The organism is Halolactibacillus halophilus, from assembly GCF_900115605.1.
Taxonomy (GTDB): domain Bacteria; phylum Bacillota; class Bacilli; order Bacillales; family Amphibacillaceae; genus Halolactibacillus; species Halolactibacillus halophilus.
Window position 1 is genome coordinate 57,672 of record NZ_FOXC01000003.1, and the last position, 55,942, is coordinate 113,613.

A 55,942-nucleotide genomic window follows, 5' to 3' on the forward strand; every position below is an offset into this window, starting at 1 on the left:
ATGTGACGTATTCAATTCTTTCAACCATTTTTTTAATGGCATCATTTATTTCATTGAAATTCTGACCTGTTTGGGCCATCTGCACCGTACCGGTATTCACTTCATTGTAGCCAGCTTCTAACGCACCGACGACTTCTTTTGTATCGCCTTGAATACCTTGAATAATCGTCGTAATTTCTCTTACAGAAGCTGATACATTTTCTGCTAATTTTCTTACTTCATCGGCAACAACCGCAAACCCTGCACCATGCTCACCCGCACGAGCCGCTTCAATCGCCGCATTAAGCGCCAAGAGATTGGTTTGTTCGGCGATATCTTGAATCACATCAACCAGTTTTGATACTTGATTTGAACGTTGTTCTAAACTTGAAACTTTCTTCACGGCATCATTAACAATCGTATCAATTTTCAACATTTGGTTGAGGGCCTGTTCCATCATCTTATAGCCTTCATCTGTCTTCTCAATCACAGTAATCGATTCTTCTGAAACATTTTCTGTCTTCTCATTTGCATCTGCGATACGTTTTAAGAAAAGTTCCATTTTCTCAGATAACGTGGATACCGTGTGGGCTTGCGTTTCAGACCCAGATGATAATTCTTGCATTGTTGACGCAATTTGTTCAGAGCCTTCACGCACTTCGAGGGATGATTGTGTCAGTTCTTCACTTGAACTAGAGACACGTTCAGCCGCATTAGACACACTTCGAATCACTGCTTGCAGGTCTTCTTGCATCATATTCATTGATTCAGTTAATTCACCAATTTCATCTTTACGTTTATTTTTCAGTAACTCACCCGTTAAATCACCTTGAGCAACTGCCGCTAAACGACTGGCTACTCGTTTCAATGGATTAGCAACATAGCGCCCCATTAATGTTCCTAGAATAATAGCGATAATCATTGCCCCTGCCGCGATAAATAATATAATCGAACGCGTCCACTCAAAGGTCGTCTCTCCTTTTTCATAGTCGCCTTCAGCAATCGTTAAGCTTATATCACGTAACTGATAAAGTGTCTCGCGAAAAACGCGAAAATCTTCTTCTGCTTCTTGGACACCGCGCTCGGCTACAAAAAAGGCATCATTCGACATCTTTGTTGCATTGTCACGCGCTTTAGCACTATATGTATTCCAGTCTTCTCGCAGTTGTGCACTTAATTCTTCCTCTTCTGGTTCCCGATTAAATGCATCAAATTGATCTAACAATCGATCCATAGAATCAATGGTTTCGAGTGCCTCTTCACCTCTTGCAGTTTCTTCTTCGGCAATCCCTGATAATAATTGCACCTGCAAGTTTTCACCTGTTTGAATCATTTCTGTCATGACACCTAGTGGTTGAACGCGGTTATGGTACAATAACCTAGCATTTTCCTGAATCGCACTCATACCCCAAACACCGGCTGCACCAACAATTAATACAAGTAGTACAACGACGATGTAAGAACTAATTAACTTTCCTTTCATTTTCATCCTGTTACCCCCTAAAAATATATCATCTTCCTATTCATTATATCGGCTAATGTGACCATTTGCGAACAATTATCACAAAAAAAATTAACTTTATTTTGCCAAGTGCACAAAAAAGCGACTCTAAAGTTAGAGTCGCCTTACTTGCGTTTTTGATAAATCAACAAATGTATTTGCGCCAAGTAATTTTAAATTCACTGTTACATCCGTTATTAATTGATCTAGTACGTCTTTTACACCCGCTTCACCACCGGTAAGTCCATAAATGTATGGCCGCCCAATTAAGACACTATCTGCACCTAACAGATAAGCTTTAATCACATCGGTACCGCGCTTAATACCACCGTCAATCAAAAGTGGGAAATCATTACCCACTTTTTCTCTAATCTCAGCTAATACTTCCAATGGTTCAATCGCACTATCAAGTTGCCTGGCGCCGTGATTACTGATAATCACGCCTGCTGCCCCAATACTTTTACAATATTCGGCATCGCTCGGATCGAGGATACCTTTAATAATGACCGGAAGCGACGTCTCGTTAATTAATCGTGCTACTTTGTCAAAAGTTAATGACTGATTGAACAAGATGGCTTGGATTTTTTGTTTAAGCGTTGCGTGATCGTCCTCACTTGTCACATACTTCTCTTTAAAGACTGGATCAGTTAAGAAGTTACGCATACCAGCCCCTTCATCCATCGGAAAATAATCATGAGCTAAGTCAATTTCGCGTCTTCCTAACACCGGTGTATCAACGGTAATGACAAGTCCCTTTGCACCCACTGCTTCCACTCGTCTCACAAAGCTATAAGCCACCTCATCATCACTCGGCCAGTAGAGCTGAAAGTAGTGATCACTCTCAGTTATCACGTCATTTACTTCTTCGATACTAAAACTTGAAACCGTACTTTGGACAAACGGTAAGCCCGAGGCATTAGCTGCTCGCGCACTAGCAAGCTCTCCTGATTCGTGCACAATCGTATGAAAACCAATCGGCGCTAGCATAATAGGTGCATAAATCCTTGATTGAAACAGCTCAACCGATGGATCAACTGTTGTAACATCTCTTAATAACCGCGGAATTAATCGGTAGCGGCTAAACTGTTCAGCATTATATTTAAGACTAACCTCACTACCTGACCCACCCGATAAGTATCCAAAAGCATTCCGTGAAAGGTGTTGTTCGGCGAATATTTCCCATGTCTCTTCGGTTTTTTTCGTCATCGTCTCACCTTAGTCTTTCTTTGCTTTTTGACTCAACACGTTACCGAGTGATTGAATACCTTGAATCAAGATAATCAGAATCACAATCGTCACGTACATCACTTCTGGTTGATAGCGGACGTGACCAAACCGGTAAGCAACATCACCCAGACCACCTGCGCCGACTAAACCAGCCATTGCGGTCGCCCCGATTAATCCGATCACCGCGATCGTAACGCCTAAGATAATTGAGGATTTTGCCTCTCGAATCATCACGTGCCAAATAATATGGAGCGGTTTAATCCCCATCGCTTGATACGCTTCAATCACCCCTTGGTCGACTTCAAGTAAAGAGGATTCCATTAACCGCGCTAAGTAGGGTGCGGTAAAGATCACCAGTGGCACAATGACCCCCTTAACACCCATCGACGTTCCGACAATGACACGGGTAAACGGTAATAACGCAAACAGCAAAATAATAAACGGTACTGAACGAATCGTGTTAATCACAATATTCAGTACCCGGTACAACCAAATATGACCGTTGCCATTCGTTCGACTAATGACAAGGAGCACCCCTAGTGGCAAGCCAATCAGAATTGAGAAAAATAAACTGATGGTCACCATTTGAAAAGTGGCAAAAGTTGCTTCAACAATGGTTATACCCCAACGCTCAATAAATGCCATCATTACTATTTACCTCCCTTACAATCACACCTTGTCCTGTTAAATAATCAATTGCTTTCGTCGTTTCCTTCACTGATCCTTTAACATGTGCCCGTAGTTTTCCAAACGTATGGTCTTTTAGCTCAACAATATTTCCCGATAAAATATTGGTCTCAATCTGATAACGATTTGAAATCACTGATAAGCTAGGACTCTCCGCAGCACTACCAACAAACGTTAAATCAAGAATTGGCCCTTCTATTTGAAGGTCTTTAATAATATGTGTCGGCGTTTGACTTGGAAAAATACTATCAACAAACCGCTTGGTCGTATGGTGTTTAGGTTCTGTGTAAAGATCAACTACCGGACCTTGTTCGATAATTTCCCCTTGTTCCATGACCGCGACGCGGTCACAGATCCGCTGAATCACATGCATCTCATGGGTAATGAGTAAAATCGTAATCCCAAGTTCTCGGTTAATCTTTAGTAATAGCTCAAGAATTTGATCCGTTGTATCTGGGTCAAGTGCACTTGTTGCCTCGTCACTCAACAACACCTCCGGTTCATGTGAGAGAGCTCGAGCAATCGCGACCCGTTGTTTTTGACCACCTGAGAGTTGATTCGGATAAACATCTGCTTTATCACTGAGCCCAACAATATCTAAATATTTTTTCACTCGTGTTTTGATTTCCTTATCAGCAACACCCGTGAGTTTCAGTGGAATCGCAATGTTTTGATAAACAGTAAGGGTCTTTAACAAGTTGAACCCTTGAAAAATCATTCCAATTCGTTGGCGTTTTTTTCTAAGCGCTTCTTTTGATAACGTCACTAAAGAATCACCGTCAATAATCACATCGCCTGATGTAGGCGCCTCTAGTAGGTTAGCCATGCGGACAAGGGTACTTTTCCCCGCCCCGCTATAGCCAATCACACCGTAAATTTCGCCTTTTTTAACTGTTAGGCTCACATCATCTAGTGCCGTGACTTTCTTTTTGCCTGTTTCAAATGTTTTTGTAATATGTTTTAATTCAATCATATTTGTTATCCCCTTACCATGAGGTAACGACAGATCCTTCGAATGTTTCCTCAATAAATTGTTTGACTTCATCTGATTGATAGATATTAACAAACTTTTCAACAACAGGGTCATCGATATTTTCTTCTCTTGCGACAATTAAGTTTACCCAAGGTGAGTCACCTGGTTCAATATAAATCGAGTCTTCGGTTGGAACAAAACCATGTTCAATCGCAAAGTTCGTATTAATCGCAGCCGCAGCAACTTCTTCTAATTGACGTGGAATTTGCGATGCTTCTAGTTCAATAAATTCTAGATCCAATGGATTGTCTTCAATATCAATCACCATTGCCTCAGCTCCAACACCGTCTTTTAAGGTGATGAGTCCAGCATCTTCAAATAACATTAGCGCCCGTGCGCCGTTGGTTGGGTCGTTTGGCACTGCAACTGAATCGCCTTCTTTTAACTCACTCACGTCACTAATACCGGTTGAGTAAATCCCCATTGGAAAGTTGACCGTTGAAGCAACAGCTTCAATCGCATAACCACGATCACTTTTGGCATTATCTAAAAATGGTTGGTGCTGATAACTATTCAAATCAAGCTCACCCTCATCAAGGGCTGTATTTGGAATCACATACTCAGTGAATACTTCAATATTGACTGTTAAACCTTCATCTTCTGCAAGTTCTTTTACTTTTTCTAAAATTTGCTCGTGTGGACCAGCGGTCACACCAACAGTTACTTCATCTTCACTCAAGGCCCCAGTGTCACTGCCACACCCTGCGAGTACGACTAATACGACTAAACCAATTAAACCTAATAACTTTCTCATTGTTTCTTCCCCCTTAATTGTTACCGGACCCCTCTGGAAATTAAAACGCCTCAATTTATCAAGTGATAAATCGAGGCGTTTAATGTTTGTCTCAACTTATCTGTCATCCCTATAAATAGGGTTGCTGGATTTGGCACGAGGACACACGTCTGTTGCCGAGGCTTCAAAGGGCCAGTCCCTCCACCTCTCTTGATAAGATCCGGTCAATATTTTTTTGTTGAGACTTACTTTACACAGTATCGAATAAAAAGTCAACACAATTTTTCAAACTTTTAAAACTTTTCAGTTTTCATTCATCTTTTAAGCGGTACAAATCCGGACGACGATCTTCATAAATCGGAATCTCTCGTCTAATTCGCTTCACCTCAGCCAAATCAATCGCCGCTGTCAATATACCTGTTTGATTGTCTGCTTCACTAATGATTTGCCCCCAAGGGTCAATCACCATCGAATGACCCGCAAATGTATTGTTAGGATCACACCCAACTCGGTTACACGCCACCACATAAACTTGATTTTCAATCGCACGAGCAACCAGTAATGCGCGCCAGTGATCGAGTCGTTGTTCGGGCCATTCGGCCACCACATATAATACATCCACATCTTCTAGCATCTGGGTTTTAATCCATTCTGGGAAGCGAATGTCGTAGCAAATCACGGCCGCAGATTTAACGCCTTGGAGCGTGAAAACGCCGTTGTCCTTTCCTTCTACTAGGAACTTTTCTTCATCCATCAATCGAAACAAATGAACTTTATCATACCAAAAAGTGACCTCACCCTCTCGGGTGATGACTGGGAGTGAATTATAAAACTTTCCTTCACGCCCTGTTGGAACAGAACCGGCAATCACATCAACGTTATATTGTTTCGCCAGTGTTTTAATTGGCGTCAACACATCATAACTAGCAATCTCATCAAGGCTATCTAAACTATACCCCATTGGCCAAAATTCTGGTAACACAACAGTATCAACCTCAGAATCAAGCTGTTTAAAGTGATTGGCCACCGCTTGTAAATTAGCTTTCACATTACCAAACTGAATATCGATCTGAAGACAAGCAATGCGCCGCTTAGTCATTCGCCATCATCCTTTCTTAAACGTAAGACATGTTGTTCTAATTCACTCATCGCATGATGGACGAGGTCGGGTGTGACCTTGCCTAACAAGTGAATCGATTCCGCCTCGCATGTCGCATGTCGCGCGACTTGTTGCCATTTCTCTTCAAGATTTGATTGAATGCCTAAATCAGAAAAACTTGTCGGCAAACCGAGTGCCTGGTAAAACGGCAACAATTGATTGATCTCAGCCCATTCATCAAACAACGATAATTGTACTAAAATACCGTAACTGACCTTATCCCCGTGGAGGTATTGATGCGTTTCTGCTAACACAGTAAGGCCATTATGAATCGAGTGCGCCCCCGAAATTCTCCCGTAATATTCACCGAAGCCACCGACCATGCCACTTGCTAACAGAATTGTATCGACAACTTCAATAAATTGATCGGTAATCTGTTTTGTCTTCTGGTCACTCAGTGCCGCTTCTCCGTGAGTAATCAATACATCATGGCATAACTTCGCCGCCTGTTGACTCACTTTCACCGCAATTGATTGATGCGTTAACGAAGCTACGAGTGGTTTTGCCTCATACCACTTAGCGAGAGTGTCACCAATACCTGCCCGTAAGTAGTCTGTTGGTGTTTGAATCAAAATACCTGGTTCAGCTGCCACCATAAAAGCCGCCTGGTCAAACACCACATAATCGGTAAAGACACCGTCTTCAGTGTAAAACACACTAAGCGGGGTGACCGCGGCGCAGTTTGATGCCAAAGTAGGTACAATAAAATACGGCAACCCCATTGCCGCGGCCGTTGCTTTGGTCACATCAATCACCTTACCACCACCGACGGCAAGGAGATAATCAACCACTTCCGCTTCTGCCTTTTCTTTTAATCTGTCTACTTCCTCACGAGAACATTCCCCGTTATAACGCTCAATCACCACATTTAAGTTTAGTGGGGTAATAAACGGCTCGGCTACGTTAAACGAGGCCGTACCTGTTACGAGTAACCCTTTCTTCAAGCCTTGTGTTTCAATCACTTGTTTCATATCCGTTAAAGCCTCGTCATGATGACGATATATATTTGGTGTGCCCTGTACTTTAATTGCTTCCATCGCTATTTCCTCCCGCTTCACTGTTTTATCTATTGTCTATCAGACTATTATTTATGTCAATCTTTCGAATTTTCTATTTTTATCATGAACATATTTTACAAAACGTGTTACACTAACTATAATCTTTATTCAACCAACATGAGCAAAAAACGTCAGCGACCGGCAATTACCGTGACAGTTTAGATCGCGCCAGTCATGGTAGCCTAAAAGACTTATCAAGTGGCCTTAGCACAAAAGGCTTAGCGCTTGTCATTGTTGGTTTAATTGTGGTCATTTTAGCGATTGTCTTACTCTAATATTTCAATTGATACATAAAGATGTCTCGGCACCTATGGGTGCTTTTTTTGTTTTTTAAACGCCTGGTCGACAAAAGCATTTAATCACTGATACTAGACGAAACCCCCTTGATTCGTTACACTATATCAAAAGTATATCTGTCAGAATTTTAACACATTGACTATTTGAAAGGTGTGAGCACGTGATTTATCCAGCTTCAGATTTACTAAAACGATTACCAACCCAATTTTTTAGCGAGCTTGTAAGTACGGTCCAGCGCTATAAACAAGAAGGCTTTGATGTGATTAACTTAGGTCAAGGTAACCCTGATTTGCCGACGCCTTTTCATATTGTCGAGGCATTAAAGAATGCCGCCTCAGATCCAAGGCATCACAAGTATTCACCGTTTCAAGGCTATCAAGAATTAAAACAAGCGGTGAGTGATTATTATTTACGCGAATACAATGTCACGATTGACCCAGACACAGAAGTGGCGATTTTACCCGGTACAAAGACGGGACTCGTTGAACTAAGTCAATGTCTTTTAAATCCAAATGATACGGTCTTAGTTCCTGACCCAGGGTATCCTGACTACATCTCCGGCGTGAAGATGGCGGAAGCGAATATGATACCGATGCCGCTCGTTGAAGCCAATGATTTTTTACCAGATTATCTCGCGTTACCTAAAGAGGCGCATGCAGCCAAGCTAATGTTTTTAAATTACCCGAATAACCCAACTGGCGCCAAGGCAACCCCACATTTTTTTGAGGAGACGGTTCAGTTTGCGACACAACACAACATCGCGGTTTGTCATGATTTTGCCTATCATACGATTCAGTTTGATGGTGAACAGGCGCCAAGTTTCCTCCAGACACCTGGGGCTAAAGAGGTCGGGATTGAAATGCTTACTCTCTCAAAAGCCTACAACATGGCCGGCTGGCGCATTGGCTTTGCGGTTGGTAATAAAGATATTATTGAAAAATTAGAATTAATCCAAGACCACTTATATGTCAGCATCTTTGGTGCCGTTCAAATGGCCGCTGTAGCTGCTTTAACAAGCAGTCAGTCCGCGACCAAAGCACTGACCGCAACGTATGAGAAGAGACGTAATGTCTTGATTGATGCCTTATCAGCTATTGGCTGGGAAGTGACCAAGCCATCTGGCACTTTTTTCTGTTGGCTTAAAGTGCCAGATGGGTATACATCAGAAAGCTTTAGTCGTTACTTACTCGATAGTGCCAAAGTTATGGTGGCACCTGGCAATGGTTTTGGTGACTACGGGGAAGGTTATGTGCGTGTCGCTTTACTTGATTCAGATACGCGTTTAATTGAAGCCGCAAAACGGATTGAAGCGACAAAAATTTTTAATTCAACAACCACTGTAAATGCATGAGCTGTTATAACGTACTAAACCGCCCACCTTAAAATTCAAGTGGGCGGTTTGTTTTATCATAAACTTATTTGTTCAATCAGTTGACCCACATGGAGTAATTCAACATCTTGGTTTGCTTTCATAATGAACGTGATGCCAACAGGCTCACCTGATGCGCGTTTTAAACCTGGAATTGTAAGCGCTGGATAGCCACTCGCCGCGTACAGTGTTGTCGCATAATTGCTTAGCGTCACGAGTACATCGATAGTTTCAAAGGCTTCGTCGAGTGCTTTTGTCGCCATTTTTTGATGGGTAGCGATCATCTGATCAATTACCTCTTTTGTTAGTTTTGTCTCCATCGCTTGTTTAATTAAATCTTGCCCGTACGGGGCATAGTTTGTTAAATCAGTTTGATTAAACTGATAGATATCTTGTAACGTAAGTGGGACTGTTTCGTCTTTAAAGAACTCACTTACCCCTTCATTAAACTGATAGACTAACACATCGGTTATATCAATCTGATAAGCAGACGCATCAATCAAGACGTCTCGTACGGTAACATCTTGCTGACTAAGTGCAGCTTTTACCTGTGCTAAAAGTGTGTCATCTTCGTTTCGGTAAGCTTCTTTAATCTCGGTTCCATTAAGAAAGCCGAAGCAATAATCCGTTAACGCTTTCGTATGTTGTTTGAGTGTTTCAGTGATCGTCGTCATCGCCTGAAATAGATAAAAACAGTCTTTTACGTTTCTAGCCATCGGACCGGCGGTATCATGCGCTTTGGCAATTGGTATAATCCCAGCTTGTGAGACAGTCCCTAATGTCGGTTTTAAGCCAACGACACCATTTTGACTAGCTGGATAAATAACTGAACCTGCCGTTTCAGTGCCAATAGCCACAGGACTAAGCCCAAGACTTGCCGCCACAGCACTGCCGCTACTTGAGCCACCAACATCATAATCACCAAACGGATTCATCGTCTGACCGCCTCGAGCGGAAAAACCATTGGCACTATCTGTGGTCATAAAGTTTGCCCATTCCGATAAATTCGTCTTCCCTAAAATTAATGCCCCCTTCTTCTTTAACGACTGAATAACTTCAGCATCTTGTTTTGGATAAAAATCTTTTAATCTGACAGCCCCCGCTGTCGTTGGTAAATCAGTCGTCGACACATTATCTTTCACTAGGACTGGGATTCCGTAAAGTGGGTCATGGTCATCACTGTACGCACACTGTTTTGCTTTTTCAACAACCGCATGATTTAAGCTAATAACCGCATGGTAATCCTTATGAAGGACTACCCGGTTATAAAAAACGGCCGCAATATCAGCGTAGCTTACGTGTTGTTCTTTTACTAACATCTGGAGTGTATCAATATCACTCGTGATAATTTTTTTAATGACATCATCCGTTATATTCGCGTCAAGTGGTAAAAGCTCTCCTAACGTCCTTACTACGCTATTTAGCTCCGGTTGTTGATGATATTGTTTGTTGATTTGACTCTGTAAATAATCAGTTGAATTAAAACTCATCTCACCACGTCCTGTTCGTTTAAAGTGTTATGATTAGTGTATCATGACAAGCCTTATTTTCGTACTCATACCAACTAAGCGAAAAAACATCACACATATTGGGCTCACAAAAGTTAAAAAAACCGCAACCCTTTTTGGTTACGGTTTTTCACTTAAACACTAATCATTCGCATGATCTTTAATATCAATCAAAGTAAAGAAGTTCGCATAGTAACGATCCCCATAATAATCGAGGTTTTGAATAATAAGTGTCAGCCTTGCCTGATCTGTTTCGGCAGTATACGTCGCGTCATCGACACTAATTTCTCGGTAATTCTCATTGGCTGATAAGTCGGTAAACATGTCGGTCCCGTCAAACGTGACAAGGATGTTTTCACTAGCATCGACAAGAGTAAAAAGAAACGTTTCTTCATCGACGGTCGTTCGTAATTCATAACGTTGATTATTATGTTCTAACATTGTTATTTTATCTGCCATGGCCGCGTCAACATTATTCATTAATATGTGATCGTAACCTGAAATATTAATTACTTGTTGGTCATTTAAATCCGTATACACTGAAAACCCAAACGATTCAGGCCCACGATCATACTCATAGACAGCTGGGAAACCAAAGATTGTTTCAAAAACACCCGGTGCCATAAGATTTTCTGGTAGATAATCAATTTTTTCAAGTTTATCGAGTTCCTCAAAATGATTAATATATTGAATGATCTCATTCTTGTCTTTTTCAGCTAGGTCAGGTTTAGCAACCACCTCACCTTCAGTCAACATGTTGTTAGCTTCTAAAATCGCCTCTAAACCTGCCTTTTGACTATAGAAGCTTACACTAAACGCATCAACAGGAGGCGTAATCGAAATTAAACCAAAGACGACAAAGATTGGTGCAATCCAACCTGTTTTCTCACGACTCAAAAAACCATAAACAATCGCCACAATGGTCCCAAAAACACCAAAAAGAATAGCAAAATAACGACCGTATGTTACACCAGTATCGGTTAATTTCACAATGGAAGCAATCGTTTGAAATAACACGATTGGCAGTAACACTTTCGGATAAACCCTGGCAAATAGTTCGGCTATTTTCGTCTCAACTTCAAGAGAAAGAATATAGACGAGTAAGACGACAACTGTAAATGAGACGAGTAACGGTTCTAGTAACACTTCAGACCATAAATCCCCCGTAATATTAATCGCAAGATAGATTAAAATAATCCCACTGTAAATTGTCGTTAACGGAATAATAATATAGCTGAGCAATCGGTCAAAAATCGGTGTCGTTGTTGTCAACGACATTAAATTATTTTTCTTTTTCACTTGATCTTTTTTCTGTAGTTTTTGGTCCCTTGCCCCGATATAAACAGGCATCATCGATAAGAACAGTGATGGGAAGAAGAGACTCGCAATCAAGTTAAGGAAATGTAAGTACACATTGCCATCCGTTGTAAAGAGTAACGCATTGATCAGTGCAATAATTAAGCTAATCCCAATGGCTAAAACGATTGAATAGAGTAAGGCAATAAAGAAGTTTTTAAAAATAACAAACACATTCTGACTAAAACGAAATTCACTTTGAATCGTAGGAATCCAAATCATTAATAGTAAACTCATCAGCACAATAACACTCGTTCTAATACCTAATTGGATGGACATAAACTCCGGCCAGCTTTGTAAGAAAAAATAGCCAAGCGTCAGAATAAGCGCCGACCACATCAAGAAAAGTCTTACTTTAATTTGAATGTAAAAGCGTTCATAGAGATGTTCAAAAATAAGACTAAATAAAATTCCAATGACAAACGTGTAACTGAAACGGTACATCTCTCCGTCATTTGATTCAATCATAATCATATTGACAATCGTTAAACTCAAGATAAAACTAAACGCGAGTGGGTAGCGCCCCACTGCTTGAATTGTGTCATTTAATTGTTGTTCTAATCGTTCCATTACTTTCATTTGACTCACCCTCTCAAAAATACAAACTACAAAATAACGGCTAACTATACTTAGACTTACAGTATCCTTTACCCGTAAATCCAGTCATCCATGCTTCCATCTTACTGTTGTTTTTTCATTCAATCTACAATTGGTATGACAAGTGCTCTAACGGGACTGGCGTCCCCACCAACGATTTTTAACGGCACGGCATACAAGTGGTAGTGTCCTGCTGAAACGTCGTTTAAATACAGATTTTCAATAATTGTGATCCTCGCTTTATGAATCGCTAAATGAATCGGTAACGTCTTTGAATTAACCGCGTCGACAGACGGCGCATCGGTCCCAATCAGCTTTATCCCAATAGTTGCTAAATAATCGACTGCTTCAACTGTTAAGAGCGGAAACTGTTCCGGAAAAACAGCTGGATCACGGTCTAGCATATGAAATAACAACCGTGACACACCTGAAAGGTTAAGCTTCTCTAAATTACTCACTGTAACTTTGTCTAAACCTCTCACGTCTACGATCTGACACGTCCCTATCCCTATTGATACATCGAGCTGATCAATGGTTCGCCCATGATTATCATAATGAAACGGGGCATCCATATGGGTACCATTATGAAGGCTAGAGGTAATCTCTCCGATATTCACAGAACCTGTATCTTTCATCGTTGCACTTAGTTTAAAGCGATAAGGTGTGTCACCTGGCCAAGTTGCCCCTTTATTTATTAATGGCATCGTAATATCGATATATGTCATTCAAACACTCCCCTTTATATAATATAAATCACTAGCTATGGAAAGTAGCTTATATAGCTATTGTATCAGAGGAGGCACCAATGACCTATTTTTTGTGTAAAAATAGCGAAAAAAGATACTTTCATTTTAAATTAGGGTAAACTGTAACTGTGTTCTTAATTTAGGAAACAAGCTGAACATGAGGAGGAAAAAACATGACGTTTATAAAAAATATCAAAAAACAACTGGTGGTGACACTGCTTGTTGTTATGGCGTTACAACTAACGGCACCTGTGTTAACGGCTGACGCAGTGACGGATGTGGTTGTTACTTTAGGAGAAGATTTAACCGAGGAACAAAAGGCGAGTCTGTTAGAAGAAATGGACATGGCTGAGGTCAATGAAGACGCGATTGTTTATGTGACCAATGAGGAAGAACATCAATATTTAGGTGACGTTGTTCCGAAGGAACAAATCGGAACCCGGGCGATTTCATCAGCCAAAATTTCACTGCGCGAAGATGAATCTGGCATTATGGTCACAACTGAAAACATAACCTATATTACCTCAAAAATGTACGCCAATGCCCTCGCGACAGCCGGCATTACCGGTGCTGAAATTTACGTAACCGCACCATTTAACGTTTCTGGTACGGGTGCTTTAACCGGGATTTTAAAAGCGTACGAACAATCAACCGGAGAAGATTTAGATGAAGACTTAAAGAAAGCAGCCAACGAAGAAATGGTTATTACCGCCGATTTAGCAGAAGGTGAAGACGTTTCAGAAGACGAAGCGATTGATTTTATCAATAAGATTAAAGAAGAAGTCGACAAACAAAAACCCGAAACAACTGAAGAACTTCGCGCCTTAATTCAGCGTCTCGCTGAGGAGATGAATCTTACTTTAACGGACGAGCAGCTCGACCAACTCGTTAACCTCTTTAATAAATTAAAAGACTTAAACATTGACTGGGACAAAGTGAATGATACGATTGATAAAACGAAAGACTGGATCAATGACTTTGCCGAATCAGAAGAAGGACAAGGGATTATTACCGCAGTAAAAGACTTTTTCAGTGCCCTATGGGACTGGTTTAAGTCCGCCTTTACGAATGAAGAAGAAGCATTAGCTACTAGCTTCAAATAGAAATAATCTTTCAATCATATGACTAAAACTAAAGAAAACAGACAGCATTCATCATCGTGATGGTTCTGTCTGTTTTTCTATCTACCTTAATGTACTTTTAAGGCCTGTTCTTGCGCCATTAAACAGAGTTCCTGGGCTTTAAAAATATGGTCTTGTGTCATCGCTGTTTCTGTCCCGTTAATGGCATCTAGAATCATTTGACCAAAGAACGGGAAGCCAACTTGACCCGTTAGTGACATGTGCTCTACTTTGTCAGCTGTTACTAAGAAAAGATGATCGCCTGTTTCTTCCGTTGCTACATTGGTATATTTTCTTAATTCAATCGTACCTTTTGTGCCAGTAATAAACGTCCGGCCATCGCCCCATGTTGGTAAGGCATCTGGTGTGAACCAATCGACTTTAAAGAAGAACGTCGCCCCGTTTTCACCAACAAGCGTCGCGTCTCCGTAGTCTTCAAGTTCTGGTTTATCTGGATTGTTGTAGTTGGCAACTTTACTATGCAGGACTTTCGCTTCTTTATTGCCCGTGTATGTTAAGAACTGTTCAATTTGATGGCTACCAATATCAGTTAATATACCACCATACTTTTCTTTTTCAAAGAACCAATCGGGACGCTTATCTGAATCTAAACGGTGCGGACCAAATCCGGTTACTTGAATGACCTCACCAATCTCACCTGCTTCAATCAGTTCCCCTGCTTTAACGGCTGCTTCAACGTGCAAACGCTCAGAGAAATAGATGAAGTAGCGTTTACCTGTTTCAGTCACAACCCGCTTTGTTTCTTCTAATTGTTCACGTGTTGTAAAGCCGGTTTTGTCGGTAAAGTAGTCTTTTCCACTTTGCATTACTTTGTTTCCAATCGTACTTCTGACATTAGGCACAGCCGCGGCTGCCACCATCTGAATCGATGGATCTGTTAAAATCGTTTCAAGTGAGTCCACTGCGTCAACGAATGGATATGTGTCTAAATACTTTTTTCTTTTTTCTTCATTTGGCTCATACAGATATTTAATGGTAGCACCCGCTTCAATTAAACCATTCGTCATTCCGTAAATATGACCATGGTCGAGTGCTGTTACCGCCACATTATATTCCCCTGGTCCAACCACTTTGTTGCTGGTGCCTTTCGGTGCATAATTCATCCCGTCTTGTTTACTCACCATTCATCCCCCCTTAAAACAATTCACCATAACCAATATCAACTAAGTAATCTCGCGAATCTTTTAAGCAATCAAACGGATCGCGTCCATACTGATCATCTTGTTCGACAAGTAGGTAACGTACCCCCGCATCAAGACTTGCTTCAATAATAGCTTTAAAGTCTAGTGAGCCTGTTCCGAGTTCCGCAAATTCAATAATATCGGTAAATTTCTGCATAAAACCTTTTCCATTTCCCGCATAAAGGTCTTCAAGTGCTGCCTTAGGTACGCGGTTTACCCGATAATCTTTTAAGTGAATCAGTTCCACTTTACCTTTATAATCATTAATCACCTCAACCGGATTTAATCCTCCGCGGTGAACCCAATGAACATCAAGTTCAAACCCTAGTAACGGTGCTTCACGTCGAATAATATCGAGTAAGTACTCACCGTCATACTTCGTGAATTCAATATGATGATTATGGTAATAAAGCTTAATACCTTCTGCTTGTAGTTTTTCAGCGACTGCATTTGCTTCGTGTGAAAACTCAATAACTTTCTCAAGTGAAGCCATCGCTTCAAATGGTAACATCCCAATACGAATTAAGTTGCAGTCTAGCGTGTTACAATCTTTCACAATCTTATCAAAATCTGTTGTCAGCGATTCTTGCCCAGGTTGCATTGGCTTGAGTCCGGCTGTCATTGAGGCAACCTCGATTCCAAACTCATCTGAAGCCCGTTTAATTTCAGTGACATTTTCTTCTGTCATCGGAATTTGTGAGACTTCAATCGAATGGTAACCGAGTTCATGGACTTTTTTAAATGTTTCATAAGCCCCTAACTCCTCTACTTTTTCTTTTAACATCATTGCTTGTACACCAATTTTAGCTGTCATGTAAATACTCTCCTTTATTGATTCGTTGGCCCGTCTTCGATGATTGTTTCATTAAATCAAGCATGATCATCGATGGAAGGGCATCTTGTACGGTAATATAGTCATTAGTCTCTGTTAAAAGTGCTTGATAAAAGGCTTCAATAGCTTCTTGATGGCTAGGTCCGTAATACGACTTCGATTTTATTGATATTTTATCTTCAGCAATACATATTTTTCCAAGGTCTGTTGTTTCATACAACTGGTAATCTTTGATCGTAAATTTGCCTCGTTCAAGAATGACTTGTAGTTCCACGCTTGAATTAGCAGCGTAGGCATTGGTTGACATCGCAAACCCGTGAACGCCGTCACTGAAATTTATTTGGGCTACAGCCGTGTCTTCTACTTCAATCGGATAACCAGTAATGTTCGACAGACTTGCCTTCACATCCACAATGTCGCCAGCTAAGTACTGCATTAAATCATACGTGTGAATCGCTTGGTTAATAATCGTCCCACCACCTGCCCGGGCCATCAATCCGCGCCATGGTTTACTCGTATAGTAAGAAAGTGGTCGAGCCCAAGTAACTAAACCTTTCACAGCGACAAGTTTACCGTAATCATCACTTATTAATTTTTCTTTTAGTACTTTGACTGTTTTATTGTAGCGGTTTTGAAAGCAGACACCGACTTGGGCGTTTAACCGTTTGACTTCTTCAGCTAACTCATACGCTTCATAATAATTTAAGCCAACAGGCTTTTCTAAGAAGACCGCAATGCCTTGATTAATAACTTGTTTTGCGACGGGCACATGTAAATCATGCGGTAAGCAAATATGGACCACGTCAGGTGATTGTTCTTTTAACAAATCGTCAATTTGGGTATAAAACGGGATATCACGGTATAGTTCATGTTTAGTTGGATTGATATCACATACAGCCACAAGCTCAGCGACCGTACTTTCTTCAATCGCCTCGCGGTGAATAAACGATACATCCCCTAGTCCGATAATGGCGACTTTTAGCATCTCTTTCATCTCCTTAGCTTTGAAGGTCAAATTTACCTTCTTCTTTAATTCGTTTATTTAATTCACTTAGATATAAGTCATCGTCAAAATCTTTAATTGAAACTTCTTCACCTATCCACGTTGATAAATGAATCGCATTCGCTAAACGTACACCATTAATACCTTCAGCACCTGGGGCAAGTAACTCTTCTCCGTGCAGAATGTGACGAGCAAAGTTTTCTAATACACCTGAATGTTGTTCGCCCCAAGCACTTTCTTCAGTGAAGGTTTCAGTTGAATAGAAATCTTCTGTGTTCATCTGACCCATAAACAGACGTTTCACATCTTCCATATCCATATTTTCATTTAACTCATTTTCTGATTCTTTTAGACGTTTCACCGTTACTGTTTTACTATCTTCTACGACAATCTTACCTTTATCGCCTAGGATTTCTAGCCGGTCTGTTCCAAGTAAATCATGGGTACAAGTGACAAATACACCTGTTGCGCCGTTTTCATATTCCATAACCGCTGTTACCTCATCTTCTACCGCAATATCACGTCTAAAGCCATGCTTGATTTTACTGTAGACTTTTGTTGGGACACCGGCAATCCATTGAATTAAATCCAGTTGGTGAGGCGCTTGATTGACTAAGACACCGCCACCTTCGCCGCCCCATGTGGCACGCCATGCGCTTTGATCGTAATACGGTTGGGGACGCCACCAGGTTGTAATAATCCAGTTTGTTCGGCGGATTGGGCCAATATCACCGTCTTCAACAATTTGCTTAATTTTTTGATAGAGCGGGTTATTTCGTTGATTAAACATAATCGCGTAGGTCACGTCCTGTTTACTAGCCGCGAATTCATTTAGAGCTTTTACTTGTTTTGTGTACACGCCAGCTGGTTTTTCATTTAAGACGTGTACACCATTTTCAAGCGCAAACGTCGCCATCTCTGGGTGTAAGTAGTGTGGGACTGTTGTGATGATCGCATCGACTTCCCCGCTTATGATCATATCTTTATAATCACTGTAAATCTTTTTACTTGGGAATTCTTGTTTTAACTTTGCTTGTTTTGCTTCATCAATATCACAAACAGCCACTAAATCCATGCTTTCGACCATACCTTGTTCAATAAAGCTCGCATACGTTGAGCCTTGCGCGCCATAACCAATAATACCAAAACGTAATTTTGTCATAATATATACTCTCCCTTATGATTGTTTAGTTGTTTACGATACCTTGATGGCGTTACTTTAAAGTGAGATTTAAAGTAACGACTAAAATGGGCATCACTTTCAAAACCGTGTAACTTTGAAATATATTTGATCGTGTATTCCGGATGACTTTCTAGCGCATGCGTCGCCTGAGACAAGCGATAACCCATGATGTACTGCATAATCGTTTGACCAGAAATGTCTTTAAATACATGTGACAAATACGACTTACTTAAATTCACTTCGTTGGCGATGCGTTCAATTGATAGTGATTCCCGGTAATGTTCTGTGATGAATTTCGATACCCGTTCGGCGATGACTGTTTTTTCATCTCCTCTCATATTAGGTTTATCTAAAATACACTCGGTGCCTCGCTTCACCGATAGTAATAAATCAACGAGCACAAGTTGTTGTTCAGCACGTTTATCCTCGTCGTCCACAGCCGATAAAAAGATAAGCCGTTTTAATCGTTCTTCTACTTTACTGATTGTTTGGGGACGGATGACACGTAATCTTCCCTGTTTATTTTCTTGAAAAATTAACAACAAATCTTCTAAATCTAAAAAACGCAGTAAAGGCATGAGCCAGTCACGGTCAAAATGGATAATACTTCGTTCATATGTATCTGCATCAGAAAACAGTGCGGCGCGGTGAACAGTTTTTCCGTCAATAAAAAGTAGGTCACCTGGTTTTAACATATACATATGATCCCCTATTAAAAACCGGCAACTTCCTTGATGAAACAAATATATTTCATCATGATGATGTGTATGAAACTCAAGCGGATACTGCTGTCCTTTATGACGGTAAGCCACTTGAATCGACTCTTCCATATTGCCACCTCTCCTCTTGTATACTTGTATTATAATCAAATATCTGACATAAAACAATGACTGAAAGTGTTTACATTTACTATTATATTGACTCAGACTGCTTTTTGCGATTCAGACGACCACTCTTACTGATGCATAGTTGCTGATTAATTCGGGTATATAATGTAAGTGAGTGTTTTTAGTTAGCTTGGCGCCTCATTATTTAGTGGTTAATGATTATCATCATCAACAATTAAACGATAATGAATCGTCAGATATTTAATAAAAAAGTTTATAATTTTTTTAAGCTTTCAGACAAAAATAAGCTTAAACGACTGATATTAAGACATTGAATTCGCTTATGATGGTTTTGTCATATTGCTTGACTTTAAAAACAAATACTTTATAATAACTTATATCGAATTAGAATTATTATCGTTAAGAAAATGTTATTTACTTTTTATGGTTAACGTTAATAATTACTTATATATTCAAAAATAAAAGGAGGATGACAATTTATGTCACTAATAGGTAAAGAAGTACTACCATTCACAGCACAAGCATTTAAGCAAGGCGAAGATTTCTTCGAGGTAACAGAAGCAGACCTTAAAGGCAAGTGGAGTGTCGTTGTTTTCTATCCAGCTGACTTTTCATTTGTATGCCCGACTGAGTTAGAAGATATGCAGAAAGAATACTCAGCACTTAAAGACCTTGGTGTAGAAATATTCTCAGTATCAACGGATACACATTTTGTTCATAAAGCATGGCACGAGCATTCAGATGCGGTTAGTTCAATCGAATACACAATGATTGGTGACCCATCTCAAACCATCTCTCGTAACTTCGATGTCCTTGACGAAGAATCAGGTCTTGCGGATCGTGGTACCTTCTTAATTGACCCAGACGGCATCATCCAAACAGTCGAAATTAACGCTGGTGGTATTGGCCGTGACGCGTCTACGATTATCAATAAAGTAAAAGCTGCACAATATGTACGTAAACACCCTAACGAAGTTTGCCCAGCGAAATGGCAAGAAGGCGAAGAAACATTAAAACCAAGCCTAGATATCGTAGGTAAAATCTAAGGAGTGATTCCTCAATGCTAGATGAACAAATTAAAGAACAACTCAAGCAATACTTAGCCATGCTTGAGTCTGATCTTATGATTAACGTATCGCTAGGTGATGATAAACATTCAACCGAAACAAAAGATTTAGTTGATGAACTGAGTCAAATGTCAGACCGGATTACGGTCAAAGAAACAAACTTAGCTCGTACGCCAAGCTTTACTGTGGCGAAAAAAGGCGAAGATGCACGCGTCACTTTCGCAGGCGTCCCACTTGGACATGAGTTCACGTCACTGATCATGGCCCTCTTACAAGTAAGTGGTCGCGCACCTAAAATTGATGATAGCCAAGTCGAACAAATCAAAGGAATTTCTAAAGAATTAAACTTCACGACATATGTGTCACTCTCATGCCACAACTGTCCAGATGTTGTTCAAGCGCTAAACATTATGAGTGTGTTAAATCCCAACATTACCCATACAATGGTAGAAGGAACAGCACATAAAGCAGAAGTAGAAAAAGAAAACATCATGGCAGTGCCAGCCGTTTACTTAAACGGTGAATTCTTAGAATCTGGTCGAATGACGATGGATGACTTACTTGCGATAGTTTCAACCGGTCCAGACCCAGAAGAGCTAAACAGTAAAGACCCATTTGATGTATTAGTTGTTGGTGGTGGTCCATCTGGGGCAACATCAGCGATTTATGCGGCTCGTAAAGGTATTCGTACTGGCCTTGTCGCTGACCGCTTTGGTGGTCAGGTGATGGATACACTAGGTATTGAAAACTTCATTGGTATTCCTTACACAGAAGGCCCTAAATTAATGGGGAATGTGGAGGCACATGTGAATGAATATGATATCGATATTATGAAGAGCTTACAAGCGAAAAGCTTAAAGAAAAATGATCTCTTTGAAGTAGAACTTGAAAATGGTGCTATTCTGAAAAGTAAAACCGTTGTCCTTTCTACTGGTGCTCGTTGGCGAAACATTAATGTTCCAGGTGAACATGAGTATAAAAACAAAGGGGTCGCTTACTGCCCTCACTGTGATGGTCCGTTATTTGAAGGAAAAGATGTCGCCGTTATCGGTGGTGGTAACTCTGGTATTGAAGCAGCCATTGACCTTGCGGGGATCGTTAAACACGTGACCGTGGTTGAATTCTTACCAGAGCTAAAAGCTGACCAAGTCTTACAAGATCGTCTGTACTCACTATCAAATGTGACGGTCATTAAGAATGCGCAAACAACTGAAATTACCGGTGACGAGACAGTGAACGGTCTAAGCTACAAAGACCGTAACACAGGTGAAGAACACCACGTCGAACTAGCGGGTGTCTTTGTCCAAATCGGTCTTGTGCCTAACACCGATTGGTTAGGCGATACAGTAGAACGTAACCGCATGGGTGAAATTGTGATTGATAAGCATGGTCAAACAAGCTTACCAGGTGTCTTCGCCGCAGGTGACTGTACCGATACACCTTACAAACAAATCATTATTTCCATGGGTTCAGGTGCAACCGCATCACTTGGTGCCTTTGACTACTTGATTAGAAACTAACCTAAATTAAATACAAGCCATGTTGTGTCTACGGACATGACATGGTTTTTTTATATGTCATTTTTCATTTCTCCTTTTAATACTCGCTCATAACCAATTCAGCTCTTCCTCATATACTTCATCCGTATACATCTGGGAAATTTACCGGACTAAGAGAAAAATATCTAACGCCGGAACCCTTTCCCTTACTACTTAAAAAGCATTGTAAACGCTTACTGTCGATGTTTTAATAAAGGTGTCAAAGCGATATAATATTTTTCCTAACATCGTTTTGTCATTACCAAACAGTCAATCACTATTTTAAAAGCAACAGCTGCTTAAAACTCACAGACAATGAAGGAGGATCGACAGAAACTACTCTATTGCTTAAACAAATCATAAGCCATTAAAAAAATGATGTGGAGGTTACATTATGTTTCAATCTTTAAAAGACAAAGTCCAACGATTTGGTGGGGCGATGTTTTTCCCAGCGCTCCTGTTACCTTTTGCCGGTATTTTATTAGGTCTTACGGTTATTTTACAAAATCAGCAATTATTTCCCTTTGCGGTAGAAGGTTCAACTTACTTTAAGATCACTGATATTTTCTTACAAACATCTCTGGTAATCTTTAACAACTTACCACTGATCTTTGTGCTCGGTATTCCCATTACCCTCGCAAAAAAAGAAACCGGGCGCGCGACGTTAACAAGTTTCATTACGTATTTAACGTATAACTACTTTATGGGGGCAACACTTAGCTACTTTGGACCAACGTTTGGCGTTGATACATTTGAAGCAGGCGCTTTAGGTTTAACGGAAATCGCTGGTGTCCTTACACTTGATACAAATCTAGTCGGTGCAATTGTGGCGGCTTCACTTGCGGTATGGATTCACAATAAGTACTACGACAAAGAAGTACCAAACATTCTCCAGAGTTTTAAAGGGACACCGCTTGTCATTATCATCTTGTTCCCAATTACCATCTTGGCAGGACTCGTCACACTATTTGTTTGGCCAACGATTCAAGACGGTATTTACTCTATGCAGAGCTTTATGGTTGAAGCTGGTGGCTTTGGCGTTTGGACATTTACCTTCCTTGAACGGATTCTGATTCCAACCGGTTTACATCATTTCATTTATGGACCAGTCTTCTACGGGCCTGTTGCGATTGATGGTGGAACAGTCAACTACTGGATTCAGAACCTTTCAGACTTTGCCAGTTCAACTGACAGTTTAACCTCCCTCTTCCCACAAGGTGGCCTAATGCTTACGGGGATGGGTAAAACATTTGGTACAACTGGGGCAGCGATTGCGATGTACTTAACCGCTAAACCTGAAAATAAAAAGAAAGTACTTGGTCTCTTGATTCCTGCAGTCGTCACCGCGATTCTTACCGGGATCACTGAACCGATTGAATTTACGTTCTTATTTGTTGCACCACTGTTGTTCTTTATGCACGCGTTACTATCTGCCACTATGGCAACGACACTCTATTTACTCGGTCTATCCGGTAACTTCCAAACTGGTTTTATCGATTTCATCTTCCAGAACTGGTTACCACTTGGCGCCAATCACTGGTTGATTTACGTAACGCAATTTGCCATCGGTACTCTATTCTTAGTCCTTTATGTGGTCATCTTTAGAGCATTGATTAAGAAATTTGACTACAAAACACCAGGACGGGCAGCGAATGTCTCACTAAAATCGAAAAAAGACTATAAACAGAGTAAACAAGCAAATGACACTGGAAAATCCGTAGACCAAGAACTTGCTGAAGGCTATCTCGCAGCACTAGGGTCAAAAGACAATATTGACAGTCTTACAAACTGCGCCACCCGACTTCGCGTGAAAGTAAAAGACTTAGATCAAGTGGCAGCTGATGAAGTATTTATGGACATTGGGGCAGCTGGTGTTGTTCGTTCCGGTCATAACTTACAAGTCATAGTCGGTCTGAGAGTGCCACAAGTTAGGGGTAATATCGAAGATTTATTGAAGTAAAAGAAAACTTAAGCTAGATAAAAAAGATAAAGATCACATAAACTATTTTCAACCAATAAAGGAGACGATTTAAAATGAAAAAACACTCAATTGTTATCGCAGGTGGCGGCTCAACCTTTACACCCGGAATTGTCCTAATGCTTTTAGACAACTTAGACCGATTGCCAATTCGTCAAATCAAATTCTATGACAATGATGAAGCGCGTCAAGACATTGTCGCTGATGCATGTAAAGTCATTATTAAAGAAAAAGCACCAGAAATTAACGTCGTTAAAACAATCGATCCAGAAACAGCTTTTACCGATGTCGACTTTGTCATGGCTCACATTCGTGTAGGTAAATACAAAATGCGGGAAATGGATGAGAAGCTCCCGCTTAAATACGGTGTTGTCGGTCAAGAAACATGTGGACCGGGTGGGATGAGTTATGGTATGCGTTCAATCGGCGGAGTATTAGAACTGGTTGATTATATGGAACAATACTCACCCGATGCCTGGATGTTAAATTACTCAAATCCAGCTGCCATTGTTGCAGAAGCAACGCGTAAATTGCGTCCAAACGCTAAAATTTTAAACATTTGTGATATGCCAATCTCAATTGAAAATTTAATGGCTCAAATTCTCGGGCTATCATCACGTAAAGAGATGAAAGTACGCTACTACGGTCTAAATCACTTCGGTTGGTGGACATCAATCACTGACCAAGCAGGTAATGATTTAATGCCACAACTAAAAGCTCACGTAAAAGATCACGGTTATGCGATTGATTTCTCTGATGCGGGTCAACACGTGGATAAAAGCTGGCAGGACACGTTCAAAAAAGTAAAAGACGTCTATGCCTTAGCACCCGATACGATGCCAAATACGTACTTGAAGTATTACCTCTATCCACAAGATGAAGTAGAGAAAACAGATCCAGACTACACCCGCGCAAATCAAGTGATGGATGGACGCGAGAAGCATGTCTTTACTGAATGTAAACGGATTGCCGAAAACCAATCAACTGAAGGCTCAACCCTTGAAATTGACGAGCACGCATCATACATCGTCGACCTTGCCCGAGCAATCGCCTATAACACCGGTGAAAGAATGTTACTCATTGTTGAAAATAACGGAGCGATTTCAAACTTTGAACCAACTGCGATGGTCGAAGTACCATGTATTGTCGGTAAAAATGGTCCAGAACCACTGACACAAGGAGAGATCCCTCGCTTCCAAAAGGGCTTGATGGAACAACAAGTTGCGGTAGAAAAACTTGTCGTCGAAGCTTACGCAGAAAAGTCTTACCAAAAGTTATGGCAAGCACTCACACTGTCACGCACAGTGCCTAACGCACGCGTCGCAAAAGAATTGCTTGATGACTTAATTGAAGCAAACATAGATTTTTGGCCAACATTAAAATAATGAAATATACTAAACCATTCACTTTTGGGCGGACGATCAACCATCGTCCGCCTGCTTTTTCTTATAGCTCTGAACTATTTTAACGCTTTCATTCTTTCAATCATTTATAATTTGTCCATAGTCACACCTACTTTTCTTCGCTATAATGAAGCTAACAAGAAAGGGGATGCTAAATGTTTCAAGCACTTATTCATAAACATGCCGATGACTTAACCGATAACGATTATTACATCTTAGATTATATTGAACGACATCCGGATGATGCGCAAAAAATGACGATTATTGCTTTAAGTGATGCCTGTATGACGTCAAAGTCAACGATCTTACGCCTTACTCAAAAACTAGGCTTTTCTGGTTTTAGTGAGTTTAAATATTTCTTAAAAGAACATGCGCCAAAAGAAGAAAATCTATCCGATTTATTTGAACTATCTCGTTATGATATCGACTACACGTGCCAACTATTCGAAGAAATCGAAAAGCAACCAATCTATGAAGGGATCAATCAAGCACAGAAACTCTATGGTTTTGCGACGGGATTCGGTCAAGAAAATGCCTTGCGCGAATTAAAGCGTTACTTATTTACCTCCGGTAAACATTTGTATCACTTACCAGCTTTGACCGAATTTCAAATGGCACTAAAGGAAATGACGCCTGATGACTTCGTGATTTTAATTTCGTTAAGTGGTGATGTGAATCCGATCCTTAATGACTTAAAGCGCCTCAAAGCTAAAGGAATCTCAACGCTCTCGATTACAAGTTTTAAAAACAATCATTTAGCTGAACATTCAACCTATCACTTGTATTATCAATCAACCGACCTCGGTACGTTTAACGGTCATATGCAAAAATCATTTATCGGACTACAAGTCTTAATTGATTTATTATTCCGTGGCTTTTTAGATTATAAGAAAAACAGCTAACGCGGGTGATTAGCTGTTTTTTATATTGCTTTCACATTCATTACATATGTCTTCTAAAACGACATATACTACTTTTGCATTACATGTTAATAGACGTATCTGACTCTTTTTTTGTTGTTAGCCGGTAAGCTGTTAAATATGCCGTTACCGGCACAATCAGCAATACACCCATGCCCGATAACAAAATGGTCACAATTTCTTGGACAAACACTTTTGCGTTTAGCACTTCACTTAAATGGTACCCCATATCAAAAAAGCGCACGAGCAATGCCAGATAGCTACCGAAAAAAGCAAAGAACAGCGTATTCGCACTCGTTGCTAGTAAATCAATCCCTACCTGCATCCCACTATTAAACAACTCTTTTCGCGATTGATTTGGGCTATACTTGAACAATTCATACATCGGTGAAGCAACGGAGATCGCCTCATCAGTCACAGCCCCGATGGTACTTAAAATAATCACCGATGTAATCACTTCAGTGAAGTTCACTCCAAAATAGAATGAATAAATCGACAGTTCTTCGACTTCTTCAGTACTAAAGCCACCAACATTGGTCAATAGGACAAACAAGTGAATAAGACCGACTAAGACAACCATCGTCATCATTGTTGCTACAAAGGCTGTTTGTGTCTTTTTATTCTTACCATTAATTAAGTATAGCGTCACATAGCTAATGATGACACTGGCAATCAAAGTAATGATGATTGGACTTGCGCCGGGGTCGGTCATAATAAGGACTGCAACAATGATGACACTGACGTGAATCAACATCACACTAAAACTCAACAACCCTTTCTTACCGCCAATCACACTCATTAATACAAAGAGAATCATGGCCAGTACACTGATTGTTGTCATCTTACCTCACCTACTTTCGTAAACAACACCGCAAACAAAATTGAAATCGGAATCGTTAACACAATCCCAATTCCACTGCTTAAGGCACGAACAAGTTCAAGTGAGAAATTCATTGATAAACTAAAGCCGAGTGATGCATCATTTAACAAGTAAATAAGCAGCGTAGGAATCGTCCCACTCATATAAGCAAAAAACACAATCGTTGTCATCGTGCCCATAATATCTTGTCCAACTTGTCGACCAGAAGCAATTAAGTCTTTTATCTCAATTGTTGGGTGCTCTTGTTTAATCTGAAACAAGGTTGAACCAATCGTGACTGCTACATCCATGACCGCACCAATCGCACCAATAAGAAGCCCCGCGGTAAAGACCGCATCTGGATGCCGCGTCAGTAACCCCATCTCTTCAAACCTTAACCCTTGTTGATTCGTTAACCGTAAGACGAGTAAAGTTATCACCATCATTACCGCTAAACCGGTCAGTGTCGACAGAATCGCACTGAGTGTTTTTTTCGTTAAGCCACTGACAGAAACTAACGACGCTACGGTCATGAGAATGGTCGCCACACTCATCAGCGCGAGTAATGACGTGTTAGGTTGACTCACAAAATAATAAATTGCACCAGCCATAATAGCGACATGAAAGATTAAACTGAAAACAGCAAATAACCCTTGACGCTTACCAATTACGAGCATCATCAGAAAAAATAAACTAAATAAGATAAGTACCTCTTGGTCACGTTTCACTTCAATCACTTCAGCCGTTAAATCACTGCCTTCACGCAATGTGACAAAGACTTTGTCACCTGCTTCAAGCTCAGCATGATACGGTGAACTGTCACTGTATTCATACTGCATCATTAGTGTTTCACCGCGGTAGTTTGTATTTTTAAGCTCGGCTTCAAAGGTTACCTCATACATCGTATCAATCGCTTCACCCGCCTCATTTGTTTGAAGAACGGTTTCTGTCACTTGATGAATATCAATGAACTCGACAATAGCCCGGTCATATAACGTACTGATCCCCATCAGCAAATAACTGATAATGACCCCTAATAACAGACTAGCTGCGACGATACTTTTTATTGTCCGTCTTTTTACTATCCACATAACTTTGCCTCATTTCAAAAAGACTGGTAAACATCCATACGCATTCACCAGTCTAGTGTATACCTATTCTGATTTTTTCGGAAGAGTCAAACGAAAAGTTGTACCAGATTCAGACGTTTGGACTAACACGAGGTCACCTTCTAACGCTTGGGCCATCATTTTACTCAGGCTTAAGCCAAGACCTAAACCACGCGTAGCATACTTTTTATTTTCACCACGATAGAAGCGCTCAAAAATATAAGGAATATCTTGTTTTTCAATCCCTTGACCATAATCACTCACATCAATGATATAAGTGGTGGCTGAATCTGTCACAGTGACCGAAATCATTTGATTGTCACCACTTGCCTGATTAGCATTTTGTAAGAGATTCGTCATAATTTGTTCAAAGCGAACCGGATCCGTCTTCACTTTAATAGGAAGCGCCACATTTAACTTAAGTTTTCCCTTACTTGTCACTTCAGGGATAAGATTAAACCGCTCAATCACAACCGCTAACAAGCGATCTAGCTCTAATTCCTGCAGTGATACTTTGACCGCATCAAGTGAAAATTGATTAAAATGCAGTAAATCTTTAACCATTTGATTTAGTTTCGCTGTTTCATTAAGCGAAAGTTTAATAAATGTTTTGGCTTCGGCATCCTTAACTACACCACTATCAATCGCTTGAAGTAAACCACTGATAGATGTCACCGGTGTTTTTAACTCATGAGTCACACCAGCCAATAACTCCGTTCGAAGTGATTCTAATTGATCTAGCTTATGAGCCATTTGGTTAAAGCCACGCATCAATTCATCAATTTCTCGCTCACGAGCACCTTCAGGTAAGTGAATCTGATAATCACCCGCTTCAATTTGCTTAGCAGCCTGACTTACCGCAGTAATCGGCTTGGTTAATCGTTTTGTCATGACTAAAATTGTAATAAAGCCGACAAATCCAAATGATACCAACATGAAGAAGAGCTGAACATATTCTTGTTCAACAGCGATGAGATCGCTTCTTTCACTCATTAATACCACATAACCATAACGGACATCATCACGTTCAATTGGTTGTGTCACTAAATAATACGTAGTGCCAGCAATCACCTTTTTGAATACCGCTTCCTCACTCTCTAACTCTTCTTCTGACAATGACGGATCCACTGTAACAAATGGCGGATCTATTTGAACAACACTCCCTGTTAAATCTGTGATCACCGTTACTGGGCGTGGTTTTAACTGTTCAAAGCTAGCTGGAGAGTTAAAGGGTTCTTCAGTGTCATCGCGACTCTCCACTATACGACTAGCTGTACTCTCAGCCATTACCACCATCAAATCAAGACGATTGTCTTTTGTCGTCTCTCTAATCCAGGCAACGGATACGAACATAATCACAAGTAAGCCAACAATAAGTGCTAATAAATACCGGGTAATAAACACTTGATTAAGCGATGGTTTTACTTGATTATTTTTTAACATAGAGCTGATACCCCAATCCGCGTAGTGTTTTTATTTCCCCTTCTGATTTCGGCCAAGATCGGAGCGCTTGTCGAATGCGCTTAATAGCCAAATCAACCGCACGATCACTCCCCTCATAATCATAACCCCAAACGGCATCAATCAATTGCTCACGAGTAAAGGTTTGGTTTGGATATTCTGCTAAAAATAATAACACCGCTAAATCTCTTGGGGTTAAAACAATCGGTTGATTACTCAACATAACTTGATGGGCTGTAAAGTTAATAGACAACTGACCAAATGTCACCTGGTTTGTATGTTTCGCACCGCTTCGTCTTAGTACAGCTTGTATTCTTGCGAGTACTTCTTCTGCTTCAAAAGGCTTCTCAATATAATCATCCGCCCCTCCATTTAAACCGGTAAGTTTATCGTCAATATCTCCAAGTGCCGTCAACATAATGACAGGTACCATTGAGACTGATCGAATATCTTTTAGCACATCCCAACCATTTTTGTATGGCAACATCACATCAAGAATAATAATATCTGGTGAGATTTTATCAAACTGAGTCATGCCCTCTATTCCATCATAAGCTTGACTGACTAAAAAGTTCGCCTTTTTTAAATATGCTTTTAACACTTCACTGATTGCAAAATCATCTTCTATTATTAATACATGTTTATTCAAAATACATCCCTCATTTCTACTCACGTATTGTTCTCTATCATCATTTTACCAAAATAATATGTCGAATAGATGTCAAGTAAGCAAAGACTTGACTAATGTTCAGACAAAATTGTTTAGCTTTGACACACAGCTGACACATTCAATCGATAAAATTACGATATTGATAGACAGAGGAGGAAATAAACATGTCAACAGGACGTCATGAATTAAAACATATCATCTCTATGTCCGACTATTATATTTTAAGAAAAAAACTTCACCATTTACTGATGCGCGATTGTCATGCGAATGACAATGGTCGCTATCATATTCGTTCGCTTTATTTTGACAATCATGATCATAATATTTTAGATGAGAAAAAGGAAGGCTACTTAAATCGTGACAAATATCGCATTCGCTTATACAACTATGATTTCAATCAACTATTTCTTGAGCGAAAAAGTAAGCGTCATAATCAAACCTTTAAAACAAAAGCCCGGTTAACCGTAAATGACTATCAGCAGTTGCTGCGTGGTGAGACGGAGTGGATGGCGCACCATAAAGATTCACTCATTATAGATTTTTATCGAGCACTTACACTTCGACACCTGAAACCACAGACCGTCATTGATTATCAACGAGAGGCATTTACGTATCCTTACGGTAATGTCAGAATCACCTTTGATTCTCATGTGCAATCGAGTCTATACAACATTGATATACTAAATCGCTATTTACCAATGGTGAATTGTTTAGAGCCAAATGAAGTCATTTTAGAAGTCAAATACGATGATTATTTACCGGCTGTTATTAAACCGTTACTACAGTTTCCGGATACGAAGCAAGATGCATGTTCTAAATTTCAACTAAGTCAAATGTATGGCTAATAATTTTATCAAGTCAAACCAAAATATCAACTATTACTTATAAATAAGGGAGTTACTAATATGGAAACAAACATCACAAATTTTACTGATATTTTCAAATCAAGCTTTCTCGATCAAACAACGAACTTCTCAATGTTAGATGCTGTTTTTGCGATTCTAACTTCATTTATTTTAGGTTTGTTTATTTTCTTTATATATAAGCAAACCTTTAACGGGGTCATTTATTCTCATTCTTTTAATATTAGTCTCGTTATTATGACAATGACGACAGCCCTTGTCATCATGGGTATTAGTCAAAATGTATTACTATCTCTTGGTATGGTCGGTGCCTTATCAATCGTACGTTTTCGTACACCAATCAAAGACCCGATGGACTTAGTCTTTTTATTCTGGTCTATCATTACCGGCATTCTCACGGGTGCTGGTCTCATTCTTTTAGGGACCATTGGGACGCTTGCGATTGGTCTCGTTCAATTATTGTTTTATAAGCGATTGACACCTGATACGTCTTATTTACTCATTGTTAAATATGACGGAGATCTTGCCCAAACAATTGAACAAACCGTTAAACAGGCAGCTAAAAAAACGAAACTTAAATCCTCGTCTCAAATTTCTGGGAGAGAAACAGAAATCACCTATGAATTACGTTTAAAAACCGCCGATGAAACACTCACAAAAACACTTGCCGAATTAAGTGGCGTGCACTCTGCGGTTATGTTGAGCTATGATGGTAACTTTACAGCCTAATAGAAAAAAGGTACTTATAAACAACTAAAGTCAGTCATCATCGTAAACAAGAGCTTACTCACACAATCTGATTTGAGTGGACATTCACTCGGTAGCCCGGTTAAAAAATCTGCATTAAACACTACAAGTAAAAACAACCTATAAAAAAACAGCGCCTTAGACTTTAATCATAGTCTTTAGCGTTGTTTTTTTATATAATATGCGTTTGATTAATAGGTACTGATAGCGAGATATTAATATAACATATGGCGTAGCGACTGATCATCATTAAAGGTGTGAAGGTTATATAAGATGAGTAGTTCGCGAAATTCATTTGTTGTCATATACGCCTTGAGTGACCGTTTATAATAGCGTGGGTCAATCAAATGTATTTCGTCATAATGCGAAAGCAGGAACGGGACTAAGCTATTGGCGTAAGAATCTTTTACGACCATGAGCTTTCTATTTGTTTTCTCTTCATGTTTAACCTCTATCTTAATCAGCGCATCATTACCATCTAGAAAGAACCGATATTGATCCGTTTTATCTAAATACTCTGGATAGGTATAGTGATCTGTTACCCTACCGTCACTGTAAGTGATGGTTAAGTCAAGGCCATCGGTCACGTTAAACCATTCAATCGTATCCTTTGGTACGGTTAAATCATGAAACTTGCGGTAGCGCGTACCCGGAAAATCAGTTGAAACAACTTCAGATTTATAATCCGATAGCGGCTTCGCTTTTTCGTTAAACCATCGTTGATAGGCCAAGTAAGCCCCGCGCATTGTCCAGTGATGATCGGTATGATAATAGATATTGTCTTCTTTATGTTGACGCAATACCTCACTCACGTTAACGCTGTCCGCATCAAGGCGCTCGTCTATTGTTTGTAATACGTTAAACTGGTCATCTGTCGGTAAGTAAGCCGGTAAGCCTGCTTCATAGATAGCAACTTGATTTGGGACAACCATCACCGTCACATCAAAAAGAGCTTGATTATCCTGGTAAAACTGATTAATCGCTTCCAGATTTTTCAACAGCTTGTCTTCTTGATAAATAAACGGTTCAATTAAATACTCGCCTGCTTTTACGACCCCGTTATTTTCTCTTTTAATTAGCGCCTGTTCTGTTTTTGATTTTAACGTAAGAAAAAAATCTTTACCGGCGATTTGGTCAGCTAAATATGTTTCGATGTCATCCATAAAGGACCCGTCAAGGATTGCTTCCAGTTCTATATCGGGCATCGTTTGTAAGTACCGATTTTCTGTTTCAGAAAAGGATTGGTCTTTCATTATGAAGGTCAACATCGCCAGTATCCCAAAAAAACCAATGATCAACATCCCGATTAATCGTCTCATCCTACCTCTCCTCTCACATTAAAATCGGAAATAAATAAATGGGTTAAATGACTGATCCACAAGGTAACCCATAGATAACACAACGAGAACCATCACAAATAAACTTTCTGCTACGATCACTGCGCGCGAGGGATTTTTCATAATTATACGCTTATACACATTGGTTGACCCGATAATAGCAACTACTAACAATAACGCATATTCACGTAAATAATAAAACAACGCCGTCGGTGGCGCGTCAAAGCTAACAAGACCCTTGATATAGCGCATCAGCTCATTAACATCTGTAAAACTAAAAACCAACCAACTTACAAGGACAACGCCAAGCGTGTACATCCGCTTTAATGTGACCGGCAGCTTGTTTGATACAAGCGGACTGATGTACGTCTCCGCAATCAGAAAGAGACCAAAATATAAGCCCCAAAGAATAAAGTTAACACTCGCCCCGTGCCAAAGCCCCGTTAAAAACCAAACGATGACCACATTTCGTAACCACTTCAATTCTCCGACCCGATTACCCCCAAGTGGGATATAAAGATAATCCCTAAACCACTGGCTAAGCGTGATATGCCAGCGGCGCCAAAAGTCTTTAATCGAGGTTGCTTGATATGGATAGTTGAAGTTTTCCGGAAAACGAAAGCCAAACAAACGCCCTAAGCCAATTGCCATATCAGAATAGCCACTAAAATCAAAATAAATATGTAACCCATAACTCAATCCAATGAAGACACTCACCGAAACGGATATAGGCTCAATGGTTGTCAGTTGTTCATACAAGGCCGCCATTTGATTGGAGATAAGGACTTTTTTAGCTAAACCATAACTAAAGCGAAACATGCCATCTGTTCGGTCTTCTTTTGTAACAACGCGCTGTTTTAATTGATCGTCAATCGCCTCATAACGCACAATGGGTCCAGCGACAAGTTGTGGAAACAGGGACACATACATAAGAAAGTCGATCAGGCTATGATTGACTGTCACTTTCTTTTGGTAGACATCAATCGTATACGAGAGCGTTTGAAATGTATAAAAACTGATCCCTATTGGGAGAGGTAATTCTAAGTAAGACATGTCTAACTGAAAACTACTGTTAATTAACTCGATAATAAAATCAACATATTTAAAGAAAAACAACACACCTAGATTAATGACGAGTGATGATAGTAAGACGAGCTTTCTTAAACCAGCTCTTTCGTCAAATCGCCCCATTAAACGGCCATGAATGTAATCCATCCCTCCTGAGAAGATAACGAGGAAGACATAAACCGGTTCTCCCCATGCATAAAAAAGGAGGCTAATAATAAGTAGCACTCCATTTTTTAGTCGCTTCGGACTAACGATATAACTCGCTAACGCGAGGGGTAAAAAGATCAGTAAAAATGTTAGTGAGCTAAAGACCATGGTTAGTCCTCCTTTACATCACCCTATATGAGTGAAACAAGCGCTTATTCAGCCTCAGCTGCTTCATCAAAGATTGTTTCAATATTTTCTGGGTTATCGTACGTAATATAAATGAGATAGTTACCTTCTGTTTTAATAATGTTATTCTCAACTTTTTCATATTGATCCGGTAAATACTGACTCCAAACATTCACTTGATTCTCTAAGTAAGCCTCTAGACCTTCTTTTACCGCCAGTACATCATCTGTTGATGCAGACTCTAACACAATAATCGTAGTAGAATTGACATTCATCATTGATTGATAACCGAAACCAGAAGCAATGAGATTACGTTCAATTCCCATCGTATCGATGTACATTTGACCCATCGGGTCTTCTTCATTCGTTAAATTAACACGTTGAAACATCCCTGTCTCCCCGTCCATATCGTCACTGATTTGACTTTCAATCTGATCCATCACCTCAGATGTATCTATTGTGATGGCTTCTACCTCATCTTGAGAATCTCCCGCTGCGTCACTTCCACACGCGGCCATCATTATCGTTACAACAATTAAACTAACAACAAACCATACTTTTTTCATCTTTATCCTTTCCTTTCTTATATTTATCTATGTTATTAGTCGCCATCAATAGAAAAAGGTTACAGCCTTTTAAAAAAGCTGCAACCTAATCTTTAAGCTAAATCTTCACCATTTGAGGCAATCACTTTTTTATACCAATCAAATGATTTTTTCTTTGTTCGTTTTAACGTCCCGTTTCCTTCATTATCACGATCAACATAAATAAAACCATACCGCTTCTTCATCTCACCGGTACCCGCACTAACAAGGTCAATACAACCCCAAGACGTGTAACCGAGTAAATCAACGCCATCAATCTCAACTGCATCTTTCATTGCCTTAATGTGTTCACGTAAATAATCAATCCGGTAATCATCACTAACGTAACCCGCTTCATCTGGTGTGTCAACCGCTCCTAAACCATTCTCCACAACAAAGAGTGGTTTTTGATAACGATCATACATCGCATTCATCGTCGTTCTAAACCCAAGCGGGTCAATTTGCCAGCCCCACTCACTTGCTTCTAAATATGGATTTTTCACTGACGCAAAGATATTGCCTTCCGTTTGTTCATTTAATTCTGGGTCCGTTGTCACGACACGTGACGAGTAATAACTGAATGAAATAAAGTCAACCGTATGGTTTTTAAGGATGTCTAAGTCTTCTTCTGTCATCTCAATCTCAATACCTTCACGTTCCAATTCTTTTAACGCATAGGCTGGGTACTCCCCGCGTGACTGGACATCGATAAAGAAATAGTTTTCCCGGTCTTTTTGTTGGGCTAAAAAGACATCTTCTGGCTTACATGTATATGGATAGTTTAAGCCGGCTGCCAGCATACACCCAACCATATTATCTGGGTCCACTTCATGAGCAACTTTTGTCGCAAGGGCACTTGCGACAAGTTCGTGGTGTGACGCTTGATATTTGACTTGTTGTTCATTTTCGCCGTCTTCAAACACAAGTCCCGCGCCCATAAACGGCGCATGAAGGATCATATTAATTTCGTTAAACGTGAGCCAGTACTTCACAAGACCTTTAAAGCGTGTGAATAACACACGTACTAACCGCTCATAAAATTCAATCATCTTCCGGTTACGCCAGCCACCATATTCTTTAATTAAATGAATCGGACAGTCAAAGTGAGTAATTGTCACAAGTGGTTCAATCCCATATGACTGGCACGTTTTAAATAGATCTTCATAAAAGGCAAGCCCTTGTTCATTCGGTTCTAACTCATCACCTTTTGGAAAAATCCGTGTCCAGGCAATCGATAAACGATATGTTTTAAAGCCCATTTCCGCAAACAGTTTAATGTCTTCTTTGTAGTGTTGATACATATCTATCGCTTCTTTAGCCGGATAAAAGTAGCCCTCTTCAAAATCAAGCATTTTACGTTTACCTGCAATAATCGGAAAGCGGTCCTCACCAGTTGGAACAACATCGACATTTGCTAGTCCACGGCCATCCACATTATATGCCCCTTCACATTGGTTTGCGGCCGTTGCGCCTCCCCATAAGAAGTCTTTTCTAAAACCCATATACATTTCCTCCTCAAGTTTTATCTGACTTAATAGCATTTCCTGTTACTTTTCCTTATCGTACCATATCCCTCGATTTAATTTGATACATGTGTGACTTTTGTTTGTCTTAACACGAAATGTTGCATGTGACATTTCTGACACAGGGTGTATCATTATGCTATAATGAGTGGGTGAATAGTGACGTCACATGTGACGAGAAAAGAGGGATGAGCGCATGTTTACAAGTGAAATGATCGCTTCACTTAATGACCTTGAAACAGATATTTATAACTACGTCATTACCCATGAACATGAAGTGATTTATATGCGAATCAGAGAACTCGCTGAACACACACACGTCTCAACCGCAACAATTTTACGATTTTGTAAGAAGGTTGGCTGTGAAGGTTTTTCTGAATTTAAAACGAAATTAAAACTTGAATTAAAATCGCGCCAATCTATAGTCAAGTCAGGCGAACACGCAGTGATAGAATTTTTTGAGCGCACGCTCTCAAGTGACCAAGAAGCGGTCTTAGAAGAAGCGGTTCAGATGTTAGCTTCAGCAGATAACGTTCTGTTTGTCGGGATTGGGAGTTCCGGTATTTTAGCTGAATACGGTGCGCGTTATTTTTCAAGCTTAGGAAAGTTTTCAATGTATATAAAAGACTTTTCTTACCCGATTCATAATCGTCTGCAGAAAAACAGTGTTTCTATTGTTTTATCTGTCTCAGGAGAAAATAGCTTTACCATCAAACAAATGAACCGGCTCAAACGCGAAGGCTCAAAAGTAATCAGCATCACCAACAATAAGCACTGTACGACCGCAAAGATGAGCGAAGTAAATCTGGCCTATTATATGACCGAGGAGTATTATGAGGACGCTAATATTACAACGCAAATCCCGGTGATTTATTTATTAGAAACACTCGCTCGTAAACTCAATCAACACGAACAACAAGCAACTTTGGAGGATAATCATGAATAAAAAAGATATTGCTGATATTAGAAAACAATTTAAACGTGACAATGATTTATTACACGTGCAAAATATATTTAACGTCTATGTAATGAAAGAAACGAAAGAAATTTATCACCAAATAAATCGTCCGTTCAACATTCTCGCTGAAGATGAACAAGATTTATTTTTTACTAACTTCAAAAAAACATTAACAGGACAGCTCGATGAGAAATTATTCGAACTTAAATTCCAACCAGATACCGAAGACCCCGTTCAGCTGAAATTAAACGAAGCTTTAATGACTGAAGACCAAGACCGCTTCACAGAACTGATGTTAGAAATTATTGAACGGATGCTTGAAACAAGGGAATATGACCATGATATTGTTATTAGCTTTATTAAAGGCGATTATTTAAAACCACAAAAGAAACCAGACGATGACTTTACCCATCAAAATGACCTTGTCTATGATCATCAATTTATTTTATGTACGATAAATAAAACCCAAGACCCACCGAAAGATTTATTATTTGATTATGTTGAAAAAACATTTAAATACCAAGTGATTGTTGACCCAGTCATTAATATTAAAGCGCCGATTGGCGGCTTTTTATTCCCTTGTTTTACTGATAAACAAGCAGATGTGAATCACATTCTTTACACGGCACCAAAACCTAATGAACCAGATGAAACGTTTATTACCGATGTGCTAGAAGCAGAAGAAACCGTCACTCAACAAGAAGATAAAATCATCTTTGAAGAAATCGTGAGAGACACCGTTGGCTACAAAATGGATACGCAAACGCTCTCGTCACTCTATGAAGATATTAATCGCCTGGTCGAAGAAAATGAAGAAGAAGATGAGGTACCGACCCTTGATTATAAAGATATCGCCGAATTATTAACAACCAGCGGTTCGACACCAGTTGAACCAGAACGTGTGAAAACAGCCTTTCAGTCGGTGATTGATGATGAACATTATGCACTCAAAGCGAAAAACATTGTTCCAAAATATAAATCAAAATCGATTAAGATCAATACAAAAGTCGCCGATGTTAAAGTCAGTCCTGAGGACTTACGTTACGTCAAACAAATGCAAATGTTTGGTCGTCGCTATTTAATGATTGAAGTTGATGAGGACACGGTTGTCGATGGTTTTACCATGATTCCAGAAGTATTTGGTGAAAAGAAAGACGATGCAACCAAAGACAACGATTAACTTATTCGCTATTGTTTTGTTTAAATTTGAAACCAGTAAAAGCCTTTCGATCTTTAAGGTTTTTACTGATTTTTTATCTTTTTGCAAAGACATTCATGTATCTATACATTTATCTTGAGGCACATTGTTATCCCCAAATTATCCACGATAGAACGAACAAACGTTACTCAGTGAGGTTATCCACATGTAGATACTTACTCTATTCTTTTAAACGGTGCTAATTGCATCGTAAGACGCTGAATAATGTCGCGTTGACTGTTTGATGATTGACGCATGCCTTCCATATTTTCTAACAAGGCGGCCGCACTTTCACTTGATGATACGACTCGGGTAACCGCATCTTCTGTTGCCTCGGTCATTTGTTTTAGACTACCAGCCATATGACGGCTCGTTGATTTAAATGTGTTGGTATGTTGTTTAAAATCGATAAAGACATCTTTTAACTCGGTCATCTGATCAGTGAAGCGTGTCACTTCTTTGTTGACATGTTGATAATCTATGAGTACGTCTGACTTAAGATAATCCATCATTGCTTCACTTTCTTTCACTAATCGATTGACCGCGGTGTTTACAACACCATTCATCGTCTGAATATGTGAGGCGGTGTTTTCAGTTGAAGCGGCTATGTTGCGAATCTCTGAGGCGACTACACTAAAACCTTTACCCGCTTCTCCCGCACGTGCGGCTTCAATCGACGCATTTAGTGCCAGCAAATTCGTTTGACCCGAAATATCTAAAATCGTTTTAGTTAAGTCATCAATTTGTTTCACCGCAGCCACGTCACCAATCGCATCCGTCACTGTTTGTGCCATTGAAGCAATTTGATTATGGGCTGTTTCATGGTTGTGTTTGACATGGCGATTTAAGGTCGTTGTTTCTTTTGTGATTGAATCAATAACCTCTACTTGACCGGTTGATACGTTATCCATAACGGTTGCTTTATCCTCAATTTGAATTGAGGCATGTTCCAGCTCTATAATTGTGCTATTTAACTCTTCCATTGTCGCCGGTAATTGATTTAGTGATTCACTCATTGATGCCGTGTGTGCTGTGCTTTCTGCTATTTTCACGTCTACAACTTTACTGGATTTTACAGTTTGATCCGTATCATATTGAATACCGACAAGCACAGACTAAAGTCTCGTAATGAAGTTATTGACCGCGTCTCGAATCACCCCAGACTCATTCATTCCTTTATGTTTCAGTCGCTTAGTTAAGTCTCCTTGATTCTGTTCCATCGCTTGAATCATCTCATTTAGCGTCCCGCTCATATAACTTAATGGTTTGACGATTGTCCGTCTTAAGTGCAGAAAACCGGCAATCATCGTCAAGAAAAATAAGACCCCCATTCCCCATACAATGATAACAAGCCGATTGACGCGACTGTCTATTAAGACTTTTTCATGGGCAATATTGTCATTTAAGACGTCATTAAAATGTGTTTCTGCTTGTAGATACGCCTCATTCTGACGTTGCCATGTAGATGAGGAGATTGTTTCTGATTGAAGCTCTTGATTCATCTCAGTTAAAACCACTTCAACCGGACCAAAGGCCTGGATTAATTCATCATGCATCGCCCGGTCTGAATAAGTATTTACTTCACTTGTAAGTGTTGCCGATAAGTCCGTCATTTGTTTGGCTAATACGTCTGGTACTTTGACGTTTGTTGTTTGTCTACTTCCAACTCAATTTGATGTCGTGTATCTTTAAATGCGGTCCGTGTCTGTTCAATGGGTAAAAACGAATCACTCATCAGTTCTGACGATAGTCTAACTTGATCACTTGTTACGGCACTCATCACAGTATTAATAAGAAAAATAGCCCCTAACATTAAGAAGATGACCGACATCCGCCGGCTTATCGATCGTTTCATTTTACTTCTTCCTTCCTTGTTGCGTTTTTAGTAAACGCCTTTATTTATGTATTAGTTTGACTATAACAAGAAAGGTCTTATCTTTAATGCACTTTCACATGAATGATGCATTTTTTTGCATAAACAACAAATAGTTATCCACTTGTGGATAACGTCATTAAGCATATATTTATAAGGATATGTGTATATCACTGTGGATAAGCCGCTAAAAGTGTAGGAACGTAAAAACCACCGCGTATGATAACGAAGTGGTTTGATTGGTAAACTTATGTTTTTATAAATGACGTCAGGCTTCTTTTGGACAAATAACTTTACTGTTAGTTCAACTGAATATCCCCATTTTGGACCCGCTCAATAAGCGCTTCTTCCATTACTTCTATCGCTAGCGGTTTTACTTCTGGATATTCTTCCATTCCCGCTGAGTAGACTTCAAACAAGTCTTGGCCTAATGCTTTAGCCCAACCTTCAGCCATTTGACTTCTACACGAATTATGCACACACAAAGGCTACTTTGTATTTCATCTCTTTCTCTTCCTTAAAATATAACAAGTTTTTTTCGATAGAAAATCAGTAAGATTTCCTGTTTTCACACTAGCAAGCACCGGCATAAACAGCCATCATCTGGACTCATCATCGCATTAATTGTCTTGTGCTTTCGCAAAATCAATCGCTACAATTAAACTGATGACAAGCGCTTCATATTGTTCATCGGCGACATCAATCGTATACGTATCTCCCCATGTGAACCATTTTTCTTCAACATAGGCAATCACGCCACTTGGACCGTGTACTTCAAAATACTTATCAATAATGTCGCCAACAATATGAATATTCTCCGCATGAATATCAAAGCGGGTCTTAAAGAAGGTAAAGGCTTTTTGGATCATAATCTCTTTAAAGCCATCGACAGATACATAAAAAGCCGGTAATAAACTGATCATTTTTTTCGTAATTGTTCCGACAACTTCATTGGTTTGATTATAGATCGTAAACTCTTTCGGAATCTGCATGAAACTACCTTGTACCGTATATTTTGGTTGTTCATTTTGATCAGTAATCGTAAACTTTTCCCCTAAGCTAAATACTTTTTGACGCATATAAAATGTTGTCATATTAAACCCTCATTTCTATATTATTGGTAAGTGCATCGCTTGCGCTGCTTCGTTTGCTTTTACCGTATAACCTTTCCCTTTTTGACAAAAGATTGAGTCTCCCGTTGTTTCTTCGTCATGCCACGGATCATACGCTTGTGCTGCAGTAATTGATGCGAGATCGTTCACTTCATCATATCCATAAAAGCTGAGACTAAGCTGACCGTCTCCTTTTGTATAACTCAAAAACTTTTTTGGATAGTCATAAAATGTCTTCACCGGCACACGACCAGTCAGAAAAATATCTGTTTCTCTTATCAGCGGGGCATCGGTCTCACCGCCGGCTTTTATGATGTCTTGCATTAATTTACCGAGTAAATCTGGCGTTACCGTGGCCTCCACATGATATAGCGGTTCTAGTAACACCATATCAGTCATTAGCAACGCTTGTCTAATGGCACGCCATGTCGCTTCCCTGAAGTCCCCACCACTCGTATGTTTTTCGTGGGCTTGGCCACTTGTTAACGTCACAGAAACATCCGTAACAGGCGCACCGATCACCGTTCCTTTATGAGGCTTTTCAAACAGATGTTGCTTAATTAAACGCTGATGACTCACACTGAGCTGGTTCACATCACACGTTGACTTAAACTGAATACCAGATCCTCTTGTTGCTGGTTCTAATAAGAGATGTACTTCAGCATAGTGCTTGAGTGGCTCAAAATGACCATAACCATAAACAGGTTGTTTAATCGTCTCTTGGTATAAAATATCCGGCTGTGAAAAGACAACCTCATAACCAAACCGTTCAGCAATAAGATCAGCTAAAATTTCTAGCTGTACCTCCCCGTGGACATCCAGTTGCACCCGCGCTTTATCTTGACTAAGTCTAGCAGCCAAACTCGGATCTTCTTCTGTTAATTTAAGCATGTCCTTATGAAGGTGATGAAGCTCAGCTGATGTGATGATATCAACCGTTAGCGTTGGTTTAAGTTTTGATGTTCCTTGATAATCCGGATCATTTAGACGATCAAATACTTGTATCCCTGATAAGCCAACCAAAGCTACTAACATCCCTGTTGTCGCCGACTGGATTGACGTTTGCTTCGGACCATTCATCTGTTTGATTGCGGTTATTTTTTCTGTAACTAACTCGCTGGTCGCTGTTTTATACGTCACTTCATCACGTACATTAAATTCACCCGCTAATACTTTTACAAATACGAGCCGTTCACCGTTTTCGTAACGCACTTTAAACACATCCGCTACTGGCTTATGATATTCAATGTGCTTGTCTCTTGGTAACATACGCTTAAGCCAGCAATCAAATACATCCAGCCCTTCGTTATGTAACGTCGCCCCTTTAAAAATAGGTACAAACCTGCCGTGTTTAAATCGCTCAGTAATGACTGTCAGCAAATCTGTTTCTTTCAACGCATCAGATGAATAATCTTCCATTAGCTGATCATCCAACAAAGCTAACGCTTCCGTATCAGCTGCCTTTAAATCACTTGTTTCAAATAGATAACTATCCGTACCGGTCAGTTGATCAATCATACTTGTCACTTTTTTAACATCAGCACCTAAGAGGTCGGTTTTATTTATGAAAAAGATGACTGGAATATTTCTATCTGTTAGTAAGTGATAGACCGTTCTTGTATGGGAGACGATACCTTCTTTAGCACTTACAAGCACAACCCCAACGTCAATTACGTTCAGTGCACGTTCCATCTCCATTTGAAAATCGACATGACCGGGTGTATCCATAATATACAAGCGGTCAGTGGCGGTTTCTATCATGCCGTAATCACTAAAAATCGTGATCCCACGTGCTTTTTCAATGCGGTGTTGATCAAGAAAACTATTTTTATGATCGACCCGCCCTTTTCGTTTTAAACTGCCACTATTATAGAGCCACTGTTCAACAAAAGTCGTTTTTCCAGTATCGACATGAGCAAAGACGCCAATCGTATGATTCACTTCGATCACCTCGCTTTCTTAGTAACTACATTTTACCATACTAAAAAGTCCCTGTTGCATGCAACAAGAACTTTTCACTGTTATAGCATGAATTAAGACGTCTGACGTGATTAGTCATTTACTAATTGACTAAATTCATGGTATTCATAACCAAATGTCTCCGCAACCGCAAGATTGGTAAATTTACCGTCATAAAGGTTAACACCGGTATAAAGCGTATGATCACGTTCTGCGGCTTTTTTTACACCAAGATTAGCCAGCTGGACCGCATGTGGTAATGTCACGTTTGTTAGAGCAATGGTTGATGTCCGCGGGACAGCACCTGGCATATTAGCCACCGCATAATGTAAAACGTCACGGCGAACATAAACAGGATCGTCATGGGTTGTTACTTTATCTGCTGTTTCAAAAATACCGCCTTGGTCGACCGCAATATCGACAATGACACTGCCTGGTTTCATTTGTTTCACCATATTTTCACTGACTAATTTCGGTGCTTTCCGACCCGGAATTAAGACGGCACCAATGACAATATCAGCATCACTAATCGCCTCTCGAATATTTACTTCATTGGAGATTTGGGTTACGACCTCATGGCCATAATCTGCTTCGACTTGGGTTAACACTTCCGCGCGGATATCAAGTAACGTCACATGCGCACCTAAGCCTTTCGCAATTTGAAGCGCATTTTGTCCAGCGACACCGCCACCAATTATGGTGACTTTACCATTTTTCACACCTGGGACACCACCAATTAATGTCCCGCTGCCACCCATCGTTTTTTGTAAATAATGAGCCGCAACTTGAACCGATAATCGTCCAGCAATAACACTCATTGGGTGTAACATTGGTAAGCCGCCACCGGCACCAACCATCGTTTCATAGGCAATGGCGGTCGTTTTTGCTTCTTTTAATGCTTCCGTTAACTCGGGTTCGTTCGCTAAATGAAGATAGGTGAATAAAATAAGATCGTCTCTAAAGTAGCTATACTCACTTTTAAGCGGTTCTTTTACTTTAATGACCATATCAGCGGCCCATACTTGTCCTGCTTCAGGGACAATAACCGCACCCTTTGATCGGTAATCTTCATCGAGAAAGCCCGCACCTTCCCCAGCTGTTGTTTCAATAAATACCTCATGATTTTGTTTCGTTAGTAGTTCAACACCAACAGGTGTAATAGCCACCCGAAATTCATTGTTTTTAATTTCTTTTGGAATACCAATACGCATAAGACATCCTCCTACATCATAAATATTTAAACGAGCATTAACGCTCTGTCTTATTTATCCTATACCCTAATGTGATTAAATTTATGCCTTTTATAGAATGATGACCTTATTGTCACAAAATGGACACGAATAGGGTTGAATTTGTCTTTTAATTGCAGCTTAGTAAAGGAAAAGAATGATAAGCACAGCTTTAAAAAAGAGGTGATGAGTATGTCCTTACTTATACTGGTTTTCGGATTTTTACCACTAGCTTCAATTGGGATTTTACTGTTTAGTGTGAGTTTTGTTGATATGATCGTTTTTCAAGCCAGATGGCATTTCTTTATATTTTTCATCGTGGTCCTCTTTTTCTTTTCCCTTAAACTTCACGCCCTTGCGATTCAGTTTTTTGAGCGCCATTTTAAGTCGCCATACCACTGGAAACAATCAGACACAACGACTGTTTTACTGATGATTGTCTCAGCGATCATCACGTATAGTCTCGGTCATACGTTTGGGTTTGGGGCCTTTTTAGCTTCTGCGGTTGTTGGATTGTTTGGGGCGATTTTATTTAAACGACAAAAAACAATTATTTATACCGGTTCGTTTATCGGGATGACGCACACCGTCTTTTTACCTGATCTTTGGTGCATTCTATTGGCAGCGCTTGTGACCGGGGTGATTTACGTATTGAGCCGACATAGTTTTGTTGGTTACGGAGGGAAGCTCGGAGCACTTAGTTTGATTGGCACATTAACTTCAGGATATGTCCTTGGACACGAGCCTGTTAGTTTACCAATCCCCGATGCAACAACAGGGGCGTTAATGGTTGGTTTTTCTCTCCTTGGAACATTTGTGACACTCGCCATTCGTAAGTATGTCAAACACGATCCTATTTTTGCTTCAAGTTTAGCAACACTCTTCATCGTTGGTATCCATCAGCTTATTCCATTAGCTTTACCGTCTATACTGATTGCTGCCTTTATGATGGGTACGTTCACGGCTATGGCAAACCGGTTAGTGTTACCTCGCGCTTTTCTTTTCTACCTTGCTTCTTTTGTCAGTGCGCTCACGATGATTTTCAGCCAACCCTTTTTAGAAAATGCCGGTGGTAAGCTTGGAACATTAACCCTTATCGGTGTCATCACAACGCGAGGACTTGTAGATGTGCACCAATTCATCGTGATCTATTTATCCGTAAAGCGAAAACGATTCATTATAGATAAATGAAAAGTTGCCCCCTATGTATGCTGATCCTTTTCCATCATTCTCATAAAGACGTTAGCCGCTTGTGAAGATGGTATGCTTTTCTTTAAACATAATCCGATATGGCGCGAGGGCAACGGCTCTTGTAGTGGCACTTCATAGACCGCTCCTTCGTTAATGGCTCGATCTGAAAATGGGCGCACAACAGCGGCCACACCTACATTTATTTTCGCAAACTCTACAAGTAAGTCATATGAGCCAATCTCAAATGTTGGTTTATAGTCAAAACCCCTTTGGTTTAAATCATTCTCGACAAACCGACGAGAGTTTGATTTTTTCTCTAATGAAATAATCGGGTAACTTAATAATGTATCAATCGAAACTGGCATGTTAAAATCTGTTTGATACTTTTTACCACACACAAATACATCACGCACTTCTAGACAAGGCTTTGTTTCAATGACCGGGTCGGTAACTGGCAAGTTACAAACCGCAAAATCAACTTCACCGCTTTTAACAAGTGGCAGTAGTTCTAACGTTGTTCCATTGACAATCTTAAAATGAACATTAGGGTAACGTTCATGAAAGGCTTTTAGATAGGGTAATAAATAATATTTACTCACCGTATCACCGACACCGATACTGAGCTCACCTGCTTCTAATTGTTGGTAGGAATCGAGTTGTTTTTCGCCTTGGTCAATCAGATGTAGGGCATCCCTTACATACTGATACAGCACTTTTCCTTCAGTTGTTAATTCCACTCCCCGTGATTCGCGATGAAACAAACGTTGATTTAAACTTTCCTCTAATTGTTTGAGCGCTTGACTGATCGCTGGTTGGCTCATAAACAGGTGTTCTTTAGCTTTGGATAGACTTTTTCTTTCAGCTACTTCCACGAAAACTCGGTATAAATCGAGCTTTGCTTTCATATTCATTCCTCCAATCCTTTCACGTAAGCTCGTGTCTTTCTTCACTATTAGAAATAGGTCAAGTATAAACATGATTGTTACTCTTGATATTCGTTTTGTTTATATCTCATATTCAATATATCAACTTTACTTATAGATAACAAGCACGTATAGTGTAATAGTAAACACGGACGTTATCTGTTGTTTACACGTTAAATAATCGACTTTTAAGGAGCGAATACAAATGGAACGTGTCATAGGAACGGTCACAAGAGGCTTAAGATGCCCCATTATTAATGAAGGTGACAACATTGAATCAATTGTCGTTGATAGTGTTATGAAAGCTGTTGAACAAGGTGAATTCACACCTCAAGATAAAGACATTGTCGCAATCACAGAATCAATTGTCGCACGAGCGCAAGGAAATTATGCGACAACCGCACAGATTGCAACTGATATTCAAGCTAAATTTAGCGATAACACCGTTGGGGTTATTTTCCCCATCTTAAGTCGTAACCGCTTTGCGACACTCTTGCGCGGGATTAGTATGGGGGCCAAAAAAGTAGTGATTATGTTTAGCTACCCGTCTGATGAAGTCGGTAACCATTTAGTTGAACTTGATCATTTAGATGAAAAAGGCATCAACCCATGGACAGATGTCTTAGATGAAAAAACATTCCGTGACCAGTTTGGTTACGGCAAGCATACTTTCACGGGTGTTGATTACATTGCATACTACAAAGAAGTCGCCGAACAAGCGGGTGCTGAATGTGACGTTATTTTTGCGAATAACGCTAAAGCGATTCTAGACTACACCAAACACGTTCTTGCCTGTGATATTCACACACGTATTAGAACAAAGCGGATTTTAAAAGCTGAAGGAGCAGAAACTGTCTATACGCTTGATGATATTTTAAATCATGCCATCGATGGCAGTGGTTTTAACAGCAAATACGGTTTACTTGGATCGAATAAATCAACCGAAGACCGGGTAAAACTATTCCCACACAATGCTCAACCTGTCGTTGATAAGATTCAACAAACATTATCAGAAAAAACCGGAAAACAACTCGAAGTGATGGTATACGGTGATGGTGCTTTTAAAGACCCTGCGGGTAAGATTTGGGAACTAGCCGATCCCGTTGTCTCACCAGCCTTTACTGCTGGTTTAGACGGGACACCAAATGAAGTAAAACTCAAATATCTAGCGGATAATAACTTCAGTGACTTAAAAGGTGACGCACTAAAGGATGCCATTTCAGAGTATATTAAAAATAAACAAACTGACTTAGTCGGTCAAATGGAAGCGCAAGGTACGACACCACGTCGTCTAACCGACCTCATCGGTTCACTTGCTGATTTAACATCAGGTAGTGGCGATAAAGGGACACCGATTGTTTATATCCAAGGTTACTTCGATAACTATACGGTTTAAGTGATTATAGAAAATAGGATAAGAGTCATCAATCATAATCAAGTCTACCACGATCTGGTAGACTTTTTTGTCGGTAGAGGCTGAATTTTTTCAGAAGAATCACGACAAGAAAAACACCGCTGCATCTGAGAAGAAATGATGCAGCGGTGTTTTTATGTTTATATCTCTTTACGTAAGAAGGTAGTTAATCATCAAATAAATAAACTGCCTACGTATACTAAAATCCCTAAGAAAACGACATAACCTAAACAAAATTTTAATGTACTATTGAATATCTTACCTTCTTGACCAATCAGACCGGTCGCTGATGTGGCGACAGCGATACTTTGTGGTGAAATCATCTTCCCGCCAGTCGCACCTGATGTGTTAGCTGCGGCTAGCCAGTAAGAGTCAACACCAATCGAGTTCGCCACTTCGATTTGAAGTGGACCGAATAAAATATTCGATGACGTGTCGCTTCCCGTCACAAACGTTCCGAGTGTCCCTAACATTGGCGCAAAGAACGGATAAAATGAACCGGTAACTAATACAAATACAGTCGCAATACTTGTGATCATACCACTGTAGCCCATAATTTTAGCAAGGGCAACAATCGCCACAACCGTGAGTGCTGATTTTGATAATTGTTTGACCGTGCTGAAAAACACAGCGATAATATCTTTTAAATTAGCCCCTTGGATCAAGCTGCCAATCACTGCAGCTAAGATAATAAGAACACCTGGTGTCCCAATCCATTTAAATGTAGAAGCTGCTGCGCCTGGACCCTGGTAAATAGTAACTGTTGTTTTAATATGTGAGACGAAATCATACACCACTGGTACGAGTGGGCTCGTAATTAAAATAAAGGCTAGAATAAGGATGTAAGGTAACCATGCTTTAAAGCCTTCTGAAACTGATACGACTTCTGGGTTTTCAGCTTTTTTATCTTTATGGAACAAGAGCGCCATCCCAATCGTCACAGCCATACTGAACAGACTACCGACTAAAGCTGGAAGCTCTGCCCCTAAGTACTTAGCTACAAAAATTTGTGGCACCGCAAAGGCAATACCTGATGCTAGTGTAATACCCACTACACCTTTTAATGCCTTGAAGCTGCGACCGGTCATAATAACTAAAACAAACGGAACAATAATGATAAACAACGTCAATTGTAAGACGATTGTGTAACTTAGTGTCGTCACCTCAAGTCCGGTTACTTGCGCTAACGTTGATACCGGAATACCGACCGCACCAAAGGCTGTTGGGACGGTATTCGCAATGAGTGAGATAATCGCCGCAAAGAGTGGGTTAAATCCAAGCGCGGCTAAAATACTCGCAGGTAACGCAACTGCTGTGCCGTAGCCAGCAACCGCTTCTAAGAACCCACCGAAACCCCACGCTAGAATCAACACTTGAATCCGTTTATCAGTGGAAATACTTGATAACATTTTATTGATTGTATCCATACTTTTGGTATGTTGAGCCAAGTTGTATGTGAAGATGGCTGCAATAATAACAATCATGATTGGCCAAATACCTAATGCTGCTCCTTCGATAATTGCTGTGACAATGCCAAATGGCGTCATATCAAAGAAGAAAAAGGCCAAGCCACTAGCAATAAGTACGCTCCACATCCCCGCTTTATACGCTGGGCGATTAAAAACGCCGAGGGATAAAATCAAAAAAACAATTGGAATTAGTGCAAATAAAAATAAAACATATTCATTCATTAGTTGTTGCCCCCTATATTACATTTACTGTTTCTCTCATGATTATTCTCTACCTATTTACTTTTTATGTCAAGGACGAAAAGACATCTATCTTTTAGGGACGAACGCTATCTTGCGCCGCCTCCGCCGCCTCCGAAAGAACCACCACCCCCGCCAAAGCTCGTCGAACCGCCTCCACCACTAGCAGCTGAGACAGCACTACTATAGCCAGTTTGCATACTATGCGAAAAAGCATAGGCGATATAAATATCCGATACACGCACCTGGGATTGACTGACAAACTGCGGATAGAATTCAGCTAATTGTTTAGCCACTTCTTCTGCGATACCGTAAAGACTTGCCCAAATAATTAAATCTTCCCAGAGACTGACTTCTTTAATTTGTCGTTCATCCAGTAACGAGAAATCCGTTAAGTAATTCTTAAACTGGAGTAAATGATTAAATAAGTCTTCTCCTTCTGGAGTTGCTTTCGTGATTGTCGCATGCATCCTGAGGTAAGGAACTTCTTCAAAATATAAATAACCTTGGTGGTGCAAATGATCTTTTGAATACCTTAGTAAGTCAGTCTTCAACGTTTCTAATTTTTTATAGTTCTTCTTCGACCAAGCTTTTATTTCATTCTCATCTAGTATACCGTCTGTACCCGCTGCTTCGACAACAACATTAAAAAAGCGGCGTTCAATTTTATCAACCGATTTAGCTAACTTAAACGTATTTAATACAAATTGATCGTGATCTTTTTTAAAGACCATCCCTTTTGTTTCCGTCGTATGGGTAATGTATCCATCTTTTACCCATTTTAATACGTACGCACTAAAGTAGTTCTCAAAACTCCCTGTACCAACCGATTCCAGTAAGTATTGGACATTACGCATCGGTCCTTTTGTGTAAGGAATTTCCCGGTAATACTGATCTTCATTTAACTTTTCTCTCGCTTTACCGGTGACGAGTGGACCAGCTCTTTTGATTGCCCGTGACCGAACAATCACGGCAATAATAATAAAACCAATCAGTAAAATCCCAGCTATAACAAAGGCAACAATTATCATTTTCTCACCAAACGTCATCGGCTGATCACCATAACTACTATCTTCTAAGGATTCGTTTAATTCTTTTTCCAATGTCGTTGATTTTGTCTTTAAGTCAGTAAAAAGCGGTTCAAAAAACTGCATCAATAGGGTAATATGACCGTTATTTTGAATCGGTTCGTTACTCCAACCAACTAAATTCCCTTCTTCCAAATAAACTTCACCATTAAAGCCGAAGCCCCATATTTTTGTATTGCCTTGATTAAAGGCGACTGGGCCTGTGACCGTTATTGAGACATCTTCTGGATTAATGTTGTCTTGGCCACTAAAAAACTTCCAGTTCATGCTTTGGCCATCGTCTAACTGACGGACAAGGTCTGATAATGTGTAGGTAACGACATATTCATGTGAACCATATTCACCAATACCCCACGTTAATTCATAGCCATCCCCTGTTTCGATTATGCCGTACTTGCCAGCCTTTTCTTCACGGCTCCAATCAAGGTTCCAGCCATCTTGAAATGTGAGTGATTCACCAAAGTCGGTGACCGAATAATTAGAAACGACCGCACCTTCTAAGTTTTCTAATACAATATACATTTCTGTACCTTCATCGAGGTTCATTTGGCGCGTTTCGGTAATCGTGCCCGAACCATCTTCATGAAGCTCAACGTGTAAATCGAGTGTTGACATCGTATTTGCGGATAGATTTATTCCGAAAAAACTAAATAACATGAACGAAACAACGAGTGTAAACAGTGATTTTCGCATCAACCTCACCCCCAGCTCGGCATGTCTTGTTTTGATTCTGTACTTTCAAAATAATCACGCTTACTAAAGTTAAATATTCCAGCAATAATATTAGATGGTACCATTTGAATAAGACGGTTATATTTTGTAACCGTATCATTATAAATCATCCGTGACTGTCTCACTTGATTTTCATATTTATCAACTTGGGCAAGTGTATCTTGATACACTGTTGAAGCTTTTAAATCTGGATAGTTTTCTGCCACTGCGATTAAGCGACCTAACGCTTGATTAAATAATTGATCATCTTGATTGACTTCACTGACAGCAGCACCTTTACCAATCTGTGACCGCTTCTCTGTAATCCCTTCTAATACTTCTGCTTCATGTGTTTCATAACGCTTTGTGCCATCAATCATTGATTTTAATGCATCCCAACGTGATTCAATTTGCGTTGAAATTTGCCCCATCGCATTTTCAACTAGTTCACGTGTCGATACTAAGTTGTTGTAAGTAGAAATCCCCCACATTACTAACACAAATCCTAATACTAAAACGACCGCTAAAATAATCCAACCGACCATGTTTTGCACCCTCTTTTCAGTTAATAAAGTACGATTGCTACATCTATTATATCAGACTGAATCATGATTGTTAGTCCTCTCACAAGATATTTTAACAGGTAAGCGTTTTAATTTTTTAGCAGGATATGTATGCGCTTTTAATTTTTTTCATTAATTTGGTTCGTCTGTGTTGCATTTTTAATAAATAAAGCTATACTATTCAAAGACCTTTATAATATTAATTGAAAAACCGCGTATGTTTATGTGGTTTTTAAGCATAGAGATGAAAAGAAAGATTGAGGTGATATTATGGGAAGGGATATGACGCAAGGAAACCCCCTGAAACTAATCGTATTATTTAGTTTACCAATGTTGTTAGGTAACGTGTTCCAACAATTTTATTCTATGGCCGATACGTTTATTGTGTCACAGACGCTTGGGATGGATGCATTAGCTGCTGTTGGTTCGGTTGGCAGCATCATGTTTTTAATTTTAGGCCTTGCGATTGGCTTGACTGCTGGTCTTGCGGTCATTACTGCCCAAAGGTTCGGAAAAAAAGATGAAAAAGCATTGCGTCAGAGTTTAGGCGTTAGTCTCATTATCGTCATTGTCATCAGCATTATTTTAACGATTGCCGCCACACTGAATACCCGTAACATCTTAGAATTAATGCAGACGCCGCCTGAGATTATTGATGATGCGTATGACTATTTGGTTGTCATATTTGCTGGGATTGGTGCGACGGTTATGTTTAACTACTTATCGAACGTTTTACGGGCGATTGGTGATTCACGTACCCCGCTGCTATTTTTAATTGTCACATCCGTCTTAAACATTATTTTAGACTACACATTTATATTAGGCTTCAACATGAATGTCGCCGGAGCGGGTTATGCGACCGTTATTTCACAGCTGATTGCTTCTATTCTTTGCCTGATCTACATTAAGAAACGGGTGAGAATTTTACGTGTTAGAAAATCAGACTGGACGAAAGACTGGGCTGAATATAAAGAACACTTACGCATTGGCTTACCTTATGGTTTTCAGTATTCGATTATTGCGATTGGTTCTGTAGCGATTCAGATCACGCTTAATCAATTAGGTGCGTTATCCGTAGCAGCTTATACGGCGTCATTAAAAATTGAACAATTACTCACCATGCCACTCCAGACCATGGGTGTTGCGATGTCAACTTATGTAGCGCAAAACTTCGGTGCCGGTGAATTTAGTCGTATTAAACAAGGAATTAAAAGCGGGGTAGCTATTACCCTTGTCTACGCTGCTTCAATTGGAGTTATTCTTTTATTCTTCGGACGCTTATTAGCTGGATTCTTTGTTGAAGGTGGTAACGCTGAGGTGCTTGCGTTATCTGAGCGTTTCTTTACGATTCAATCGCCTTTTTATATGTTACTCGCGCTTGTGTTTGTTCTCAGACCCTCTATTCAAGGTTTAGGTAATAGCTTCGTACCAACTGTTGCTGGCGTATTAGAACTCGTTGCCCGTGTCACTGGCGCCCTTGTCTTGAGTGAATACTTCGGCTTTAGTGGCGCTGTTATGTCCAACCCACTTGCTTGGTTTGCGGCAACTGTTCCACTTATCTTATCTGTTTATTACACATTAAAGATTTTAGAAAAAGAACCAACAAAGAAAGATCTTATGTTGTCGCTCGGATCAAAAAAGGTCTACCAACAATCAAAGACATTACGTAAGGAGTGTACGTGTTCTTAATGTGAATACGCTTATAAGATGATAAAAAAAGCATGTGGCGTACTCATTCAGAGTAGCCACATGCTTTTCATTTATAGATTTTTGCTCATACTAACTACCTTACACTACTTTCACCAGAATCTTCGTCCAAATACCTAGCGACCGCTGCATAATCGGACCAATCAGCGGTACGGTCACAAATGTACCTATCGCCACTGGGCCACCGAGTAACCAACCTGATGTTAAGGCAAGTGATTCTAAAATAGTACGTGAAGTACCGACAGAAAGTGAAAAACGTTTGGCGATATAAAGCGTCATCCCGTCACGTGGACCTGCGCCAATCTTTGAGGATACGTACATACCTGAACCAACCCCCATAATTGTCACGCCTACCAACAACATAATAATTCGAATAGTTAATGTATTTGGGGCAGGAATAAAGTCTGCGGCTAGAATTTGATTTAAAAAGAAACCGACAAAAATAATATTAAGGACACTCCCAATTTGAATCCGCTTCTTCTCAAGTAATGTTGTTAAAACGACCATGACAACACCGACAATCTGGACCCAACGCCCGATTGATAGCCCGAAGTTCTCAGATAAACCGATATGGAGAACATCCCAAGTGGCTGTGCCAAGATTCGCTTGAATAATGACAGACACACCGAAGGCGAGAAAATATAGTCCACTCACAAAGACCAACAGACGTATAAAATAGCCTTTTAGCGTGACAGGTGTTGACGCTTTATTTAATTTAGAAGGCATACCGTTTATCTCCATCTAAGTTTACGATCATTTTTTCAGACACTTTTTGGAAAACTTCAAGTTCTTCCTCTGAAATGCCACGTATCGCTTTCTTTTCAATTTTATCACTAATATCTTTCCAGTCTTGATAATGCTTCTTCGCTTCATCTGTTAGACCGATGATTCGCTTTCTCCGGTCTAAACCTTCTTCTTTTTTAATCCAACCTTCTTGATTTAAACGGTTGACCATCCGCGTTAAAGTTGGCGCTTCAACTTTCATATAATCTGCGATGGCACGTTGACTATGTGGGCCTTCTGTGTACAAAAACATCACCAATCCCCATTGTGCCGCATATAAGTGTGAATCGTGTAATTGTTCATTAAGTACTTTTTTAAAAGTACGACTTAATTGTCCTGCTTGATGTCCATATAAAACCATGTATATCTCCCCTTTTCATTTAATTAGCTAGCTAATTATAGCATAGTTTTTGTTAATTTGCTGAAAAAATGTTTAACCGATAGATTTTAAAAGAAAACAAACGGTAGATGTTTCGCAATTTCACCTTTAATTTCATATAATGGAGATGAACCTCACTCTTATCGCTACACGGGAGTTTGACACTTCATTTCTTTAAAAGCACTCTTAAGCCTTGATATGGCTTATTTTTTATGTCAAATTTCGACTTTAATTATTGAGTACTAT

50 protein-coding genes, 1 pseudogene and 1 riboswitch (1 of these 52 running past the window's edge) are annotated in these 55,942 nt (G+C 39.9%); of the genes and pseudogenes, 15 read left to right on the plus strand and 36 right to left on the minus strand.

From position 1 onward, the window contains the following. From BM098_RS02370 to BM098_RS02400, 7 genes are all read right to left on the minus strand, one after another. Positions 1-1,468, minus strand: partial view of a methyl-accepting chemotaxis protein gene (locus BM098_RS02370; RefSeq protein WP_089830007.1) — the 5' portion only. Its footprint begins 221 nt before the window's first position; the window shows 1,468 of its 1,689 coding nt (coding positions 1-1,468); it begins with the start codon at positions 1,466-1,468; its stop codon lies off the left edge, out of view. Between the two features lie 126 nt (positions 1,469-1,594). Continuing rightward, the gene (locus BM098_RS02375) at positions 1,595-2,686 is read right to left on the minus strand and encodes an alpha-hydroxy acid oxidase (RefSeq protein ID WP_089830009.1); all 1,092 of its coding nucleotides are present in this window, start codon (positions 2,684-2,686) and stop codon (positions 1,595-1,597) included. Positions 2,687-2,695: 9 nt separating this feature from the next. Next, the gene (locus BM098_RS02380) at positions 2,696-3,355 is read right to left on the minus strand and encodes a methionine ABC transporter permease (RefSeq protein WP_373863172.1); all 660 of its coding nucleotides are present in this window, start codon (positions 3,353-3,355) and stop codon (positions 2,696-2,698) included. Next, entirely contained in the window at positions 3,339-4,367 is a 1,029-nt protein-coding gene (locus tag BM098_RS02385; protein WP_089830012.1) for a methionine ABC transporter ATP-binding protein, read from the minus strand. The genes BM098_RS02380 and BM098_RS02385 overlap by 17 nt, the downstream gene beginning before the upstream one ends. A gap of 13 nt (positions 4,368-4,380) precedes the next feature. Continuing rightward, positions 4,381-5,181 carry a MetQ/NlpA family ABC transporter substrate-binding protein gene (locus BM098_RS02390; RefSeq protein ID WP_089830014.1) on the minus strand — a complete coding sequence of 267 codons (801 nt, stop codon included), beginning with the start codon at positions 5,179-5,181 and terminating at the stop codon, positions 4,381-4,383. A 93-nt stretch (positions 5,182-5,274) separates the two neighbouring features. Then, a riboswitch (SAM riboswitch) is annotated at positions 5,275-5,380 on the minus strand. Positions 5,381-5,470: 90 nt separating this feature from the next. After that, positions 5,471-6,259, minus strand: a complete 789-nt coding sequence (locus BM098_RS02395; protein WP_089830015.1) for a carbon-nitrogen family hydrolase — start codon at positions 6,257-6,259, stop codon at positions 5,471-5,473. Next, complete coding sequence (locus BM098_RS02400) at positions 6,256-7,356, minus strand: iron-containing alcohol dehydrogenase family protein (RefSeq protein ID WP_089830017.1); 1,101 nt, start codon at positions 7,354-7,356, stop codon at positions 6,256-6,258. Before BM098_RS02400 ends, BM098_RS02395 begins: the two co-directional genes overlap by 4 nt. Before the next feature lie 146 nt (positions 7,357-7,502). Here BM098_RS02400 and BM098_RS13645 point away from each other — a divergent pair. Both BM098_RS13645 and BM098_RS02405 read left to right on the plus strand, forming a co-directional pair. Then, positions 7,503-7,652 (plus strand): annotated as a pseudogene (locus BM098_RS13645) (DUF6366 family protein); the annotation flags it as partial. 182 nt (positions 7,653-7,834) lie between these two features. Continuing rightward, positions 7,835-9,025, plus strand: a complete 1,191-nt coding sequence (locus BM098_RS02405; protein WP_089830020.1) for a pyridoxal phosphate-dependent aminotransferase — start codon at positions 7,835-7,837, stop codon at positions 9,023-9,025. Positions 9,026-9,081: 56 nt separating this feature from the next. Here BM098_RS02405 and BM098_RS02410 read toward each other — a convergent pair whose 3' ends face one another. The 3 genes from BM098_RS02410 to BM098_RS02420 form a co-directional block, all read right to left on the minus strand. After that, positions 9,082-10,533 (minus strand): amidase family protein, encoded by a 1,452-nt coding sequence (locus BM098_RS02410; protein WP_089830022.1) that lies wholly within the window; start codon positions 10,531-10,533, stop codon positions 9,082-9,084. Between the two features lie 159 nt (positions 10,534-10,692). Then, the gene (locus BM098_RS02415; protein WP_089830024.1) at positions 10,693-12,486 is read right to left on the minus strand and encodes a DUF4153 domain-containing protein; all 1,794 of its coding nucleotides are present in this window, start codon (positions 12,484-12,486) and stop codon (positions 10,693-10,695) included. A gap of 119 nt (positions 12,487-12,605) precedes the next feature. Then, the gene (locus tag BM098_RS02420; RefSeq protein ID WP_089830026.1) at positions 12,606-13,229 is read right to left on the minus strand and encodes a cyclase family protein; all 624 of its coding nucleotides are present in this window, start codon (positions 13,227-13,229) and stop codon (positions 12,606-12,608) included. Between the two features lie 194 nt (positions 13,230-13,423). On the opposite strand from BM098_RS02420, the gene BM098_RS02425 reads away from it, so the two are divergent. Continuing rightward, positions 13,424-14,353 carry a DUF1002 domain-containing protein gene (locus BM098_RS02425; RefSeq protein ID WP_186819676.1) on the plus strand — a complete coding sequence of 310 codons (930 nt, stop codon included), beginning with the start codon at positions 13,424-13,426 and terminating at the stop codon, positions 14,351-14,353. Between the two features lie 86 nt (positions 14,354-14,439). Here the strand turns inward: BM098_RS02425 and BM098_RS02430 are convergent, their stop codons facing one another. The 5 genes from BM098_RS02430 to BM098_RS02450 are packed head-to-tail and all read right to left on the minus strand — an operon-like array spanning position 14,440 to position 19,421. After that, positions 14,440-15,513 carry a Gfo/Idh/MocA family protein gene (locus tag BM098_RS02430; RefSeq protein ID WP_200795826.1) on the minus strand — a complete coding sequence of 358 codons (1,074 nt, stop codon included), beginning with the start codon at positions 15,511-15,513 and terminating at the stop codon, positions 14,440-14,442. 13 nt (positions 15,514-15,526) lie between these two features. After that, positions 15,527-16,387, minus strand: a complete 861-nt coding sequence (locus tag BM098_RS02435; RefSeq protein ID WP_089830030.1) for a sugar phosphate isomerase/epimerase family protein — start codon at positions 16,385-16,387, stop codon at positions 15,527-15,529. Beyond that, a complete protein-coding gene (locus BM098_RS02440) occupies positions 16,377-17,390 on the minus strand; it encodes a Gfo/Idh/MocA family protein (protein WP_159430089.1) in 1,014 nt (337 codons plus the stop codon). Before BM098_RS02440 ends, BM098_RS02435 begins: the two co-directional genes overlap by 11 nt. A gap of 13 nt (positions 17,391-17,403) precedes the next feature. Beyond that, positions 17,404-18,570: a Gfo/Idh/MocA family protein gene (locus tag BM098_RS02445; RefSeq protein WP_186819677.1), complete on the minus strand. Its 1,167-nt coding sequence runs from the start codon at positions 18,568-18,570 to the stop codon at positions 17,404-17,406. Continuing rightward, positions 18,567-19,421, minus strand: a complete 855-nt coding sequence (locus BM098_RS02450) for a helix-turn-helix transcriptional regulator (protein ID WP_089830037.1) — start codon at positions 19,419-19,421, stop codon at positions 18,567-18,569. Before BM098_RS02450 ends, BM098_RS02445 begins: the two co-directional genes overlap by 4 nt. 497 nt (positions 19,422-19,918) lie before the next feature. On the opposite strand from BM098_RS02450, the gene ahpC reads away from it, so the two are divergent. The 5 genes from ahpC (at position 19,919) to BM098_RS02475 (ending at position 26,327) form a co-directional block, all read left to right on the plus strand. After that, the gene (ahpC, locus tag BM098_RS02455; protein ID WP_089830039.1) at positions 19,919-20,485 is read left to right on the plus strand and encodes an alkyl hydroperoxide reductase subunit C; all 567 of its coding nucleotides are present in this window, start codon (positions 19,919-19,921) and stop codon (positions 20,483-20,485) included. 14 nt (positions 20,486-20,499) lie between these two features. Beyond that, positions 20,500-22,026 carry an alkyl hydroperoxide reductase subunit F gene (ahpF, locus tag BM098_RS02460; RefSeq protein WP_089830041.1) on the plus strand — a complete coding sequence of 509 codons (1,527 nt, stop codon included), beginning with the start codon at positions 20,500-20,502 and terminating at the stop codon, positions 22,024-22,026. Positions 22,027-22,438: 412 nt separating this feature from the next. Beyond that, positions 22,439-24,004 (plus strand): alpha-glucoside-specific PTS transporter subunit IIBC, encoded by a 1,566-nt coding sequence (locus BM098_RS02465; RefSeq protein ID WP_089830043.1) that lies wholly within the window; start codon positions 22,439-22,441, stop codon positions 24,002-24,004. Positions 24,005-24,078: 74 nt separating this feature from the next. Next, positions 24,079-25,407, plus strand: a complete 1,329-nt coding sequence (locus BM098_RS02470; RefSeq protein ID WP_089830045.1) for a 6-phospho-alpha-glucosidase — start codon at positions 24,079-24,081, stop codon at positions 25,405-25,407. Between the two features lie 173 nt (positions 25,408-25,580). Beyond that, positions 25,581-26,327, plus strand: coding sequence for a MurR/RpiR family transcriptional regulator (locus BM098_RS02475; RefSeq protein WP_089830047.1), 747 nt, complete (start codon positions 25,581-25,583; stop codon positions 26,325-26,327). Positions 26,328-26,406: 79 nt separating this feature from the next. On the opposite strand, the gene BM098_RS02480 is transcribed toward BM098_RS02475, so the two are convergent. The 4 genes from BM098_RS02480 to BM098_RS02495 form a co-directional block, all read right to left on the minus strand. After that, complete coding sequence (locus BM098_RS02480) at positions 26,407-27,186, minus strand: YibE/F family protein (RefSeq protein ID WP_089830049.1); 780 nt, start codon at positions 27,184-27,186, stop codon at positions 26,407-26,409. Further along, the gene (locus BM098_RS02485) at positions 27,183-28,295 is read right to left on the minus strand and encodes a YibE/F family protein (protein WP_089830051.1); all 1,113 of its coding nucleotides are present in this window, start codon (positions 28,293-28,295) and stop codon (positions 27,183-27,185) included. The genes BM098_RS02480 and BM098_RS02485 overlap by 4 nt, the downstream gene beginning before the upstream one ends. 63 nt (positions 28,296-28,358) lie before the next feature. Beyond that, on the minus strand, positions 28,359-29,756 hold the full coding sequence (locus BM098_RS02490; protein ID WP_089830053.1) for a HAMP domain-containing sensor histidine kinase: 1,398 nt from the start codon (positions 29,754-29,756) through the stop codon (positions 28,359-28,361). Continuing rightward, complete coding sequence (locus tag BM098_RS02495) at positions 29,743-30,426, minus strand: response regulator transcription factor (RefSeq protein WP_089830110.1); 684 nt, start codon at positions 30,424-30,426, stop codon at positions 29,743-29,745. Before BM098_RS02495 ends, BM098_RS02490 begins: the two co-directional genes overlap by 14 nt. 182 nt (positions 30,427-30,608) lie before the next feature. Between BM098_RS02495 and BM098_RS02500 the strand changes: the two genes are divergently transcribed. After that, entirely contained in the window at positions 30,609-31,289 is a 681-nt protein-coding gene (locus BM098_RS02500) for a polyphosphate polymerase domain-containing protein (protein ID WP_089830055.1), read from the plus strand. A gap of 60 nt (positions 31,290-31,349) precedes the next feature. After that, positions 31,350-32,036, plus strand: a complete 687-nt coding sequence (locus BM098_RS02505; RefSeq protein WP_089830057.1) for a DUF4956 domain-containing protein — start codon at positions 31,350-31,352, stop codon at positions 32,034-32,036. A gap of 233 nt (positions 32,037-32,269) precedes the next feature. On the opposite strand, the gene BM098_RS02510 is transcribed toward BM098_RS02505, so the two are convergent. The 4 genes from BM098_RS02510 to BM098_RS02525 all read right to left on the minus strand — a co-directional run bounded on the left by BM098_RS02510 (position 32,270) and on the right by BM098_RS02525 (position 36,878). Continuing rightward, positions 32,270-33,373, minus strand: a complete 1,104-nt coding sequence (locus tag BM098_RS02510; protein ID WP_089830059.1) for a DHHW family protein — start codon at positions 33,371-33,373, stop codon at positions 32,270-32,272. Positions 33,374-33,391: 18 nt separating this feature from the next. After that, complete coding sequence (locus tag BM098_RS02515; RefSeq protein ID WP_089830062.1) at positions 33,392-34,774, minus strand: MBOAT family O-acyltransferase; 1,383 nt, start codon at positions 34,772-34,774, stop codon at positions 33,392-33,394. Positions 34,775-34,818: 44 nt separating this feature from the next. Further along, a complete protein-coding gene (locus tag BM098_RS02520) occupies positions 34,819-35,358 on the minus strand; it encodes a DUF4358 domain-containing protein (protein WP_089830064.1) in 540 nt (179 codons plus the stop codon). Between the two features lie 92 nt (positions 35,359-35,450). Further along, positions 35,451-36,878 (minus strand): 6-phospho-beta-glucosidase, encoded by a 1,428-nt coding sequence (locus BM098_RS02525; RefSeq protein ID WP_089830066.1) that lies wholly within the window; start codon positions 36,876-36,878, stop codon positions 35,451-35,453. Positions 36,879-37,095: 217 nt separating this feature from the next. Here BM098_RS02525 and BM098_RS02530 point away from each other — a divergent pair, with 217 nt between their 5' ends. Next, a complete protein-coding gene (locus BM098_RS02530) occupies positions 37,096-37,845 on the plus strand; it encodes a MurR/RpiR family transcriptional regulator (protein ID WP_089830068.1) in 750 nt (249 codons plus the stop codon). Next, positions 37,838-39,037: a DUF4317 family protein gene (locus BM098_RS02535; protein WP_089830069.1), complete on the plus strand. Its 1,200-nt coding sequence runs from the start codon at positions 37,838-37,840 to the stop codon at positions 39,035-39,037. The genes BM098_RS02530 and BM098_RS02535 overlap by 8 nt, the downstream gene beginning before the upstream one ends. A 194-nt stretch (positions 39,038-39,231) precedes the next feature. Here the strand turns inward: BM098_RS02535 and BM098_RS02540 are convergent, their stop codons facing one another. The 7 genes from BM098_RS02540 to ald all read right to left on the minus strand — a co-directional run bounded on the left by BM098_RS02540 (position 39,232) and on the right by ald (position 45,210). After that, positions 39,232-40,167, minus strand: a complete 936-nt coding sequence (locus BM098_RS02540) for a methyl-accepting chemotaxis protein (RefSeq protein WP_089830071.1) — start codon at positions 40,165-40,167, stop codon at positions 39,232-39,234. Between the two features lie 3 nt (positions 40,168-40,170). Next, positions 40,171-40,668, minus strand: coding sequence for a methyl-accepting chemotaxis protein (locus BM098_RS02545; RefSeq protein ID WP_089830073.1), 498 nt, complete (start codon positions 40,666-40,668; stop codon positions 40,171-40,173). A gap of 8 nt (positions 40,669-40,676) precedes the next feature. Further along, positions 40,677-40,910, minus strand: coding sequence for a hypothetical protein (locus BM098_RS02550; protein WP_089830075.1), 234 nt, complete (start codon positions 40,908-40,910; stop codon positions 40,677-40,679). 317 nt (positions 40,911-41,227) lie between these two features. Further along, a complete protein-coding gene (locus tag BM098_RS02555) occupies positions 41,228-41,383 on the minus strand; it encodes a low molecular weight phosphatase family protein (protein WP_200795824.1) in 156 nt (51 codons plus the stop codon). A gap of 165 nt (positions 41,384-41,548) precedes the next feature. Further along, complete coding sequence (locus tag BM098_RS02560) at positions 41,549-42,022, minus strand: LURP-one-related/scramblase family protein (protein WP_089830078.1); 474 nt, start codon at positions 42,020-42,022, stop codon at positions 41,549-41,551. A 15-nt stretch (positions 42,023-42,037) separates the two neighbouring features. Beyond that, the gene (locus BM098_RS02565; protein ID WP_159430090.1) at positions 42,038-43,981 is read right to left on the minus strand and encodes an elongation factor G; all 1,944 of its coding nucleotides are present in this window, start codon (positions 43,979-43,981) and stop codon (positions 42,038-42,040) included. 110 nt (positions 43,982-44,091) lie between these two features. Then, complete coding sequence (gene ald, locus BM098_RS02570) at positions 44,092-45,210, minus strand: alanine dehydrogenase (protein WP_089830081.1); 1,119 nt, start codon at positions 45,208-45,210, stop codon at positions 44,092-44,094. A gap of 210 nt (positions 45,211-45,420) precedes the next feature. Here ald and BM098_RS02575 point away from each other — a divergent pair, with 210 nt between their 5' ends. Continuing rightward, a complete protein-coding gene (locus BM098_RS02575; protein ID WP_089830083.1) occupies positions 45,421-46,419 on the plus strand; it encodes a hypothetical protein in 999 nt (332 codons plus the stop codon). Positions 46,420-46,430: 11 nt separating this feature from the next. Here BM098_RS02575 and BM098_RS02580 read toward each other — a convergent pair whose 3' ends face one another. Further along, the gene (locus BM098_RS02580; protein ID WP_089830085.1) at positions 46,431-47,324 is read right to left on the minus strand and encodes a LysR family transcriptional regulator; all 894 of its coding nucleotides are present in this window, start codon (positions 47,322-47,324) and stop codon (positions 46,431-46,433) included. A 223-nt stretch (positions 47,325-47,547) separates the two neighbouring features. On the opposite strand from BM098_RS02580, the gene BM098_RS02585 reads away from it, so the two are divergent. After that, positions 47,548-48,738, plus strand: a complete 1,191-nt coding sequence (locus BM098_RS02585; protein ID WP_089830087.1) for a coenzyme F420-0:L-glutamate ligase — start codon at positions 47,548-47,550, stop codon at positions 48,736-48,738. A 191-nt stretch (positions 48,739-48,929) separates the two neighbouring features. On the opposite strand, the gene BM098_RS02590 is transcribed toward BM098_RS02585, so the two are convergent. The 3 genes from BM098_RS02590 to BM098_RS02600 all read right to left on the minus strand — a co-directional run bounded on the left by BM098_RS02590 (position 48,930) and on the right by BM098_RS02600 (position 52,809). Then, entirely contained in the window at positions 48,930-50,447 is a 1,518-nt protein-coding gene (locus tag BM098_RS02590; RefSeq protein ID WP_089830089.1) for an L-lactate permease, read from the minus strand. A 107-nt stretch (positions 50,448-50,554) separates the two neighbouring features. Next, on the minus strand, positions 50,555-52,246 hold the full coding sequence (locus tag BM098_RS02595; protein ID WP_089830090.1) for a DUF2207 family protein: 1,692 nt from the start codon (positions 52,244-52,246) through the stop codon (positions 50,555-50,557). Positions 52,247-52,251: 5 nt separating this feature from the next. Further along, complete coding sequence (locus BM098_RS02600) at positions 52,252-52,809, minus strand: LemA family protein (RefSeq protein WP_089830092.1); 558 nt, start codon at positions 52,807-52,809, stop codon at positions 52,252-52,254. A gap of 300 nt (positions 52,810-53,109) precedes the next feature. On the opposite strand from BM098_RS02600, the gene BM098_RS02605 reads away from it, so the two are divergent. Further along, on the plus strand, positions 53,110-54,516 hold the full coding sequence (locus BM098_RS02605; RefSeq protein ID WP_234987383.1) for an MATE family efflux transporter: 1,407 nt from the start codon (positions 53,110-53,112) through the stop codon (positions 54,514-54,516). A gap of 99 nt (positions 54,517-54,615) precedes the next feature. On the opposite strand, the gene BM098_RS02610 is transcribed toward BM098_RS02605, so the two are convergent. Together BM098_RS02610 and BM098_RS02615 are read right to left on the minus strand one after the other, a co-directional pair. Next, positions 54,616-55,260, minus strand: coding sequence for a YczE/YyaS/YitT family protein (locus BM098_RS02610; RefSeq protein ID WP_089830095.1), 645 nt, complete (start codon positions 55,258-55,260; stop codon positions 54,616-54,618). Further along, positions 55,250-55,678, minus strand: a complete 429-nt coding sequence (locus tag BM098_RS02615; RefSeq protein ID WP_089830097.1) for a MarR family winged helix-turn-helix transcriptional regulator — start codon at positions 55,676-55,678, stop codon at positions 55,250-55,252. Before BM098_RS02615 ends, BM098_RS02610 begins: the two co-directional genes overlap by 11 nt. Positions 55,679-55,942 lie beyond the last annotated feature (264 nt).

Bases quoted from the DNA above. Each gene is read 5' to 3' on its own strand.
- BM098_RS02420 (WP_089830026.1), bottom strand. From the start codon at position 13,229: ATGACATATATCGATATTACGATGCCATTAATAAATAAAGGGGCAACT.
- BM098_RS02595 (WP_089830090.1), bottom strand. From the start codon at position 52,246: ATGCGAAAATCACTGTTTACACTCGTTGTTTCGTTCATGTTATTTAGT.
- BM098_RS02425 (WP_186819676.1), top strand. From the start codon at position 13,424: ATGACGTTTATAAAAAATATCAAAAAACAACTGGTGGTGACACTGCTT.
- BM098_RS02490 (WP_089830053.1), bottom strand. From the start codon at position 29,756: ATGTTAAAAAATAATCAAGTAAAACCATCGCTTAATCAAGTGTTTATT.
- BM098_RS02375 (WP_089830009.1), bottom strand. From the start codon at position 2,686: ATGACGAAAAAAACCGAAGAGACATGGGAAATATTCGCCGAACAACAC.
- BM098_RS02600 (WP_089830092.1), bottom strand. From the start codon at position 52,809: ATGGTCGGTTGGATTATTTTAGCGGTCGTTTTAGTATTAGGATTTGTG.
- BM098_RS02395 (WP_089830015.1), bottom strand. From the start codon at position 6,259: ATGACTAAGCGGCGCATTGCTTGTCTTCAGATCGATATTCAGTTTGGT.
- BM098_RS02500 (WP_089830055.1), top strand. From the start codon at position 30,609: ATGTCAACAGGACGTCATGAATTAAAACATATCATCTCTATGTCCGAC.
- BM098_RS02390 (WP_089830014.1), bottom strand. From the start codon at position 5,181: ATGAGAAAGTTATTAGGTTTAATTGGTTTAGTCGTATTAGTCGTACTC.
- BM098_RS02385 (WP_089830012.1), bottom strand. From the start codon at position 4,367: ATGATTGAATTAAAACATATTACAAAAACATTTGAAACAGGCAAAAAG.
- BM098_RS02585 (WP_089830087.1), top strand. From the start codon at position 47,548: ATGGAACGTGTCATAGGAACGGTCACAAGAGGCTTAAGATGCCCCATT.
- BM098_RS02400 (WP_089830017.1), bottom strand. From the start codon at position 7,356: ATGGAAGCAATTAAAGTACAGGGCACACCAAATATATATCGTCATCAT.
- BM098_RS02530 (WP_089830068.1), top strand. From the start codon at position 37,096: ATGTTTACAAGTGAAATGATCGCTTCACTTAATGACCTTGAAACAGAT.
- BM098_RS02485 (WP_089830051.1), bottom strand. From the start codon at position 28,295: ATGTGGATAGTAAAAAGACGGACAATAAAAAGTATCGTCGCAGCTAGT.
- ahpF (WP_089830041.1), top strand. From the start codon at position 20,500: ATGCTAGATGAACAAATTAAAGAACAACTCAAGCAATACTTAGCCATG.
- BM098_RS02590 (WP_089830089.1), bottom strand. From the start codon at position 50,447: ATGAATGAATATGTTTTATTTTTATTTGCACTAATTCCAATTGTTTTT.
- BM098_RS02380 (WP_373863172.1), bottom strand. From the start codon at position 3,355: ATGATGGCATTTATTGAGCGTTGGGGTATAACCATTGTTGAAGCAACT.
- BM098_RS02525 (WP_089830066.1), bottom strand. From the start codon at position 36,878: ATGGGTTTTAGAAAAGACTTCTTATGGGGAGGCGCAACGGCCGCAAAC.
- BM098_RS02555 (WP_200795824.1), bottom strand. From the start codon at position 41,383: ATGGCTGAAGGTTGGGCTAAAGCATTAGGCCAAGACTTGTTTGAAGTC.
- BM098_RS02510 (WP_089830059.1), bottom strand. From the start codon at position 33,373: ATGAGACGATTAATCGGGATGTTGATCATTGGTTTTTTTGGGATACTG.
- ald (WP_089830081.1), bottom strand. From the start codon at position 45,210: ATGCGTATTGGTATTCCAAAAGAAATTAAAAACAATGAATTTCGGGTG.
- BM098_RS02610 (WP_089830095.1), bottom strand. From the start codon at position 55,260: ATGCCTTCTAAATTAAATAAAGCGTCAACACCTGTCACGCTAAAAGGC.
- BM098_RS02465 (WP_089830043.1), top strand. From the start codon at position 22,439: ATGTTTCAATCTTTAAAAGACAAAGTCCAACGATTTGGTGGGGCGATG.
- BM098_RS02615 (WP_089830097.1), bottom strand. From the start codon at position 55,678: ATGGTTTTATATGGACATCAAGCAGGACAATTAAGTCGTACTTTTAAA.
- BM098_RS02535 (WP_089830069.1), top strand. From the start codon at position 37,838: ATGAATAAAAAAGATATTGCTGATATTAGAAAACAATTTAAACGTGAC.
- BM098_RS02580 (WP_089830085.1), bottom strand. From the start codon at position 47,324: ATGAAAGCAAAGCTCGATTTATACCGAGTTTTCGTGGAAGTAGCTGAA.
- BM098_RS02560 (WP_089830078.1), bottom strand. From the start codon at position 42,022: ATGACAACATTTTATATGCGTCAAAAAGTATTTAGCTTAGGGGAAAAG.
- BM098_RS02440 (WP_159430089.1), bottom strand. From the start codon at position 17,390: ATGCTAAAAGTCGCCATTATCGGACTAGGGGATGTATCGTTTATTCAC.
- ahpC (WP_089830039.1), top strand. From the start codon at position 19,919: ATGTCACTAATAGGTAAAGAAGTACTACCATTCACAGCACAAGCATTT.
- BM098_RS02435 (WP_089830030.1), bottom strand. From the start codon at position 16,387: ATGACAGCTAAAATTGGTGTACAAGCAATGATGTTAAAAGAAAAAGTA.
- BM098_RS02415 (WP_089830024.1), bottom strand. From the start codon at position 12,486: ATGAAAGTAATGGAACGATTAGAACAACAATTAAATGACACAATTCAA.
- BM098_RS02515 (WP_089830062.1), bottom strand. From the start codon at position 34,774: ATGGTCTTTAGCTCACTAACATTTTTACTGATCTTTTTACCCCTCGCG.
- BM098_RS02480 (WP_089830049.1), bottom strand. From the start codon at position 27,186: ATGACAACAATCAGTGTACTGGCCATGATTCTCTTTGTATTAATGAGT.
- BM098_RS02410 (WP_089830022.1), bottom strand. From the start codon at position 10,533: ATGAGTTTTAATTCAACTGATTATTTACAGAGTCAAATCAACAAACAA.
- BM098_RS02605 (WP_234987383.1), top strand. From the start codon at position 53,110: ATGACGCAAGGAAACCCCCTGAAACTAATCGTATTATTTAGTTTACCA.
- BM098_RS02470 (WP_089830045.1), top strand. From the start codon at position 24,079: ATGAAAAAACACTCAATTGTTATCGCAGGTGGCGGCTCAACCTTTACA.
- BM098_RS02575 (WP_089830083.1), top strand. From the start codon at position 45,421: ATGTCCTTACTTATACTGGTTTTCGGATTTTTACCACTAGCTTCAATT.
- BM098_RS02520 (WP_089830064.1), bottom strand. From the start codon at position 35,358: ATGAAAAAAGTATGGTTTGTTGTTAGTTTAATTGTTGTAACGATAATG.
- BM098_RS02505 (WP_089830057.1), top strand. From the start codon at position 31,350: ATGGAAACAAACATCACAAATTTTACTGATATTTTCAAATCAAGCTTT.
- BM098_RS02475 (WP_089830047.1), top strand. From the start codon at position 25,581: ATGTTTCAAGCACTTATTCATAAACATGCCGATGACTTAACCGATAAC.
- BM098_RS02550 (WP_089830075.1), bottom strand. From the start codon at position 40,910: ATGAAACGATCGATAAGCCGGCGGATGTCGGTCATCTTCTTAATGTTA.
- BM098_RS02545 (WP_089830073.1), bottom strand. From the start codon at position 40,668: ATGACGGACTTATCGGCAACACTTACAAGTGAAGTAAATACTTATTCA.
- BM098_RS02445 (WP_186819677.1), bottom strand. From the start codon at position 18,570: ATGACAAAATTACGTTTTGGTATTATTGGTTATGGCGCGCAAGGCTCA.
- BM098_RS02450 (WP_089830037.1), bottom strand. From the start codon at position 19,421: ATGGAAGAGTCGATTCAAGTGGCTTACCGTCATAAAGGACAGCAGTAT.